36 protein-coding genes (1 of these 36 running past the window's edge) are annotated in these 41,530 nt (G+C 60.1%); 14 read left to right on the top strand and 22 right to left on the bottom strand.

The features are described from left to right. Both rapA and KTN04_RS10220 read left to right on the top strand, forming a co-directional pair. On the top strand, positions 1 to 2,821 hold the 3' portion of the coding sequence (rapA, locus tag KTN04_RS10215) for an RNA polymerase-associated protein RapA (protein ID WP_217335131.1). It extends 41 nt beyond the left edge of the window; 2,821 of the gene's 2,862 nt are visible here — the last part of the coding sequence; its start codon lies beyond the left edge, outside the window; the stop codon is at positions 2,819 to 2,821. Positions 2,822 to 2,904: 83 nt separating this feature from the next. Continuing rightward, complete coding sequence (locus KTN04_RS10220; RefSeq protein ID WP_217335132.1) at positions 2,905 to 3,102, top strand: YjfB family protein; 198 nt, start codon at positions 2,905 to 2,907, stop codon at positions 3,100 to 3,102. A gap of 216 nt (positions 3,103 to 3,318) precedes the next feature. Here the strand turns inward: KTN04_RS10220 and KTN04_RS10225 are convergent, their stop codons facing one another. The 3 genes from KTN04_RS10225 to leuA form a co-directional block, all read right to left on the bottom strand. Then, positions 3,319 to 3,492, bottom strand: coding sequence for a hypothetical protein (locus tag KTN04_RS10225; protein ID WP_217335133.1), 174 nt, complete (start codon positions 3,490 to 3,492; stop codon positions 3,319 to 3,321). A 100-nt stretch (positions 3,493 to 3,592) separates the two neighbouring features. After that, positions 3,593 to 6,562, bottom strand: a complete 2,970-nt coding sequence (locus tag KTN04_RS10230) for a transporter substrate-binding domain-containing diguanylate cyclase (protein WP_217335134.1) — start codon at positions 6,560 to 6,562, stop codon at positions 3,593 to 3,595. A 225-nt stretch (positions 6,563 to 6,787) separates the two neighbouring features. Beyond that, positions 6,788 to 8,485 (bottom strand): 2-isopropylmalate synthase, encoded by a 1,698-nt coding sequence (leuA, locus tag KTN04_RS10235; protein WP_217335135.1) that lies wholly within the window; start codon positions 8,483 to 8,485, stop codon positions 6,788 to 6,790. Positions 8,486 to 8,711: 226 nt separating this feature from the next. Between leuA and KTN04_RS10240 the strand changes: the two genes are divergently transcribed. Beyond that, positions 8,712 to 9,200 (top strand): Lrp/AsnC family transcriptional regulator, encoded by a 489-nt coding sequence (locus KTN04_RS10240; protein ID WP_217335136.1) that lies wholly within the window; start codon positions 8,712 to 8,714, stop codon positions 9,198 to 9,200. 1 nt (position 9,201) lies between these two features. Here the strand turns inward: KTN04_RS10240 and KTN04_RS10245 are convergent, their stop codons facing one another. The 5 genes from KTN04_RS10245 to KTN04_RS10265 form a co-directional block, all read right to left on the bottom strand. Beyond that, positions 9,202 to 10,062 (bottom strand): LysR substrate-binding domain-containing protein, encoded by an 861-nt coding sequence (locus tag KTN04_RS10245; RefSeq protein WP_217335137.1) that lies wholly within the window; start codon positions 10,060 to 10,062, stop codon positions 9,202 to 9,204. A 258-nt stretch (positions 10,063 to 10,320) separates the two neighbouring features. Continuing rightward, positions 10,321 to 11,511, bottom strand: a complete 1,191-nt coding sequence (gene chrA / locus KTN04_RS10250; protein ID WP_217335138.1) for a chromate efflux transporter — start codon at positions 11,509 to 11,511, stop codon at positions 10,321 to 10,323. 101 nt (positions 11,512 to 11,612) lie between these two features. Next, positions 11,613 to 12,212 (bottom strand): NAD(P)H:quinone oxidoreductase, encoded by a 600-nt coding sequence (gene wrbA, locus KTN04_RS10255; protein WP_217335139.1) that lies wholly within the window; start codon positions 12,210 to 12,212, stop codon positions 11,613 to 11,615. A gap of 16 nt (positions 12,213 to 12,228) precedes the next feature. After that, complete coding sequence (locus KTN04_RS10260) at positions 12,229 to 13,212, bottom strand: glutathione S-transferase family protein (RefSeq protein ID WP_217335140.1); 984 nt, start codon at positions 13,210 to 13,212, stop codon at positions 12,229 to 12,231. A gap of 42 nt (positions 13,213 to 13,254) precedes the next feature. Next, complete coding sequence (locus tag KTN04_RS10265) at positions 13,255 to 13,701, bottom strand: DoxX family protein (RefSeq protein ID WP_217335141.1); 447 nt, start codon at positions 13,699 to 13,701, stop codon at positions 13,255 to 13,257. A gap of 246 nt (positions 13,702 to 13,947) precedes the next feature. On the opposite strand from KTN04_RS10265, the gene KTN04_RS10270 reads away from it, so the two are divergent. Further along, positions 13,948 to 15,978, top strand: a complete 2,031-nt coding sequence (locus KTN04_RS10270; protein ID WP_217335142.1) for a DNA topoisomerase III — start codon at positions 13,948 to 13,950, stop codon at positions 15,976 to 15,978. A 99-nt stretch (positions 15,979 to 16,077) separates the two neighbouring features. Beyond that, positions 16,078 to 17,517 (top strand): aldehyde dehydrogenase family protein, encoded by a 1,440-nt coding sequence (locus KTN04_RS10275; RefSeq protein ID WP_217335143.1) that lies wholly within the window; start codon positions 16,078 to 16,080, stop codon positions 17,515 to 17,517. A gap of 18 nt (positions 17,518 to 17,535) precedes the next feature. Here the strand turns inward: KTN04_RS10275 and KTN04_RS10280 are convergent, their stop codons facing one another. The 6 genes from KTN04_RS10280 to arsC all read right to left on the bottom strand — a co-directional run bounded on the left by KTN04_RS10280 (position 17,536) and on the right by arsC (position 23,328). Further along, positions 17,536 to 19,146, bottom strand: coding sequence for a diguanylate cyclase domain-containing protein (locus KTN04_RS10280; RefSeq protein ID WP_217335144.1), 1,611 nt, complete (start codon positions 19,144 to 19,146; stop codon positions 17,536 to 17,538). A 242-nt stretch (positions 19,147 to 19,388) separates the two neighbouring features. Further along, entirely contained in the window at positions 19,389 to 20,303 is a 915-nt protein-coding gene (locus tag KTN04_RS10285; protein ID WP_217335145.1) for a LysR family transcriptional regulator, read from the bottom strand. A gap of 34 nt (positions 20,304 to 20,337) precedes the next feature. Further along, positions 20,338 to 21,996 (bottom strand): SufS family cysteine desulfurase, encoded by a 1,659-nt coding sequence (locus KTN04_RS10290; RefSeq protein ID WP_217335146.1) that lies wholly within the window; start codon positions 21,994 to 21,996, stop codon positions 20,338 to 20,340. Then, positions 21,993 to 22,379: a DUF2069 domain-containing protein gene (locus KTN04_RS10295; RefSeq protein ID WP_217335147.1), complete on the bottom strand. Its 387-nt coding sequence runs from the start codon at positions 22,377 to 22,379 to the stop codon at positions 21,993 to 21,995. Before KTN04_RS10295 ends, KTN04_RS10290 begins: the two co-directional genes overlap by 4 nt. Further along, on the bottom strand, positions 22,376 to 22,981 hold the full coding sequence (gene wrbA / locus KTN04_RS10300; protein WP_217335148.1) for an NAD(P)H:quinone oxidoreductase: 606 nt from the start codon (positions 22,979 to 22,981) through the stop codon (positions 22,376 to 22,378). The genes KTN04_RS10295 and wrbA (KTN04_RS10300) overlap by 4 nt, the downstream gene beginning before the upstream one ends. Next, positions 22,978 to 23,328 carry an arsenate reductase (glutaredoxin) gene (gene arsC / locus KTN04_RS10305; protein WP_217335149.1) on the bottom strand — a complete coding sequence of 117 codons (351 nt, stop codon included), beginning with the start codon at positions 23,326 to 23,328 and terminating at the stop codon, positions 22,978 to 22,980. Before arsC ends, wrbA (KTN04_RS10300) begins: the two co-directional genes overlap by 4 nt. A gap of 97 nt (positions 23,329 to 23,425) precedes the next feature. On the opposite strand from arsC, the gene KTN04_RS10310 reads away from it, so the two are divergent. Further along, a complete protein-coding gene (locus KTN04_RS10310) occupies positions 23,426 to 24,667 on the top strand; it encodes a YihY family inner membrane protein (protein ID WP_217335150.1) in 1,242 nt (413 codons plus the stop codon). A 2-nt stretch (positions 24,668 to 24,669) separates the two neighbouring features. Further along, complete coding sequence (locus KTN04_RS10315; RefSeq protein ID WP_217335151.1) at positions 24,670 to 24,960, top strand: acylphosphatase; 291 nt, start codon at positions 24,670 to 24,672, stop codon at positions 24,958 to 24,960. On the opposite strand, the gene KTN04_RS10320 is transcribed toward KTN04_RS10315, so the two are convergent. Further along, on the bottom strand, positions 24,938 to 25,819 hold the full coding sequence (locus tag KTN04_RS10320; RefSeq protein WP_217335152.1) for a LysR family transcriptional regulator: 882 nt from the start codon (positions 25,817 to 25,819) through the stop codon (positions 24,938 to 24,940). The two genes, KTN04_RS10315 and KTN04_RS10320, sit on opposite strands and share 23 nt — an antisense overlap. Positions 25,820 to 25,921: 102 nt before the next feature. Here KTN04_RS10320 and trpB point away from each other — a divergent pair, with 102 nt between their 5' ends. After that, entirely contained in the window at positions 25,922 to 27,136 is a 1,215-nt protein-coding gene (gene trpB, locus KTN04_RS10325) for a tryptophan synthase subunit beta (RefSeq protein ID WP_217335153.1), read from the top strand. Positions 27,137 to 27,145: 9 nt separating this feature from the next. Further along, the gene (trpA, locus tag KTN04_RS10330) at positions 27,146 to 27,961 is read left to right on the top strand and encodes a tryptophan synthase subunit alpha (RefSeq protein ID WP_217335154.1); all 816 of its coding nucleotides are present in this window, start codon (positions 27,146 to 27,148) and stop codon (positions 27,959 to 27,961) included. Between the two features lie 44 nt (positions 27,962 to 28,005). Here trpA and dmeF read toward each other — a convergent pair whose 3' ends face one another. The 5 genes from dmeF to KTN04_RS17080 all read right to left on the bottom strand — a co-directional run bounded on the left by dmeF (position 28,006) and on the right by KTN04_RS17080 (position 33,937). Beyond that, positions 28,006 to 28,968: a CDF family Co(II)/Ni(II) efflux transporter DmeF gene (dmeF, locus tag KTN04_RS10335; protein ID WP_217335155.1), complete on the bottom strand. Its 963-nt coding sequence runs from the start codon at positions 28,966 to 28,968 to the stop codon at positions 28,006 to 28,008. Between the two features lie 182 nt (positions 28,969 to 29,150). Next, complete coding sequence (locus KTN04_RS10340; protein ID WP_217335156.1) at positions 29,151 to 30,863, bottom strand: proline--tRNA ligase; 1,713 nt, start codon at positions 30,861 to 30,863, stop codon at positions 29,151 to 29,153. Positions 30,864 to 30,938: 75 nt separating this feature from the next. Beyond that, positions 30,939 to 31,415 carry a DUF523 domain-containing protein gene (locus KTN04_RS10345; RefSeq protein ID WP_217335157.1) on the bottom strand — a complete coding sequence of 159 codons (477 nt, stop codon included), beginning with the start codon at positions 31,413 to 31,415 and terminating at the stop codon, positions 30,939 to 30,941. Positions 31,416 to 31,640: 225 nt separating this feature from the next. Continuing rightward, a complete protein-coding gene (locus KTN04_RS10350; protein WP_217335158.1) occupies positions 31,641 to 33,575 on the bottom strand; it encodes an FAD-dependent monooxygenase in 1,935 nt (644 codons plus the stop codon). Positions 33,576 to 33,802: 227 nt separating this feature from the next. Then, on the bottom strand, positions 33,803 to 33,937 hold the full coding sequence (locus tag KTN04_RS17080; RefSeq protein WP_256449080.1) for a hypothetical protein: 135 nt from the start codon (positions 33,935 to 33,937) through the stop codon (positions 33,803 to 33,805). A gap of 102 nt (positions 33,938 to 34,039) precedes the next feature. Here KTN04_RS17080 and KTN04_RS10355 point away from each other — a divergent pair, with 102 nt between their 5' ends. From KTN04_RS10355 to KTN04_RS10365, 3 genes are read left to right on the top strand one after another with little or no spacing between them, the layout of a single operon-like run. Next, on the top strand, positions 34,040 to 35,686 hold the full coding sequence (locus KTN04_RS10355; protein ID WP_217335159.1) for an AMP-binding protein: 1,647 nt from the start codon (positions 34,040 to 34,042) through the stop codon (positions 35,684 to 35,686). Between the two features lie 14 nt (positions 35,687 to 35,700). Further along, positions 35,701 to 36,120, top strand: a complete 420-nt coding sequence (locus KTN04_RS10360) for a PaaI family thioesterase (protein WP_217335160.1) — start codon at positions 35,701 to 35,703, stop codon at positions 36,118 to 36,120. Next, positions 36,117 to 36,926 carry an alpha/beta fold hydrolase gene (locus KTN04_RS10365; protein ID WP_217335161.1) on the top strand — a complete coding sequence of 270 codons (810 nt, stop codon included), beginning with the start codon at positions 36,117 to 36,119 and terminating at the stop codon, positions 36,924 to 36,926. The genes KTN04_RS10360 and KTN04_RS10365 overlap by 4 nt, the downstream gene beginning before the upstream one ends. On the opposite strand, the gene KTN04_RS10370 is transcribed toward KTN04_RS10365, so the two are convergent. Beyond that, positions 36,923 to 37,531 carry a response regulator transcription factor gene (locus KTN04_RS10370; RefSeq protein WP_217335162.1) on the bottom strand — a complete coding sequence of 203 codons (609 nt, stop codon included), beginning with the start codon at positions 37,529 to 37,531 and terminating at the stop codon, positions 36,923 to 36,925. The two genes, KTN04_RS10365 and KTN04_RS10370, sit on opposite strands and share 4 nt — an antisense overlap. After that, complete coding sequence (locus tag KTN04_RS10375) at positions 37,528 to 39,045, bottom strand: PAS domain-containing sensor histidine kinase (RefSeq protein ID WP_217335163.1); 1,518 nt, start codon at positions 39,043 to 39,045, stop codon at positions 37,528 to 37,530. The genes KTN04_RS10370 and KTN04_RS10375 overlap by 4 nt, the downstream gene beginning before the upstream one ends. A gap of 205 nt (positions 39,046 to 39,250) precedes the next feature. Here KTN04_RS10375 and KTN04_RS10380 point away from each other — a divergent pair, with 205 nt between their 5' ends. Beyond that, positions 39,251 to 40,897 carry an acyl-CoA synthetase gene (locus KTN04_RS10380; protein ID WP_217335164.1) on the top strand — a complete coding sequence of 549 codons (1,647 nt, stop codon included), beginning with the start codon at positions 39,251 to 39,253 and terminating at the stop codon, positions 40,895 to 40,897. Positions 40,898 to 41,159: 262 nt separating this feature from the next. Next, on the top strand, positions 41,160 to 41,456 hold the full coding sequence (locus KTN04_RS10385) for a hypothetical protein (RefSeq protein ID WP_217335165.1): 297 nt from the start codon (positions 41,160 to 41,162) through the stop codon (positions 41,454 to 41,456). Positions 41,457 to 41,530: the final 74 nt, after the last annotated feature.

The raw sequence follows: 41,530 nt of genomic DNA on the forward strand, positions 1-41,530 counted from the left end.
TAACAGCGAAGCCGAGCTGGGGCTCGGAATCGTGGTTGAATATGCAAACCGTCGTGTTGAAATCCGCTTTCCGGCGGCCGAGGAAACACGCACCTATGCCGCCGACAACGCACCCTTGAGCCGGGTGGCGTATGAGCCGGGCGATCGGATCTGCAATCTGCTCGGTGATGAAATGGAGGTGGTTGAGCGTTTCGAGCACAACCAGTGCTTCATTTACAGTTGTGTGGATCCCGAAGGTGCAGAGGTGATTCTGCCCGAACTGGAACTGGACAGTGCCGTTCATTTCAGCAAACCCCAGGAGCGCCTGTTTGCCGGTCAGATCGACCGCAACGGCCTGTTCAAGCTGCGAGTGGCCACGCTGGAGCATCAGCACCGCCTGCATGCCTCTGACGCCTATGGTCTGCTGGGCGCGCGCGTCCAGTTGCTGCCACATCAGTTCTATATTGCCGGTGAGCTGAGCAGTCGCATGGCACCACGTGCCCTGCTGGCGGATGAAGTCGGCCTTGGCAAGACCATCGAAGCCGGTCTGGTGCTGCATCAGCGCCTGATCAGCGGTCGTGCCCGCCGGGTTTTGGTGGTGGTGCCCGACACACTGGTGCATCAGTGGCTGGTCGAAATGCTGCGCCGCTTCAACCTGATGTTCACTTTGCTGGATGAAACACGCTGTGCCGAAATCGAGGCCAGTGGCCAGGACAACCCCTTTGAAAGCAGTCAGTTGGTGATTTGCCCGCTGTCACTGCTGACCCGTTCTGAAGCGCGCCAAGTTCAGGCCGAGGCTGCCGGCTGGGATATCATGGTGGTGGATGAAGCCCACCACCTGGGCTGGAGCGTCGAGGCACCCAGCCATGCTTACTTGTGTATTGAAGCGCTGGCACAGAAAACCCCGGGCGTCCTGCTGCTGACCGCCACGCCGGAGCAGCTGGGACCGGAGGGGCACTTTGCCCGTTTGCGCCTGCTTGATCCGGCGCGCTACCCCGATCTGCAGCAGTTCCTCGATGAAGAACATGTCTACCTGCAGCTGAACAACCTGATCGAGCCTTTGTTGGGCGAGCAGGGCTGTGATGTTCTGCGGACCGATATACATCTGCAGCAGGCACTGGCAGAGCGCTTGGGCGATGACGCGGTACAGCGCTGGCTGCAGCAGGATGCAGCGGCTCAGCCCGATGCCCTGGATGGCCTGGTGCGTCAGCTGATCGACCGTCAGGGCACCGGCCGCGTCCTGTTCCGCAACACGCGTGATACCGTCGCCGGTTTCCCGCAGCGACAGCTGCAGGCCGCGTACCTGGAGATGCCGCCGGAGCTGGCGCTGTTCGATGAAGAGGTGGCACCCGAAGCCTGGCTACACCCGGAAAAGATCATGGGAGCCGACTGGATCGACGCCGATACCCGTGTGGAGTGGCTGGTCGAGTGGCTCAAGTCTAACCGCAATGAAAAGGTGCTGGTGATCTGTGCCCACGCCGAAACGGCGGTGGCGCTGGAAGACCAGCTGAATCTGCGCGAAGGCGTGCGTTCGGCGGTTTTCCATGAAGGCATGAGCCTGGTCAACCGTGACCGCGCCGCCGCCTATTTTGCCGAGGAGGAGCTGGGTGCCCAGGTGCTGGTGTGTTCCGAAATCGGCAGTGAAGGGCGCAACTTCCAGTTTGCCCATCACCTGGTGCTGTTCGATCTGCCACTGACACCGGACCTGCTGGAGCAGCGTATCGGGCGTCTGGACCGCATTGGGCAGCGTGAAGATATTCAGATTCATGTACCGGTCTATGAGGGCGGCACGGCGTCAGCGCTGTTGCGCTGGTATGACGAGGGGTTGGACGCGTTCAGCCGCGTCTGTGCCGTTGGCGATGCGCTTTATCGCCGCTTTGCGCCACAGTTGCTACAGGCTTTGCAGGCACCGGAGGACAGCGAGGCGCTGGGTGCTCTGATCAACGAGACACGCCAGGCCCGCGAAAGTCTGGAGCTGGACCTGTCGCGCGGACGGGATCGTCTGTTGGAGATCAGCAGCTGCCATCCGCAGCGAGCGGCCGCCCTGCTGGACGAAGTGGCCTCTAGCGAAAGCAGCGAGCAGCTGCAGGCATTTGCCGAAAAGCTGTTCGACCGATTTGGAGTGGATACCCAGCCGCATGGTCCGGACGGCCTGGTGCTGCATCCCGGTGAGCACATGCTGTGTCAGCTGCCTGGCCTGCCGGAAGAGGGGCTGACCCTGACCTTCAATCGCGAACGTGCGCTGTCCCGCGAAGATATCCAGTTCATGAGCTGGGAACACCCGTTGCTGACCGGCACCATGGAGCTGATCAGCAGTGGCGAGCTGGGCAACTGTACCGTGTGTACTTTGAAACTGCCGCCGCTGCAGGCCGGCACACTGTTGCTTGAGCTGGTCTACGAGCTGCGCTGCACGGCACCGCGCTATCTGCAGCTGGAACGCTACCTGCCTACCGGCAGCGTGCGCATGCTGGTGGATCCCGAAGGTCGGGACCTGGCCGGGGCGCTGGGCCATGAGCCACTGAACCAGGTCTTGCAGACGGTGAGCCGCGCCACCGGGCAGAAGATGGTGCGTCTGGCACGGGAGCAGATTACCCAACAGCTCAAGTCGGCCGAGGGCCGTGTGGGTGCGCAGCTGGACAAGCTGCGCGCTCAGGCGCGTGAACAGCTGCGGCAGCAGCGCAGCGAAGAGTACGAGCGTTTGGCGGCGCTGGCAAAGGTCAATTCGATGATCCGGCAGGAAGAGCTGGACGCACTGCAGGCGGACACCGAACAGATGCAGTCGGCCATGGATAGCATGGAGCTGAAACTGGACGCTATCCGTGTCATTCTGGTGCGTGAGTAAGTCATTATGCCTGACCGGCGTCATGGCAAGGGCGTCGGTTGGGCGTAAAATGGACAGTTGTTTCCATTTCCGGAGGTTCCAGCATGGATATTGCGGCCATGAGTACGGGCATGAGCCAGTTGCAGACGCAGAGCGAGCACGCGGTCAAGGCCAGCAACCTGGTCAAGGATCATATGGAAATGGTCGGTGAACAGGTAATGCAGTTGATTGATAGCGTGGCGCCGGTCGCGGCACCCGATCCTTCCAGCCCGCTGGGGCACAGCATTGATATTCGGGTCTGAACGCGGGCCTGTATCGCTGAAACGAAAAAAGACGCCTTTGGGCGTCTTTCTCGTTTGGTCAGTCCAGACTTACTTGGCGGACTTCAGCAATTTCTTCAGCTTCTTCACCTTGCTCTGGTGCTTGGCGATTTTAGCCTTGCGTGCCTTGATCAGTTTTTTGACTTCTTTCTGTTTCAGCTGCTTGGACATGTTGATGTCTCCAGTCGGTTGGTCGAATTAATTTGATGCCGTGTCATGCGCTTCAATGAATCCCCGGATGAAGCGGCGTATTTCGCGCGCTGCACTGGTATCCAATTCGTCGCACAACGCGACAAAACGGTCACGCTCTTCATCGTTGATGCGGATGACGAGCTGGCTGTTTTTTGCTTTGCTCTTTTTTTTGCCACTCATATGGCGCCTCCGAACAGGGATGACCAAAGCGTAAAGCAAAAACCTGCATGTATATATAGTGTATATACATTGTAGAGGCTAGCAGCTGTAGCCGGGCGGGTCAAACCGGGCGTGCGTACCTGGCCTGCCTGGCGGTTGGCAGAGTATCATTCTGCAGGCAGACGCGATCACGTCCGTCATGCTTGGCCTGATACAGCGCCTGATCGGCTCGTCGACACAGGCTTGAATAGGTATCGCCCGCTGTCCATGTGGCGACACCGATACTGGCTGTACATTGGCCCACCCCGGCAAACCGGTGTTGGCGTATGGTCTGCAACAGTTGTTTGGCCAGCGCCGCGGCTGTCGCCAGGTCCGTCTGTGGGCAGATCAGCATGAACTCTTCGCCACCCCAGCGGGCAATGATGTCATGTTCGCGGCTACTGCCTTTGAGGATGGCGGCAAAGTCGGTCAGGACAACATCTCCCTGCTCATGGCCAAAGGTGTCATTGACGTGCTTGAAGTGGTCGATGTCGACCAGCATCAGGCTAAAGGTGTAGGCGGCATCTTCCTGCGCCAGCAACTCTTGCTGTTCGAAGGCGCGCTCCAGATAAAGACGGTTCTTCAGCCGGGTCAGTCGGTCCGTCGTGGACAGCTGTTCCAGCATCCGGTTTTTGATCTTGAGCTCTTCATGGGCCGTCATCAGCTGGTTGCGGCTGTCCTGTATGCGGGCATTGAGACGAGCCAGCTTGCGGTTCCAGAGTAGAATCAGCGTCACCAGCAGCAGCGTTGCCACGGCCGCCTGGGTGATCAGGCGGTAGTCGGGAGGCTCGGCCAGAATCGGCACCTGTAGCCAGCGTGAGGTTATGGTTTCGAACCGTTCGGGTCCGATGGACTGGATCGCCTTGTTGACGATCTGCAGCAATACAGCCTCGTCGCTGCGGGTGGCCAGAACAGCTGGATAGGTCGGTTCCAGTTCACCGGAAATCTTGATGTCGCTGTGGTGGCCGGTCACGATAGCCCGACTGATGACGGGCAGGGTATCGACCAGGCCAAAGGCTTCACCGGCTGCCACGGCTGTCATGGCCGCATCGATATTCGGGTAGGGGCGCAGGTGCAGTTCGGGATGGTGGCGTTCCAGGTGAACCTGTACATGGCTGCCATCGGTTACGGCCAGGCGGTTCGTCTGCAGCTGCAAGAAGTTGCGTACGTACACTTCGTCCAGGCCTGTCGCAATCACCAGGGCGCTGTTCAGCAAGGGTTGGCTGAGGCTCACGGCCGGATCATCAAAGCCGGGCGGGGTGCGTGAAATGAGATCGCAATCACCGCGTTTGAGCAGCCTCAGGGCCTGGCGAAAATTGTCCACGCTGACCAGGCGTACACTGAGGCCGGCATTATGACGTATGACGTCCAGCAGTTCGGCAAATGCGCCGATATGATTGCCGCTGCTTTGGGTAATGTCTTCATACGGCAGTCGCTGCCGCGTCACGCAGATACGGATGGCGGCACGGGATTCCATCCAGGCTAGTTCTTGCCCCGTCAGATGGAGGAAATTGCTGGCCTGAGAGCCCTTGCCGGTCCACTTTTGCAGAATCTGGCGCTTCTCCTGCTCGGTCAGGCTGTCCATCGCCTTCTGCAGAACCTGCTTCAGCAGCGGTTTGCTGCGGGTAATGCCCAGGCGCAACGACAGAGGTTCGCTCGCAATCACCTGATGGGGGGCGGAGCCGGCGACGCCGGGAATGCCGTATTTCTGCAGCAGGTGCTCGGCAACGCGCATGATTTCAATGGTGACTTCATCGGTGCCGGTGCTGACCCGCATCAGAGCCTCAAGGCTGTCGTTTGCCGGTTCCACCTGAAAGGTGTCCTGGGTTGCGAGCTGCTCATAGGTATAAAACCCTTTAGGTAGCACCAGCGGGCGTGCCTTGAGGTCTGCAACGGAAGCAATCGGGGGGCTATCTGCTCGACGAAAGATACCCTGTGCCAAGCGCAGGTAGGGTGTCGTGAAATGCATGTAGCGCTCGCGCTGCTGACTATGCACGATGTTGGTCATGACATCCAGCTCGCCACGGCGCAGCATTTCAAGATAGTCGTTCCAACTGTGACCGGTCACAAACTCGACCCGGAGCCCCACCCGTTGTGCCAACAGCCGGATGAAGTCCACCGAATGCCCGACCGGCTGGCCATCTTCATGAAAGCTGAAGGGTTCGAACGTGGCTTCGTTGTGTACTCGAATCACTGGATGCGTGCGAACGAATTCCCGCTCTTCGGAAGTCAGTGCTGCTGTTTGCTGACGTTCGATCAGCGCATTGGAACGCGTACCGACCCAGCGGTTGATCAGTGCTTGCCATTCCTGCTCGGTAATGCTGTCCAGCCCCTTTTGCAGTAATGACTGGATAGCTGGCCGATCGGTTCTGACCCCGAAGCGAAGATCTTCCCGGCCCACGGCATCGAGGCGAAATTCGCCCGCCACCTTGATGTTGGTGTAGGCATTTTGGGTGGCGTAATGGTAGCCTGACGTCAGGTTCTGAATGGCGGCATCAATCTCGCCAAAGGCCAGAGCGCGGGTCAGGCTTTCGTAATCGTCATACTCGCTGATGCGAATATCCTGGCGCTTGCGCAGTTCGCGAATATAAAAGATGTTGCGCAGCACGCCCACGTGACGGCCCGAGAGATCGGCCGGTCCCTGGTACTCGCCAAAGCGCTTGTCGGTAAACACGACGGTCGGGATTTCGAAGTAGGGTGTCGTGTAGAGAATGAACGAGGTGCGCTCGGGCTTGAAGGAAACATCGGCAATGGCATCGACCTGTTTTTGGCGCAGTCCTTCAAGGTTATCTCCCCATTCACCTATCCGTGCCTTCAAGCGCGCCCCGGTCTTGTGTTCGAGCAGCCGCAACAGATCGGCGACGAACCCCTTGTGTGTACCGTCTTCGACATAGGAAAAGGGCACGAAATCATACATGACGGCGACATGAACGGGGTCCGGCTCGTCCACCAGGGCTTGCTCTGCCGGGGAGAGCGCCAGGGCGGTAGCAGCCGCCGGCATCAGTAGTTGAAGCAGGAGCAGTGCCGAGCAGAAAAGGCGTGCAATTGTCACGAGTACGTCCCTGTGCGATGAGCGATAGAGCGGCGGTAGGGCGGCTGGCAAGGCCTGCCGGGAAAATATTCTGTCCCGTTAAGATTAGTTCAGTTTTTATGCAGGTGCTAAATCGGAATTGTCACGCAGGTGTAGAGCGGGCACTGCCATGAACACAGGCCGAGTACCATCGGCAAAGCAGGGAATTGCGGGCACCGAGGGAGAGAGTGCCCGCACAGGAAGGGGTCAGGCGTTGGCGGTTGCAGCCGAGGTAGCGATGTGGGTGGCCTTGCCGGAGCGGTTCAGGCCTGAAACAACCGCCTTCAACGAGGCGCTGACAGTATCGGCATCGACAGCCATGCCGCTGACACGCTGGCCATCGACGTTGAGCTGCACGTAGGCCGCTGCAGCCACATCCGAACCTTCGCCCATGGCGTGTTCAGCGTAGTCCACCACATGGATGCTGCAGCCGGTGCGCACCTGCCAGGCATCGATAAAGGCTGCCATGGCACCTTTGCCTTGGCCTTCGATGCAGACGCGTTCGCCATCAACATGAATGTCGGCCGACAGGGTCTCGGCATTGTCGCTGCGCTCGATGCGGTAGCCAGCCAGATCCACGGGGGTCTGATCCTGCACAAAGGTGTTGATCAGCAGATCATGGATGACCTGGCTGTCCAGCTCGCCGCCCTGCTGTTCGGACACTTTCTGCACCATCGGTGCCAGCTCCAGCTGCAGCCAGCGCGGGATGCTAATGCCAAAGTCGCGCTCCAGCAGGAAGGTCATGCCGCCCTTGCCGGACTGGCTGTTGACACGAATCACCGCCTGGTAATCACGGCCCAGGTCGGTCGGGTCGATGGGCAGGTAGGCCACCTGCCAGGGCTCGTCATCCTGCTGCTGCTTCAGTGATTTGCGAATGGCATCCTGATGGCTGCCGGAGAAGGCGGTGTAGACCAGTTCACCAATCCAGGGGTGGCGCGGGTGGATCGGCAGGCCGGTGCATTCGGTGCAGGTCTGGATGATCTCGTCCGGGTTGGACAGATCCAGCTGCGGATCAACGCCCTGGCTGTAGAGGTTGATTGCCAGGGTGACGATATCCATGTTGCCGGTACGCTCGCCGTTGCCCAGCAAGGTGCCTTCGACACGGTCGGCACCGGCCATCAACGCCAGTTCGGCCGATGCTACGGCACCGCCACGGTCGTTGTGGGTATGTACCGAGATGATGGCGCTGTCACGGCGGCTCAAATGCTGGCAGAAGTATTCCACCTGATCGGCGAAGTGGCTTGCCGGACCCACTTCAACCGTGGTCGGCAGGTTGAGGATACAGCGTTTTGCCGGCGTCGGCTGCCACACATCCATCACCGCTTCACAGACGTCAACGGCGTATTCCACTTCGGTGCTGGTAAAACTCTCCGGCGAGTATTCGAAAGTCCAATCGGTTTCCGGGTACTGATCGGCATACTGCTTGACCCAGCCGGCCCCGCGGACGGCGATTGCCTTGATCTCATCCTGGCTCATGCCGAAGACACGCTCGCGCTGGATACGAGAGGTGGAGTTGTACACGTGTACCACCGCCTGCTTGACGCCTTTCAGCGCCTCAAACGTTTTGGCGATCAGTTCTTCACGGGCCTGTACCAGCACCTGAATGCGCACATCATCGGGGATCTGGTTCTCTTCGATCAACCAGCGGGTAAAATCGTAATCCGGCTGACTGGCCGACGGGAAGCCAACTTCAATCTCCTTGATGCCGAGCTTGACCAGCAAGTGCCACAGGCGCTGTTTCTGGGCCACGTTCATCGGCTCCAGCAGGGCCTGGTTACCATCACGCAGGTCGACACTGGCCCAGATCGGGGCTTCGGTCACCTGACGATCGGGCCAGGTACGGGTAAAGCCGGTGACGGGTTCGACCGGCTGATATTTGCGATGGTTGAAGTTGGCGCTTGCCATGGTATTGCTCTCCATTGTTGTGGGGGGGACCGCTGAGTCGAACCCTGGGTAAGGGTTGTCACCGCCGTCAGTTGCCTGGGTAAGGCAGCCTGGCGTCTCCAGCGGGCCTTAACCTTTACGATGGGGATATGGTAAGACAAAGCCGCTGATGCATGATTGCTAAATTGCCATTGATTTGGGTATTTTTGGCAATATAAATCACCTATTAATTTATTTGAGCAATATTATGCCGCAACAGAGTGAAAAGCCGACGTTGGATCGTTATGATCATGCCATTCTCGATATTCTGCAGCGTCAGGGGCGCATCAGTAACCAGGAGCTGGCCGATCGCATCGGCCTGTCGCCGTCACCCTGTCTGCGGCGGGTTAAGGCACTGGAGGAAAATGGCCTGATTACCGGTTATCGGGCATTGGTGGATGCCAAACGGCTGGGGCTGAACCTGATGGTGCTGCTGCACATCTCCATGGATCGCCATACCCCGGAGCGGTTCGAAAACTTTGAACGCGAGATTGCCAAGCTGCCGCAGGTGCTCGAATGTCTGATCATTACCGGCCAGGATGCGGATTACCAGCTGCGCGTGCTGGTGGAAGACATGGATGCTTATCACGACTTGCTGTTGCACAAGATTACCCGCATTGCCGGCGTGACCGGGGTTCATTCCAGCTTTGTGCTGCGCCGGGTCATGGAGCGTGGCGTCGCCACGGACGCACGCTAGCCTACCAGGCCTGCAGGGGCTCGTGACGAATCAACTGTGCCAACGGCTCACAGCCGGCACGATGGGGGCGGTAGCGCAGCTCGATATAGACCGGCGGCAGTTCGGGCAGGCCCAGGCGGGAGCCGATACTTTCCAGGCCTTCAGCCAGTGCGCCCTGAGTTCGCACGGTCACGCCCAGCTCGGCACGTACGGCCGCCATCAGGCTGGTAAAGCTGGTAGTGGAATACAGGGTACGCCAGCTGATATCGGTGGCATCCAGTGCCTGTAGCGTGGCTTCGCGAAACAGGCAGGGCACATTCAACAGTACCAGCGGCAGCGGTTGATTGCGTGACCACTGATAGCCGCTGGCGCCAATCCAGACCAATGGCTCGTACCCTAGCAGTTCGCCCTTTATCTGGCTGCGATCACGACGCAGTATCAGCGCCAGGTCGTAAGCGTCGTTGTCATAGTCCTCACAGACACTGTTGCTGTAGTCGGTTTGCACATTCAGCCGTATGCCCGGGTTGTGGCGCTTGAAACGCGCCAGAATCGATGGCAACAGGCTCTCGGTCAGCGACAAAGAAACGCCGATACGCAACTCGCCCTCGGTACTTTGTTCGGTGATGGCGGCCAGCGCATCCTCCTGCAGGCTCAGCATCTGGCGGGCATAACCGAGCATGGTTTCGCCGGTTGGCGTCAGCACACGCTTGCGTCCTTCACTGCGAAACAAGGCCACGCCCAGCTCTTGCTCCAGGCGTCTCACCTGCTGGCTGATGGTGGATTGTGTTTTGTGCAGGCGCTCGGCAGCCCGAATGAAGCCGCCTTCATCCACAACGGTGGTAAAGGTACGCAGCAGTTCGGTACTCAGGTTGGGTTGAGTCACGGCGATTCCATCACGAATAACGATTGGAATGATCAGAATTAATCGTTATTCATAATATAACTGCAGGGCTAGGCTGTCATCAGGTTAACGGAAAGGAGCTGATCATGATTGCCAGTCTCAACAGCAGCGGGCGCAAGATCCGGCGTCATGCGGATGGCAGCTTGCACATGGATCACTACCACCGGCGCTGTCGGGCGTTGCGCGCACTGGCGTTGAGGCGCCTGATGCAGCGTATCGTGCAGGGCCTGAGCGCCATCGTTAAAGCAGGACCGCCCCGCCCAGAGCCGACAGCGGCACCAGCAGCCAGACCGGCACGCGCCAAACCTGTAGCGCACTCCATGCCAGCAGGACCCATGCGGCATCCAGTGGGGTCGTGACGGTGCCGGTCCACACCGGGGTATACAGCGCGGCCAGCAGCAATCCGACCACAGCGGCATTGATGCCGGTCAGTGCAGCCCGGGCCTGCGTGTTACGGCGCAGTGATTGCCAGAACGGCAGCGCACCCCCGACCAGCAGAAAGGAGGGCGCGAAAATGGCGAGCAGCGCCACTAGGCCGCCGCTCCAGCCGGGCAGTTGTTGCATGGCGGTGCCGAGGTAGGCGGCCAGCGTAAACAACGGACCGGGTACGGCCTGTGCGGCGCCATAACCGGCCAGGAACAGGTCTTCGCTGATGTGGCCCGGCAGCACGGTTTCCGCCTGCAGCAGCGGCAGCACTACATGACCACCGCCAAACACCAGTGAGCCGGACCGGTAAAACAGATCGATCAGCGACAGTGCCGGGTGTTGCCACATGCTGGCCAGCAGCGGCAGCCCCACCAGCAGCAATATGAACAGCGCCAGCAGGCCCACAGCCGTTAACCGGGATACCGGCAGTGACAGTGAGGCGTCGGTGGGGGCAGCGGTTCCCTTGAAGAGAACCAGCCCCGCGCCGGCGGCCAACAGCAGGATCAGCGGTTGCAGCCAGACACTGGGTGCCAGCAGCATGGCGATGGCCGCCAGGCTCATCAGGGTCAGCGCGCGCCCGCCGCGACAGGTATGATGTCCCATCCCCCACAGAGCCTGGATGACGACCGCGACCGCGACCAGTTTCAAGCCGTGAACCACACCTTCAGGCACCTGGGCGGCAGGGCTCATGACGCCGTAAGCGACCAGTATTAACGCCAGCGCGGATGGCAGCGTAAAACCGCACCAGGCCGCCAGGGCCCCTCGGAACCCTGCGCGCGACAGTCCCAGTGCCAGTCCGACCTGACTGCTGGCCGGCCCCGGCAGAAACTGGCACAGCGCGACCAGATCAGCATAGTGGTCCTCGCTCAGCCAGCGGCGCCGGTGGACGAACTCGTCACGGAAATAGCCCAGATGCGCCACCGGGCCGCCAAAGCTGGTCAGGCCCAGACGCAGAAAAATCAGCAGAATCGCGAGAAATGAACGGTCGTGTGAGGGATGAGACATGATTCGGGCAACAACTGCAAAAGCCCGAGAGTGTAACCGGTGATCGATTGCAGTTGTATGACGCCAGGCCCCGACGCGTGCAAGGCCTGGCGGGGCCGGGCTCAGGTGCTGAGCTTGGCGGCAATGCGTGCCACATGGGCGCCCTGAAAGCGCGCCATGGTCAGTTCCTGTTCGGATGGCGTGCGTGATCCATCGGCGCCGGCAAGTGTGGCGGCGCCCAGTGGCGAACCGCCATGTGCGGCGCTGATGTCGGTCATCTCCGGCAGCGCATAGGGCATGCCGACCACTACCATGCCGTGGTGGAACAGGGTCGTGTGGAAGGACTGGACGGTGGTTTCATTGCCGCCCCCGGTGCCGGTACTGGTGAAGACGCTGCCGACCTTGCCGATCAGCGCGCCCTTGGCCCAGAGACCTCCGGTCTGATCCAGAAAGTTGCGCATCTGGCTGGCCATATTGCCGAAGCGGGTGGGTGTGCCGAAAATGATGGCGTCGTAGTCGGCCAGTTCAGCGGGCACTGCCAGTGGTGCGGCTTGATCCAGCTTCACCCCGGCATTGCGCGCCGTCTCTTCCGGCATCAGTTCGGGCACGCGCTTGATGACGACCTCGGTGCCGTCGACGTCGGCGGCGCCTTCTGCGATGGCCTCGGCCAGCGTTTCAATATGGCCATAGGATGAATAGTACAGTACCAGTAGTTTGCTCATCGGTTTCTCCTTGCGGTTATTGACTCAAATGCTGACGTTCGTGGGGACTGGAGAGATCCAGTTCAGGCCCGGCCGGCACGATGCCGGTCGGGTTGATGGTGGCGTGACTACGGTAGTAGTGGCCCTTGATATGTGCCATGTCGACGGTCTCGGCAATACCGGGCCACTGGTACAGTTCGCGTACGTATCCCCAGAGGTGCGGATAGTCGACGATACGCCTGAGGTTGCACTTGAAATGACCGTGGTACACGGCATCGAAGCGAATCAGCGTGGTAAACAGGCGCCAGTCCGCCTCGGTCACCCGATCGCCCAGCAGATAGCGCCGACGGCTCAAGCGCGTTTCCAGCGCGTCCAAGGCTTCGAACAGCGGATACACCGCCTGTTCATAGGCATCCTGGCGGGTGGCAAAGCCGGCCTTGTAAACACCGTTGTTGATGCGGTCGTAGATCTCGCCGTTCAGGGTATCGATCTCGCTGCGCAGCAGGGGCGGGTAGTAATCGCCCGCGCGGGCGCCGAGGGCGTCAAACGCCGAATTCAGCATGCGAAGGATGTCGGCGGATTCGTTGCTGACAATGGTTTGGCGCTCGCGGTCCCAGAGTACCGGCACCGTTACCCGACCGCTGTAGTGCGGATCGGCCTTGAGGTATAGCTGATACAGGAATTCCAGTCCGTACAGGTCATCACCGGTGGCACCGGGCTCATCTGCAAAGCTCCAGCCGTTTTCACCCATGTAGCTGTTGACCACGGATACGCCGATCTGGCTGTCCAGTCCTTTCAGGCGGCGCATGATCAGAGTGCGGTGCGCCCAGGGGCAGGCCAGCGACACGTACAGGTGGTAGCGACCGGCTTCGGCCTTGAAGCCTCCTTCGCCGCTGGGTCCGGCATCGCCATCCGCCGTAATCCAGTTGCGAAACTGCGCGGTCGAGCGTTCAAAGCGCCCCTGAGTCGTCTTGGTGTCGTACCACTGGTCATGCCAGCGGCCATCAATCAACAGGCCCATGTTGTGCTCCTTGTATGCGTAAGTGGGGGGCTATGCCAGGGGTTATCCCTGGCGCGGGCTCAACAGTCGGTCCGCCGACAGGGCGCCGCCGCCGCTGAACATCAGTGAGGCAGAAATGGCCAGCAGGGCCAGGCCGAATTCATAGCCGTTATTGCTCATGAACAGGCCGTTATCGATATGCACGGCGAAAATGGCCACCAGCATGGCAAAAGCCAGTGCCGCCGCCGCTGGGCGAACCAGCAGGCCGACCAGCAGTGCCAGACCGCCGAAAAATTCGGCACTGCCCGCCAGCAGCGCCATCAGGTAACCGGGCTCGAGGCCGATGGATGCCATCCACTGCCCGGTGCCCTCCAGGCCATAGCCGCCAAAGGCGCCAAAGAGCTTTTGCGCACCGTGTGCAATGAAAATGATGCCGGCAGGGATGCGCAGCAGCAGGGGGGCGAAGCTGTCGGATGTTGTCATCAGGCGTGACAAAAGTGCATTTTTCATAAGTATCTCCGGGCGCGATTCATCAGAACCAAGTTGTTTTGTTGGGTTCACTATAGTCAGCCCCTGGTGGATGAAACACGGCGTCAGGCCGTGTCGATTGATCAGGTTTTTAGATATGAAATGGTGGTCATGATCGGAAGCAGATCTGTATTCGACAAAAAGCTGTTGATTCATACAGTATTTATCGACTTGCCGGGCCTGATCTCTTACCCTAACCCTTCCGTTCCATAACCGTTTGACGTCACCATGAAGCTCTATATTGCCGAAAAGCCCAGTCTTGCCCGTGCCATCGCTGCCGTTCTGCCCGGTCCGCAGAAAAAGGAGGAGGGCATGATTCGTTGCGGGGGTGACCAGGTCGTGAGCTGGTGCATTGGGCATCTGCTGGAGCAGGTGGAGCCCGATGTCTATGATCCGGCTTACAAGCAATGGCGACTGGAGCATTTGCCCATCGTGCCCGAGGAGTGGCAGTTGCGACCGCGTCAGGGCGTGGGCAAGCAGATCGCGGTACTGCGCAAGCTGGTCAAGGCCGCTGACGAAATCATCCATGCCGGGGACCCGGACCGCGAGGGCCAGCTGTTGGTGGATGAGGTGATCGACTTTCTGAAGGTGCCGGCTGCCAAGCGTGCGCAGGTGCAGCGCTGCCTGATTTCCGACCTCAACCCGGAAGCCGTTCGGCGTGCCATCGCCCGCCTCAAGCCCAATCGTGATTTCGTGCCGTTGTCGGTTTCGGCGCTGGCGCGTTCCCGGGCCGACTGGCTGTTCGGCATCAACATGACCCGTGCGCTGACAGTCAAGGGCCGCGGTGCCGGCTACGATGGCGTGCTTTCGGTGGGCCGGGTGCAGACGCCGGTACTGGGACTGGTGGTGCAGCGTGATGCCGAGATCCAGGCGTTCGAGCCCAAGCCCTACTATGAGGTGGATGCCCATTTGCTGACGCAGAAGGGGGAGGCATTCAAGGCTCGCTGGCAACCCAGCGAAGCCTGCGCACGTTTTCAGGACGAGGAGGGGCGAGTGCTGTCGAAACCACTGGCTGAAAACGTGGTGCAGCGGATTACGGGCCAGCCGGGTGTAGTCAAACAGGATGAACGCAAGACCGGGCAGCAGGCCGTGCCCTTGCCCTATAATCTGTCCGCGCTGCAGATCGATTGTGCCAAGCGCTTCGGGCTCAATGCCCAGCAGGTGCTGGATGCGGCCCAGGCACTGTACGAGCGGCATCAGCTGATTACCTATCCCCGCTCCGACTGCCGCTACCTGCCTGCCGAGCATTTCACCGAGGCGAGCCGGGTCAGCCAGGCAGTGGCCCGCACCGAGCCGGAGCTGGTGTTGGCGGTGCAAAACGCTGACTTGAGTCTCAAATCCAAGGCCTGGAATGACAAGAAGGTCGAGGCGCACCATGCCATCATCCCGACCGCCAAGGCGGCCGCCGCGGATCGCCTCAGCCGTGCCGAGCTGCAGGTCTACAGCCAGGTTGCGCGTCAGTATCTGATGCAATTCTATCCGCCTTGCCGTTATGCCGATCGACGTGTCGAGGTTGACATCGCCGGCGGCATCTTTGTGGCCAAGGTGCGCCAGATCATCGATCCGGGTTGGAAGGCGCTGCTCGGCAAGGAGGCGCAGGACGAAGCGGAAGGGCAGCTGCCGGTGTTGGACAAGAACGAACAGCTGCACTGTGAACGCGGGGAACTGTTGGAGAAAATGACCCAGCCGCCCAAGGCGTTCAACGATGCCAGCCTGCTGTCGGCGATGACCGGTATTGCGCGTTTTGTGCAGGATGCCGAACTGCGCAAGGTATTGCGTGACACCGATGGCTTGGGGACCGAGGCGACCCGGGCTGGCATTATCGAGCTGTTGTTCAAGCGCGGCTTTCTGCAACGCCAGGGCAAGCAGATCAATGCCACTGAGGCCGGTAAGGCGCTGATTGCCGCTTTGCCCGAGGAGTTGAGCCGACCGGATATGACGGCGCATTGGGAGTCCCAGCTCGATGCGATCAGCCGCAAGGCCTTCAACTATCAGGGCTTCATGCAGCCACTGGAACAGGCGCTGCCGCAGTTGATCGGTCAAATCCGGCCCGATGCACTCAGCGGCATCAAGGCACCGCCACGCGGCAAGTCCGCCCGGAGCAAGTCCGGCAAGGGCCAGGGGCGCAAGAAAAGCGGTTTGCCGAGTGGTTCGTCTACGGGGACGGCCGGCAGCGCGTCAAAGCGTGGCACCCGTCGCAGTGGCGCCAGCAAGCGCAGCATTGCGGGGCCGCGCACACGGGTCAAAGCGGCCCCCTGAGTGGGCCGGGGTGGTGACCTGAACGTCCTGAGTGGTTACCCTTAAGAGGTTAACGATCGCTGCAGACAACCCAACAAGTGCACAACCGAGGGATGGAACATGCTGGAAAAACGCGAATTCTATATCAACGGCCAGTGGGTCGCGCCGGCGCAGGCCGCCGATCTTGAGGTCATCGACCCGTCAACGGAGCAGGTATGTGCGATGATTTCGCTGGGCAGTCAGGCCGACACCGATGCGGCCGTTGCGGCGGCACGCGCGGCCTTTGACAGCTGGAGCCAGACCCGCCGTGAAGCGCGCCTGGAGCTGCTGGAAAAGCTGTATGCACAGTACAAGGCCCGCTCGGCGGAAATGGCCGAGGCGATCTCGCTGGAAATGGGCGCGCCCATCGCGCTGGCCCAGACCGCGCAGTGGGGCACCGGTGCCAGTCATTTGAAGAACTTCATCCGCGTGCTGCGCGAATATGACTTCGAAACGCCGCTGGGCGAGCATGCGCCCGGCAACCAGGTTCTACGCGAACCCATCGGGGTCTGCGGGCTGATTACGCCTTGGAACTGGCCCATGAATCAGGTCACCCTCAAGGTGGTGGCGGCTCTGGCGGCAGGCTGTACCATGGTGCTTAAACCGTCTGAAATCGCACCGCTGTCGGCCATGTTGTTTGCCGAGATGATCGATGCGGCCGGTTTTCCGGCGGGCGTGTTCAACCTGGTGAACGGTGATGGCCCCGGTGTCGGCACCCAGCTGTCCGGTCACCCGGACATCGACATGATCTCCTTCACCGGCTCAACCCGTGCAGGGCGGGCCATTTCCCGCAACGCCGCCGATACCGTCAAGCGTGTCAGTCTTGAGCTGGGTGGCAAGGGGGCCAATATCCTGTTTGCCGATGCGGATGAAAAGGCCGTAGTTCGGGGGGTACGCCACTGCTTCATGAACTCCGGCCAGTCCTGCAACGCACCCACCCGCATGCTGGTGGAGCGCCCCCTGTATGAACAGGCGGTGCAAACGGCCATTGAGGTGGCCGCCAAGACGGAGGTCAACCAGGCTTCGCTGGAAGGCAAACATATTGGCCCGGTAGTGTCTCAGGCCCAGTTCGACAAGATCCAGGGGCTGATTCAACAGGGCATTGATGAAGGTGCACGGCTGGTCGCCGGTGGCCTTGGCAAGCCGGATGGCATGGATGAAGGCTACTTTGTACGCCCGACCGTGTTTGCCGACGTGAACAATGATATGACCATCGCCCGCGAGGAAATTTTTGGTCCCGTGCTGGCCATGATTCCCTTCGATACCGAAGAAGAGGCTATTCGTATCGCCAATGACAGTCCTTACGGCCTGACGCATTATGTGCAGACACAGGACGGCGCCAAGGCAAATCGAGTGGCGCGCCAGCTGCGGGCCGGCATGGTGCAGATGAATGGCGAGGCGCTGGGTGGCGGTGCCCCCTTCGGTGGCTACAAACAGTCTGGCAACGGCCGTGAAGGTGGCCCCTGGGGGTTGGAAGAATACCTGGAAGTGAAGGTCGTGACCGGCTGGACAGCCGGTTGACCCACCGGCCGGTTCGCGTCAGGGCGCAACCGGCATTAGAATCTCGGCCGCCAGTGCCTGCTGCAGTTCATCCATGTTCAGTGGCAGCGGGCCCGGCCTTGAGCAGTTGGCGTGGCGCCAGCCCACGTATCGGTTGCGGCCCTCTTGCTTGGCGCGATAGAGCGCCATGTCTGCCACCTTGAACACTGCTGTCCATGACGTGCCTGGTGCCGGCAGGTTATTGGTTGCGACAGTCATGAAACCGATGGAACAGGTCAGGGCAATCCGCCCATCCACAAACGGGCGTTGCTCGGTCTGTCGACGGATACGCTCGGCCACTTCGGCGGCCTGCTCAATGTCGGTCAGTTGGCAAATGGCCAGAAACTCTTCACCGCCGGTGCGGATCAGTAGGTCGTCTTCGCGGCAGCAGGACCGCAGGTGCTGTGCAAATTCATGCAGAATCCGGTCACCAATGTCATGGCCATAGGTATCATTGATACGCTTGAAGTGGTCCAGGTCTACATACATGACCATGGCACAGTGGTCCGGTCGCCAGCGTTGGGGCTGGCGAAGTGCGAGTTCCAGTGCGCGCCGGTTGCCCAGCTCGGTCAGCGGATCGGTCAGGCTGTCCTGTTTGAGACGGTCCCGGTCGTTGATGATATCGGCACGGTCGGCCGAGAGGCGCAACGCCATGTCCTGAAACGCCCGTGACAGGTCTGCCAGCTCATCCTTGCCAGGGTGGGCTTCAAATGCAGACAGCGTCTGCGAACGGGAAAACTGCTGTACGGCTTGCTGCAGCTCCAATACGGGCTTGACCAGATAGTGGCGCAGCAGGAGGTAGGTGAAGAACACGCCGATTAACCCCACGCAAAAAATGATGGCCATCAGCTGATAGGTGGACGCGAGCGTCTGCTTCAGGAACGGGCGCCCACCATGCAACTCCACCCGCAGGGCTTCAGAGCCGTCGCCCAGCAGCGGGAGCCAGATGCGACTGATGCTCTCACGGTCGGATGGAAGCAGGACTTGGGTAGGTTCTGTTGGAAGAGCGTCCAGTACCAGAGAAATATCCGGCGTTACGGCCTCTTCCAGCGTGTTGGTGACACCCGGGTCGATCATGCGGCCAAAGTAGAGCATGCCGGCTATCGGGCCGCTGCCGTCCGTGCGCCGCACGGGGCTGGCGGCCACCATCAGCACCATATTGTTGATGTTGACCAGGCCGCTGCCGCCCTGAGCCAGGGCATGGCTGACAGAGCCGCTCAGCAGGCGGTCAGTGAGTCCTTTACGCAGCGGAATCGTCCGGTGGGTAGTGCGCAGCAGGACCGGGCGTCCGGCCCTCGCGATAAGCACAAAGTCCATGCTCATTTCACCCAGAGTACCTTCGGCGAGGGTTGCGCGCACAAAATCCGGGTTGTTTCGGTTCAGGTAGTCATGGGTTTCATCCCAATGCCCCCAGTCAACGGCGAACTGTTCAATATGCTTGATTTCGCGCTGAACGGCTCTTTTGGCGCTTTGAAGCTCTTGCTTCAGGCCACTGATTTCCAGTGACTCCACTTTCGGAATGACGAGCAGGTGTTCGACCAGCCAGATACCTGAACCGAGAAAACCGAGCAGCAGCAACAGGCTGATGAGCAGCTTGGATCTGATCTTCATGCGCAGGGTCGCCTTTGAGGTTGTCAAAACCATTGTGCATCTGGAAGAAAGGGTTTTAAAGCCGCGCGCCAGTGCAATCGCGTCAACAAGCAGGAGCCATAAAGAGCATGGTACAGGTGTTCGGAAGGTGAGCGTAGTGTGAAGGCTGATACTATGTATCAGGAAGTGTGGCGGAATAGATACTGTTTTGGATTTTGATGGCGCGAGTAAGGGGGTACGTGACAGTACCCCCGATGAGCGCATCAACCCGCCAAGTGCACCAGACGGCTCTGGACCCAGGGATGATCGCGCAGGCGCTCGGTCATGTGATCCAGGAACGCACGTACACGCGGATTCAGATTGCGGCGGCTGGCGTAAAGCGCGTTGATTTCAAGAGGCTCCAGATCGAAATCGCCCAGAACGCGCACGATAGTGCCATCCTGTACCAGTTCGCTGCAGAACACCTCCGGCAGGCGGCCGATACCATGGCCCTGCAGAATCATCTCGCGCACAAAACTCAGACTGTTGGTGCGCAAGCGCCCGCCCATAGTGACCGGCTCATGGTTATTCCAGTTGATGAAGCGCAAGTGATCAAAGGGCTTCAGCAGTGTGATGCACTGGTGACGTGCCAGATCATCCGGCGTCTGCGGCATGCCGTTTGCCTCAATGTACGCGGGCGTGGCGAACAAGCCACGATGCAAGCCGGCGATATGACGTGCAATCAGGCTGGAGTTGGGCAGGGGGCCCAGTCGCAGTGTCAGATCAACGCCTTCCTCGATCAAGTCAACCGTACGGGTGCTCAGCTCCACATCGACTTCGATGCGGGGGTAGGCTTCCATGAAGCTGCAGATGACTTCGTTCATCATGAACACGCCGATCTCGGTGGGCATGGTCAGACGCAGGCGGCCGCGCAGCTCGGTCTTGGAGGCGCTGATATCGTCCTGAACCGCTTCCAGGTCGTCCACCAGCGGCTGGGCACGTGAAAACAGCTCTTCACCTTCCGCCGTCAGCTTGAGCTTGCGGGTGGTGCGTTGTATCAGTCGAATCCCCAGGGTATCTTCCAACTGGGCGATACGGCGGCTGATGGTGGATTTTTGCACGTTGAGACTTTCAGCCGCGGCGGTGAAACTCCCGGTTTCTACCACGCGAATAAACAGGCTCAGATCGTTAAGGTTCATCAAATACTCCAGAACAGATCGGCGGCGCCCGGGCTCATTGTTCCGGGTTACAAGCGAAGGCCTGCAACGCACGGATGATGGCCAGCAGTCCATTGCCCCGAGACGGGCTCAGGTGTCGCTGAATATCAAGTTGACTCAGTGTAGTGTTCAGATCAGTGGCCAGAAGCTCTGCGGGTGTCAGGCCGTTGACCTGTTCGATCAGCAGTGCCAGCAAGGCGCGCAGAATGCGGGCGTCGGCATCCGCCTGGCAGTGCAGGCGCCCGTTGGCATCGAGCTCGGTGATAAGCCATACCCGGGATTCACAGCCCTGAAGCAAAAAGCGATCCTGCTTGACTGCGGGTGGCAGGGCCTCACAGGCCTGCCCCAGGCGCATCAGGGCCTGGTAGCGACTGGTCCAGTCGGTTGCGGAGTATACGCTTTTTAGCGCGTTTTGGTAGTCACTTTGTTCCAATTCTGCAACAGGCACGGTGTTTTTCTGGCTTTGCACCAGTGCATCCAGTACCCGAGCCAGGCGTTCGGCCTCGTCAAGGCTATTGTAGCAGGCAAAGGATGCCCGCAGGGTGCCAGGCAGCCCCAGCGCCTGCATCAGCGGCATGGCACAGTGATGACCGGCGCGCACGGCGATACCGTGGCGATCCAGCCAGTGCGCCACATCCTGCTGGTGATGGCCAGCCAGTTCAAATGATACCAGACTGACGCGCTGGTGGCCGGAGGCGATGGCTTTAAAGCCCGGTACCTGGGCGCAGCTTTCAAGGGCGTGTGTCAGCAGTGACTGTTCGTGGGTTTCCATGGCGACGCGGTCCTGAGTCGACAGGTACTCTATGGCCGCGGCGAGACCGATGGCACCGGCAATGTGCGGTGTGCCGGCCTCGAACTTGAACGGCAGTCCGGCATAGGTAGTGCCGTCAAAGCTGACCCGTTCGATCATTTCGCCCCCGGCTTGCCAGGGCGGCATGGCGTCCAGCAGTTCGCGGCGTCCCCAGAGGGCGCCGATGCCGGTGGGGCCGAACAGCTTGTGGCCGGAAAAAGCGTAAAAATCACAAGCCAGTGAGCTTATATCCACATCAAAGTGGGGCACGGCCTGGGCGCCGTCCACCAGCACAGTGGCACCGGCATCACGAGCCTCCTGACACAACGTTGCCACTGGATAGATGGTTCCCAAGGCGTTGGAAACATGGCTCAGGGCCACCAATGCCGGCTGGCGTGATAGCAGCTGCCGATAGGCGTCCAGGTCGATATCGCCGTCGGCCTGCAGGGGAATGACTTCAATGAGGGCGCCGGTGATTTCTGCCAAGCGTTGCCAGGGCACGATATTGGCGTGGTGCGAACTCTGCATCAGCAGTATGCGATCACCGGCACGCAGGTTGTGCTGGCCCCAGCTGTAAGCAACCAGGTTGATCGCTTCGGTGGTGCCACGGGTCCAGATCAGGCAGCGGCTGTCATCGATGCCCAGCCAGCGCGCCAGACGTTCGCGGGCCTGTTCAAACGCCAGGGTTGCCTGGGCCGACAGCGCGTGACTGCCGCGGTGCACGTTGGCATTGCCGGTCTTGTAGAAGCGGTTGAGTGCATCGATTACCGGACGGGGCTTGAGCGTGGTAGCCGCGTTATCCAGGTACACCAGCGGCTGACCGTGCACACGCACGGACAGCTGCGGGAAGTCACGGCGCCAGCGCTTGGGGTCGCTCTGACTCACAGGGCGTTACCGCTGCTGCGATCGAGCTGACTGCGCCAGCGAGCATACAGCATGGCTGAGGTGAACAATGTGACCAGTAGGGCACAGTCGGCCAGCCCCAGCCAGCGGACGGGTGGCGGAATCAGCGCTGCGATGACAGCTTCCAGAAAGTACAGCAGCAATACAAAACACATCCAGGCGTGGCCGCGCGGCTGCCCCTTGATGACGACCGGCGCAAATGCCAGTAGCGGCAACAGGTGAATCAGCCAGATGACCCAGGGGTTGTCGCCCTGTGAAGGTGCTATCCACAGATACCAAAGCGTAAACAGAATCAGCAGGCCGAAATAGCTGAACAGCACCAGCGCGCGGCTAATGCGTGTTTTGAGGGCCAAGGCGTGGTTCATGAGGGATCCCTGTTCAGGTTCAAGGCCAATTGGCCCAGGCGCTTGCCCTGCTGTAGGGCCAGTGCCGCTTCAATGTCGTCGAGTGAGGCGTTGTCATCCTGGCCACTGACATGGGTAACGCCATACGGGGTGCCGCCAGAACGTGTCTCCAGCAGTTCGGTAGCGCTGTAGGGCAGGCCGGCCAGGACCATGCCGTGGTGCAGCAGCGGCAGCATCATGCTCAGCAGGGTGGTTTCCTGGCCGCCATGCAGGCTGGCGCTGGAACTGAAGACACAGGCCGGCTTGTCGATCAGGGCACCGGATAGCCAGAGGCTGCTGGTCGAGTCGATGAAATACTTCATCGGCGCGGCCATGTTGCCGAAGCGGGTCGGGCTGCCCAGGGCCAGACCGGCGCAGTTGGCCAGATCGGCTTCGGTGCAGTAGATGGCACCGGATTCCGGTACCTCGGGCTCTGTGGCTTCACAGGTGGCGGATACGGCCGGCACTGTGCGCAGTCGCGCTTCCAATCCGGCTTCTTCGACACCGCGGGCAATCTGCCGCGCCAGGGCCCGAGTGGCACCGCTGCGGCTGTAATACAGGACCAGTACGTAGGGCTGGCTCACGCGAGGATCTCCAGTACAGATTCCGGCGGACGGCCGATGCGGGCACGGTCACCATTGATCACGATGGGGCGCTCGATCAACCTGGGGTACAGGGTCATGGCCTGAATGACGGCCGCGTCGTCCAGATCCTGATTGTCCAGTCCGGCGTCCTTGTACTCGGACTCCTTTACCCGCAGCAGTTCACGCGGTGCCATGCCCAGTGCGTCCAGAACCGCCTTGATTTCGTCTGCTGTAGGTACGTCCTTGAGGTATTCGCGGATCTCGGGTTCAATGCCGCGTTCCTGCAACAGCTTGAGCGTTTCACGGGACTTGGAACAGCGCGGGTTGTGGTAAAGGGTAATGGACATTGAGTGCTCCGTTTCAGGCTTTCATTAGGCTGATGAGCGCCCTATTGTATAGGGCGGAGCAACAATTAGTTAAGAGCGTTTCAGTAAGAGACCGGATATGCAAAAGGGATCATTGTCGGCAGTCGTGACATTCGTGCGTTTGCTGGCACAGCAGTTTCAAGCCAACCAGGGCATTCTCAATGCGGCCGCCCTGACCTATACCACCCTGTTCGCGGTGGTACCATTGATGACCGTATCCTATTCCATGCTGGCTGCCGTACCCAATTTCAAAGGGGTGGGCGAGCAGATTCAGGCCTGGATCTTCGAGAATTTCGTGCCAGCCACCGGTGAGGTGGTGCAGGACTACTTGGGCACCTTTTCCTCCCAGGCCCAGAGTCTGACCGTGGTCGGTATCATCTTTCTGGCCGTGACCTCGATCATGATGATGAAAAACATCGAGGCCGCGTTCAACCGTATCTGGCGCGTGGCCGAACCGCGTAAGGGCCTGTCCAGTTTCCTGCTGTACTGGGCGGTGCTAAGCTTGGGGCCCATTCTGGTGGGCCTGGGGCTGCTGCTGACTTCCTATATCGCCAGTCTTTCAATTTTCACCAGCACGACCGATCTGGTGGGCAAGGCCCGGCTGCTGTCGCTGTTGCCGCCACTGTTTTCGGCGCTGGCATTCATGTTGTTGTATGCCGCTGTCCCCAACTGTCGGGTGCCCCTGCGCAGCGCGGCCATTGGCGGTCTTTTTGCGGCAGTACTGTTTGAGCTTGCCAAGCGCGGCTTTGTGCAGTTTGTCACCCTGTCGCCGTCCTATCAGCTGATCTACGGCGCTTTTGCGGCAGTGCCGTTGTTCCTGCTGTGGATCTATATCAGCTGGATGATCATTCTGCTGGGAGCCGAATTGACCCGGCTGCTCACCGTGTCACGCCTGGACAAACAGCGCCTGCACGAACCGCATCTGTACACTGTGCTGGCCGTGTTGCAGCGGCTGTGGGTGGCGCAGCAGGAGGGCGAGCCGTTGGCCGATCGCGTGTTGCTGAAGGAGGTGCCGGGGCTGGATCAGGGGCGCTGGGACGACTACGTTCAACTGCTGATCGATGCCGGTTTGGTGCGGCGCACGGAAGGTGGGCAATACCTGCTGAGTCGAGACCTGAGTCGTTATACGCTGTTGCAATTGCAACGTGCGCTGCCTTGGCCGCTGCCAGACCCCCTCGATGGTTATGAGCAGCCCTGGCAAACCGAGTTGCACAACCGGTTGCAGATGTTGCAACGTCAGCGCGGGGTGGTTTTGAATATCAGCTTGCAGGATCTCTATCGGCGTGGACATATTCCAACCCTTGAGCAGATACAGGAATAATTATGGCAAAGATCTGTGTGCATGCAGTAGTCAGTGGGCGCGTGCAGGGCGTCTGGTTCCGTCATTTCACCCGTGAGCAGGCCGAAGCCAGTGCGCTGACCGGTTGGGTGCGCAACCTGCCGGACGGGCGAGTTGAGGCCATGCTGTGCGGCGAGGAAAAGGCCGTTCGCCACGTCGAGGCTTGGCTGAGCCAGGGGCCCGAGTTGGCCAACGTGGCCGAAGTGGTCTCCAGCGATGCGCCCTTTGACGATGAATTGGAGGGCTTTCTGATCAGGGACTCAGACGCTGTTTGAGCCACTGCGCCAATTGCTGAGCGCGCGGGTCCCGTGCGCCCCTGGGAAGCCATAGCGTCAACTGAGCCTCGGTTTCGATAAAGCCCCAGGGAGCCAGCAGGCGGCCGGTGCGCAGATCTTCCTCCACCAGGTACTCCGGTGCAATGGCAACCCCCAGTCCAACCAGCGCTGCCTCCAGCATGTAGTTGAGGTGATCGAAGGACTGCTGCGGCTGCAGTGCGTGGCTGTCGAGTCCGAACCGGTCGCACCATTCCGGCCAGGCCTGAGGGCGTGACAGGGTTTGCAGCAGAGGCAGTCGCTGCAGGCTGTCCGGTGCCGGATCCTCGCTGCCCACTAGCAGGTCCGGGCGCAGCACCGGACCGATGCGCTCCGGTGCCAACTCGATCACGTCCTGATCGGCCGGCCAGGGTGGGGTGGCAAAGCGCAGTGCCGCATCGATGCCGGTGCGAAGGGGCTGCTCTTCATCGATGGCGGTCAAGTGCAGCTCCAGCCCCGGACAGTCATGTTTCAATAAGTCCAGCCGTGGAATGAACCAGCGCGCCAGAAAGCTGCCCGAACAGCCAAGCACGAAAGGAGCGTCTTCCGCCTCGCGGCGCAATTGATCACAGGTCTGCTCCAGCTGAGAGAAAACCTGGGTCGTGGTCGTGGCCAGGCGGGCCCCGGCCGGCGTGAGCCGTACGCCGCGACCGGCACGCTCGAACAGCGTTAGACCCAACTGCTCCTCCAGCTGTCGAATTTGCCGGCTGACGGCACCGTGCGTCACGTGCAGCTGCTCGGCAGCGGCTGACATGCTGAGTGTGCGGGCCGTGGTATCAAAGGCGCGCAGGGCGTTCAAAGAAGGCAGGGTGGTACGGGTCATGGCTGTTACTTTTTCTCACAGTTCAGTGTGATTTTATCGATTTTTTCCCGTGCCTGCATGCTCTAGACTGCAGTCATCACAATGATTGATGGAGTCGAACCCATGAGCACAGAGACCTCCCTGCGACAGGGCCCCGACGCAAGCGGATTCTTTGGTCGTTTCGGCGGGCGTTTCGTCGCTGAAACCCTGATGCCCCTGATTCTGGAACTGCAGGACGAGTATGAACGCGCCAAGCAGGACCCGGCCTTCCACGCCGAGCTGGAAAAACTGCAGAAGGATTTTGTGGGACGCGAGACGCCGCTGTATCTGGCCGAGCGTCTGACCGAAGCCCTGGGCGGGGCCAAGATCTACCTTAAGCGTGAAGATCTGAACCACACTGGCGCACACAAGATCAACAACTGCCTGGGTCAGATTCTGCTGGCCAAACGCATGGGCAAGAAGCGCATCATTGCGGAAACCGGCGCCGGCATGCACGGCGTGGCAACGGCTACCGTGGCGGCACGTTTCGGTATGGAATGCGTGATCTACATGGGCAGCACGGATATTCATCGTCAGCAGCCCAACGTGCAGCGCATGAAGCTTTTGGGCGCCAAGGTGATTCCAGTGACCAGTGGCACGGGCACGCTGAAGGACGCCATGAACGAGGCCCTGCGAGACTGGGTCACCAACGTGGACAGCACCTTCTATATCATCGGCACTGTGGCCGGCCCTCACCCGTACCCGGCACTGGTGCGCGACTTCCAGTCGGTTATCGGTGACGAGACTCGTCAGCAGATGCTGGACAAGGAAGGGCGCCTGCCGGATACGCTGGTGGCCTGTATCGGTGGCGGTTCCAACGCCATGGGGTTGTTCCACCCCTTCCTGGACGATACAGATGTGAAAATGATCGGCGTCGAAGCCGGCGGCGAAGGGCTCGACAAGCGCCACGCGGCCAGTCTCAAGGGGGGCGAGCCGGGCGTGCTGCACGGCAACCGTACCTTCCTGTTGCAGTCCGATGATGGCCAGATTCAGGATGCGCACTCCATTTCGGCGGGCTTGGACTACCCCGGCATTGGCCCCGAGCACGCCTGGTTGCATGACATCAAGCGCGTCGAGTATGTGGCCGTGACCGATGAGGAAGCGTTGGACGGATTCAAGGCACTGTGCAAGTACGAGGGTATCATTCCGGCTCTGGAAACCTCACACGCCATTGCCCATGTGCTCAAGCTGGCACCGACTCTGCCCAAGGACCACCTGGTTGTCATCAACCTCAGTGGTCGTGGCGACAAGGATATGGTGACCGTTACCGAACATCTGGCAGATGAACTGGCGGAATAAGGATTTAGAATGACAGCGACAAGCCGTATGGAGCGCCGCTTTGCCGCGCTCAAAGCCGACAACCGTGCCGGGCTGGTGACCTTCACCACTGCCGGTGATCCGGACTACACACACAGCCTGAACACGCTGCTGGGCCTGCCGGCCGCAGGAGCGGATGTCATTGAGCTGGGCATGCCGTTCACGGACCCGATGGCGGATGGCGCCGCCATTCAGCTGGGCAGCCAGCGCGCACTGGCCAACGGCCAGAACATGGTGAAAACCCTGCAAATGGTGCGTGAGCTGCGCAAGCAGGATCAGGACACTCCGCTGGTGCTGATGGGGTACTACAACCCGATCTACCGCTACGGTGTTGAAGCGTTTCTCGAAGAAGCCGCCGAAGCCGGTGTCGATGGTCTGATCGTGGTGGACCTGCCGCCGGAACACGATGATGAACTCTGTGTACCGGCAGCCCAGGCGGGGATTCATTTCATCCGTCTGGCGACCCCGACCACCGATGCCAAGCGCCTGCCGGGCGTGCTGGCGAATACCTCCGGCTTCCTGTACTACGTTTCCAGCACCGGTGTAACCGGTGCCGCAGCGCCGACGCCGGAAAAGGTGCAGGCTGAAGTGGAAGCAATCCGGGCACATACCGATATTCCGATCGGAGTCGGCTTTGGCATTCGTACCCCCGAGCAGGCCGCGCGCATCGCTCGCTTTGCGGATGGTGTGGTGGTGGGGTCTGCACTGGTGGATCGTATTGCAGCGGCCGAGACGCCCGAAGCCGGGACGGCATCCGTGCTGTCACTGGTGAGCGAGCTGGCAGAAGCGGTGCGCAACGCCCGCTGATCAGACTGCCCGGCGCAGCGGGTGGTGTCCCCACCCGTTGCGTATTACCCCTGTTTCCTCTCCCGCGCACACTGCTGACAGTAACTCACCTCAATGATGGGGTGATGCAGATTCTTGATGGTTCTCAACTTGGCACGGTATTGCTCCGGTGTGGTTGCACCGTGTGCGACCACGGCTGCCACCAGGGTCCATGAACCTTGGCCGACCGACCAGACATGCAGATCCACCACGTCAGTATCGCCCATGCGCTGCAACTGCTTGCGTGCCTGTTTGCGAATCTCGTCCGGCCCTTCGCGGTCCAGCAAGACTCCGGCGGTCTGCCGCAGCAGCCCCCAGGACCAGCGCAAAATGACGAGAGAGGCAACCAGTGCGATGGCCGGGTCCAGCCAGTGCCAGCCAAAGATCCAGGCGGCACCCAAACCGACAATAGCCGCCACTGAAGTTACGACATCCGCCATCACATGAGCTACAGCGGCACCGAGGTTGGAATCGTGCTCATGCTCGCCATGGCCGTGACCATGTTCGTGCTTGCCGGTCAGCAGAACGGCCGAAACCAGGTTGACCACCAGGCCGATGACCGCCACGGTCATGGCTTCCTTTGGCATCAGGGCACCAGGCTCCAGCAGGCGATGAGCAGACTCGTACATCAGCCACATCGTGGATACCCCCAACATCAGGGCACTGGTATAGGCTGCCAGGTCGGCAATCTTGCCGCTGCCAAGGCTGAGACGACGGTCATGGGCGTGGCGGCGTGACAGGTAATAGGCCAAGGCGGCCAGTCCCAGTGCCATGGCATGGCCGGCCATGTGAATGCCGTCGGCCAGCAGCGCCATGGAACCGGTCCAAAGGCCGGCAGCTACTTCAGCCAGCATGGTGACAAACGTCAGCAGGGTGACCAGCGTGGCGCGGCGTTCAGCCTTGCGCTTCTGGCCCTGGCCAAAGTCATGTGGGTGTTCGAGTTGATCAGCGGTATGACAGTGTTCAGATTCGGGGGCCGGGCGGGACATTACTACTCCGAGAAGCAATTAAACGTACATGAAACAGTGTATCAGCGAGCGCGACAATGCGAAGAAAAAGCATGAACAGATAACACTGTTCCTGAGCGGGGTCAGTTTTTTGTAACAGAAAGGTTTAAAAGGGGCAGGTGCGTCAAAAAAGGATCGGCCCGGAGAACCCGGGCCGAGGTGTATCAGGCCATCTGCTGCAGCAGGAATTCCACGGCGGTATCGACGGCGATATCGCTGGAATCCGCGTCGCGGCGGCTCTTGTATTCCAGAGTGCCGTTGTTCAGGCCGCGGTCGGAAATGACCAGGCGCTGCGGGATACCCATCAGTTCCATGTCGGCGAACTTGACGCCCGGACGTTCCTTGCGATCATCCAGGAAGACATCCACGCCGGCGGCCTGCAGGGCCGCATAGAGTTCGTCGGCCTTGGCACGAACCTCGTCGGACTTGTCATAGTTCAGCGGCACCAGTGCCACGCTGAACGGGGCCAGCGCCTGCGGCCAGATGATGCCCTTGTCGTCATGGTTTTGTTCGATGGCAGCGGCGACTACACGGGTCACGCCGATGCCGTAGCAGCCCATGGCCATGACGGTAGACTTGCCATTCTCATCCAGTACAGTGGCGTTCATCGCCTCGGAGTACTTGGTGCCCAGCTGGAAGATATGGCCCACTTCAATGCCACGGCGGATCTGGATCTTGCCCTGGCCGCAGGGGCTGGGGTCGCCTTCAACCACGTTACGGATATCGGCGACGTCCGGTGTCGGCAGGTCACGCTCCCAGTTGATGCCAAAGTAGTGCTTGTCATCGATATTGGCGCCGGCACCGAAGTCGGACAGGGTTTCAACGCTGCGATCGATGATGCACGGAATCGGCAGATTGACCGGGCCCAGAGAGCCGGGACCGGCACCGATCACCTGACGAATTTCTTCGTCGGTCGCAAAGCGCAGCGGTGTTTCCACCTGCGGCAGCTTCTCGGCCTTGATTTCGTTCAGCTCGTGATCGCCACGGACCAGCAGGGCAACGAAATCGGCGTCGACCGCTTCGCTGGCAGCCACGATCAGGGTCTTGACGGTCTTTTCGATGGGCAGATCGAACTGTTCGACCAGCTCGGCGATGGTCTTGGCGTTCGGGGTGTCAACCAGGCGCATCTCTTCGCTCGGGGCCTGGCGCTCGCCCAGCGACAGGGCTTCGGCCATCTCGATGTTGGCGGCGAAGTCGCTGCTGTCGGAGAAGGCGATGTCGTCTTCACCGGAGTTGGCCAGCACGTGGAACTCGTGCGAGGAGTCACCGCCGATGGAGCCGTTGTCGGCCAGTACCGGACGGAAATCCAGGCCCAGGCGGGTAAAGATGTTGGTGTAGGCCTGGTGCATCACCTTGTAGGTGTCCACCAGCGACTCCTGCGTGGTGTGGAAGGAGTAGGCGTCCTTCATGATGAATTCGCGCGAGCGCATCACACCGAAGCGCGGACGAATCTCGTCACGGAACTTGGTTTGAATCTGGTAGAAGTTGGCCGGCAGCTGCTTGTAGCTTTTGACTTCGCGGCGCACCAGATCGGTGATCACCTCTTCATGGGTCGGGCCCACGCAGAACTCGCGGTTGTGGCGGTCATTCACACGCAGCAACTCGGGGCCGTACTGTTCCCAGCGACCGGATTCTTCCCAGAGCTCGGCCGGCTGGATGGCGGGCATCAGCACTTCCTGGGCGCCGGCGGCATCCATCTCTTCGCGCACGATGCGCTCCACCTTGCGCAGGGTGCGCAGGCCCAGGGGCAACCAGCTGTAGAGGCCGGCCGCGACCTTGCGGATCATGCCCGCACGCAGCATCAGCTGATGGCTGATCACCTCGGCGTCAGAGGGCGTCTCTTTCAGGGTCGCAATCAGAAATTGGCTTGCTCGCATAGAACCAGGGTCCGTCTAATAATGAAAATGGCCCCCATTTTAGGGGGCCAGCGTCAGGCGAACAAGGGGCCGGGCTCAGGCAGCGCGGCTGTACTGTTCGACAAACTGAATCAGATCTTCCAGCTGATGTTCATTGAACACCGGGAAACCGTTGCGCAGCAGCTCATCGGCGGCCACGCCCGGTGCATTCACCAGATTGCCGGAGAAGGTGCCGTCATAGATTTCCTGGTTGCCGCAGGAGGGGCTTCGGGCCTTCATCAGTGCACAGCAGCAATCGTGCTGACGCGCCAGTTCAAGGGCCTGTTCGGCACCGCTGAGGAACTGCGGCGTAACGTCTTCGCCGGCGCTGGTGGTAATCAGAATTGGAAAGCGGCTCTGGGTTTCGGCCGGGGCTCTCGGGGTCGGCAGACCGCCAAGGGTTTCGGGGCAGACGGTCACCAAACGTCCCTGTTGCTGCCAGCGTTTGAGAACCGGATGATCCAGCAGATTGTCGCGGCCGTCATAACGCACTTTTGCGCCCAGCAAGCAGGCGCTGACCAGTACTTTACTCATGTCTTACTCTTGCAGGATTTTGATTGTTGTTATTTTAGTGCGCATATTTTACGGCCATGTTGCGTCAGCGCAATACAACTAAAGTCAGCGCGTCCCTGATCGGCTACACGACGGGTGCTGAAAGGGCCGTAGCAGCGAGCGTTAAGGCAGCAGGAGAAGGTGGCCAGCATTCCTTTGCTGGATTCTTTACTGGCCACCAGTGCTTCGAATGGTCTGTGCAGGCGGTTAGTGCTGTTCGATCATGAAGACATCAAAGAACTGCGCCAACGCCTGGTGTGCATCAAGCGGCAAGATGTTGGCGATGTGCTGATCAGGTCTTACCACCACCATGCAGCCCGCCGAGCGGTCAATGCCACGCAGGTCATAGATGTCATTGCCTTCTGCTGTCTGAAAGACCTTTTCATAGTCGCGCAGCCCGTACTTGCCTTTTGCCGGCCACAGGTAATCCTGCAGATCCTGTATCGACAGGTCCTGTTGCTGGAAAACCGCATAGGTATCGATGACCGAATCGATATCCGCGCCTTTCGGCGTGTATTTAAGTACTGGCGAAGACGGATCCTTGGCCAGGAAGTCGATGAGCTGATAGGCCGCAGACGAGGGATCCGCCGGGTTCTGGGTATCGCCAAAGAGGAAGATCCGCCAGCGTCCATCGGCCTTGATCAGGTGCCCCAGATGCTGAACGCGACCGTCGGCCACGCGGGTGGCCTCAGCCGAGTGGAAGCGTTGCCCAATATGCAAGCCTTTGGCCAGATGCTGGTGTTCCTGTCCCGTGCAGAGATAGGACGGGAAGTATTCGATGGAGGTCCCGGAGACAAAGCCGCTTTGCCGCTTCATGAAGGCTTCGATTTTGGCCGTATCAACCTTGGCCTGAGCAGAATCATCGCCTGCGGTCGGCCGTGTCGCCACCAGCCGCGAGAGTTCCCGGTCAGCATCGATCAGCTGCTGGGCCACCTTGCGCCGCTCAGGGCCGTAAGTGCTCAGCAGTTTGGGGTGGCTTTTGCCCTGAATCACGGCCGCCAGTTTCCAGCCCAGGTTAAAGGTATCCGGCAAGGAGGTATTCAAGCCCCAGCCGCCTTTGGGACTGTGCGTATGGCAGGCATCACCGGCGACAAAGCCACGCGGGATGACGTCATCGGGGCTGTCCACTGGGCGGTTGTCAAACCGCTCGGCAATGCGCTGGCCGACCTCATAGATCGACCACCAGGCTACTTCCTTTACATCCAGCGTGTAGGGGTGAAAGATCTTCTGCGCCTTGGCGATGATATCCTGCTCGTTCAACTTCACATCGGCGGCACGCTTGTCCTTGCCAAGCAGATCCAGCTCGACGTAAAACCGGCACAGGTAGCCGCCCTCACGCGGAATGGTCATGACCGCACCATGGTGTTTGGACTGGATAAAACTCTTGATGCGGATATCCGGGAAGTCCGTGTTCAGCAGAATATCCATAACGCCCCAGGCCTTGTTGGCAGAGTCGCCTTGCAGCGGGATATCCATGCTTTTGCGCACTTTGCTGCGGGCACCGTCGCAACCGACCACATAGCGCGCCTTAACGACCTCGGTCTTGCCGGCACCGGCTTCATCGGTACGTGTAAATGTCGCCGTGATGGGGTAGGCGTCCAGGTTCTGGGTCAGGCTGTCGTCAATCTTCATCTCGGCCAGTTCACGGCTGTAATGAGGACGCAGGTGAGTGACGGATCGTTCCATACCATCCAGCAGCAACTCGTGCAGCCGTGCCTGGTTTACGATGCCGTGGGTAAATTCGGACAGCCCGGCGCGAGCATCGGCAACCTTGTGCGTGCGCTTGATGTTCTCGGGATTGGCTTCGTCAGGCTCCCAGAAGGTGTTTTGTTTCAGCTGGTAGGTCTCTTTCACCACCATTTCACTGCTGTTGAAGGCCTCCATGATCTCAATGGTGCGGCAGGAAATGCCGTCGGCACGCCCGAACAACAGCGGTCCCGGTGCCATGTCAACAATGCAGGTTTTGATGTCGGGAAACTCGGATAGCTGCCGTGCCAGCGTCAAACCGGCCGGGCCGGTGCCGATAATCAGCACATCCACTTCACCGGGCAGGTCCACAATTGGTGGGTTGGGGTAAGGCTCTCGAACCTCATCGGGAACCTCATAGTTGCCGGGTTTGAACCCGTTCAGATGATATTGCATTGCTTGATCACCTCGCTTCTGGCTCTGCCATTGGATGTGTTTTATTAATATATTCATTACATAAGGGTGTAAGCCTACTCAGCGTAATCAAAGGGTACGCCAAGATGAACGGCTCTGGGCTTCTTGTCCCGCTTGATACCCTAACGCAACCAAGTACAAAAATGATGCGGGAAGTCACTGAAAAGAATAGACGATGTGGTCGTTACTGGCTGCCAACCGGGCATTCATCAAACAGCATGCAAGACCACGGACATGTCTGTTGCCGGCGCTGCCTTGCGCTCAATTCGCCCCCAGGGCGTACCGTCACCCGGGATGACACTGACCGGATTCGGCAGCGCGTGGCGAGTCGTCGGAGTGTTCATGGGTTTACGTGTACGGCAACCCCATATATATTCGGGTTATCCCCTAAGGGATAGTATGGCTTCCTGGCTCCGACAATAAAGATAAATAAAAGGAAGGGTTCCATGAGCAAACAGCCTTACCTGCCATTTTACCAGGCGTTTGAGGTCGACCAGCTGCGTGAAGCGCTGCCCGGTGCCGACCTGGATGCCGGCTTCAACGTCTGTGACCTGATCTGTGACCGCTGGGCACAGGACAGCGAACGCGTCGCACTGAATTACGAAGGGGTGTCCCGTCCCGGCGAAAGCTGGACCTTTGCCCGCCTGCAACAGGCCTCGGCCCGCTTTGCCAATCTGCTGCAGCAGCAGGGCATCGGCAAGGGCGATCGGGTCGCGGCGCTGCTGCCACGCACGCCAGAACTGCTGGTAGCGGTACTGGGTACCCTCAGGGCCGGGGCGGTGTATCAGCCGCTGTTTACCGCTTTTGGTCCCGGTGCCATCGAATACCGTCTGGACAAGGCCGATACCCGCCTGGTGGTCACGGATGATGCCAATCGTTTCAAGCTGGACGACGTGCAGAACTGCCCGCCCATTGTGCGTGTCAGCAGTGGCGGAGCCGACAGTCATGGCGATCTGGACTTCCACACGCAAATGCAGGCTCAGCCAGACCGTTTTACGCCGGTGACGATCGCGGCGGATGATCCCTTCCTGCAGATGTTTACCTCGGGCACCGTGGGCAAGTCCAAGGGCGTTGCCGTTCCGGCCCGTGCCGTGCTCTCGTTTTACGTTTACATGCGCTATGCCATCGACCTGCAGCCGGACGACCGCTACTGGAATGTCGCCGATCCTGGCTGGGCCTATGGCCTGTATTACGCCGTGGTCGGGCCGTTGCTGCTGGGCGCGACCACTCATTTCAATGAAAACGGCTTCACGCCCGAATCCACCTACGCCATGATTCGCCGCTATGGCATTACCAACCTGGCAGCGGCTCCCACGGCTTATCGGTTGTTGATGGCCAACGACCAGGTGCTGGCCGATGGCGAAACGCTGGCGCTGCGGGTGGCCAGCAGTGCCGGCGAAGCGCTCAACCCGGAGGTGGTCAACTGGGTCAAGCGTCGTCTGGGCTGCCCGGTCAAGGATCATTACGGCCAGACGGAAACCGGCATGACCTGCTGCAACCACCATGTGCTGGAACATCCGGTGCGGGTGGGGTCCATGGGGTATTCGTTGCCGGGTCATCGGGTGGTGGCGCTGGATGGCGATTTCAACGAGGTGGGCGAGGGTGAAACCGGCCAGCTGGCGGTGGATGTGGATCAGTCGCCGCTGTTCTTCTTCCCCGGCTATACCTGGGCGGAAAAGAACCCCTTTCATGACCGCTACTACCTGACCGGCGATGTGGTGATCAGTCATGGCGACGGCAGCTTCTCCTTTACCGGGCGCGATGATGACATCATCACCACCGCCGGTTATCGGGTCGGGCCGGCTGATGTCGAGAGTACACTGCTGGAACACCCGGCCGTGGCGGAATCGGGTGTGGTCGGCAAGCCGGACAGCTCGCGCGGCTCGGTGATCAAGGCCTATGTGGTGACGCGGCCGCAGTTCGATGCCGATGAAACCCTCGCCGATGAACTCAAGGAGCTGGTGCGCAATCGCCTGTCGACCCATGCCTTCCCGCGTGAGGTCGAATTCGTGCAGGAGTTGCCGAAGACACCCAGTGGCAAGATTCAACGCTTCATACTGCGCAACAAGGCGCGTGAAGAAGCCGATCGTTAAAGGAGGACCGCTTGATGCAGGTGATGAGCCTGGAGGCATTGCAGCAGTTTCTGCAGGAGCATTTTCCGCAGGGGGACCAATACGGCCGATTGGAAGCCGTGGGAGATGGCTGGGCCGATCTGCGCCTGGCCGTGGACGATGATCATCTGCGACCGGGTGGCACCGTATCCGGTCCGACCATGATGGGGCTGGCCGATGTGGCGCTCTATGCCGCACTGTTGAGCCGGATCGGGCCGGTTCCTCTGGCCGTGACGATCAACCTCAACATCAACTTTCTGCGCAAGCCGCGCCCGGATGCCGACCTGCTGGCCCGGGCGGAAATGCTCAAGGTGGGCAAGCGACTGGGCGTGGGCGAAGTGTATGTGCGCTCGGATGGTGACGAGGATCCGGTGGCCCATGCCACCATCACTTACTCCATACCGGAGGCTCCATGAGCGCACTGACTTGGCACGATGAGCGGGTGCAACTGACGGACGCGGTGGCCTTGCAGCTGCGCTGGGGGCGGCAGCCTTCGGGCGCCGGGCGACCGGTGATTGTGCTGCTGCATGAGGCTTTGGGCTGCATCGCCATGTGGAAGCGTTTCCCCGAACAGCTGGCCGCGGCCACCGGGCTGGATGTGCTGGTGTTCGAGCGTCGCGGCTACGGTGCGTCAACCCCGATCACGCTGCCGCGCCCGGATGATTACCTGCTGGAAGAAGGCGAGGTGTGGCTGCCGCTGCTGCTGGACCGGCTGGGACTGGAGCAGGTCATACTGTTCGGCCACAGTGACGGCGGCTCCATCGCCCAGATCGGGGCGGCCAGTTGCCCGGATCAGGTGGTGGCCATTGTGACGCTGGCGGCGCATATCTACGTGGATGCACTGACGTTGAACGGGATTGAAACGGCGGTCGAGCGTTATCGGACCACTGATCTGCCAGAGCGGCTGGCCCGCTATCATGGCGAGCGTACCGATCTGATCTTTCGGGCCTGGTCCGAAACCTGGCAGCGGCCCGCCTGTCATCAGGCACTGGATCTGCAGCCTCAGCTGGCGCGCATTCGCTGTCCGGCGTTGATCATGCAGGGCGATCGGGATGAGTACGGCGTGCCTGAACAGGTCACCGATGCCTGCGCCGGTATTGGCGCGACGGCACAGGCCTGTTTTATCGACGACTGCGGTCACGTGCCGCATCTGGAACGGCCGGAAGCGGTACTGCACCACACCCGACGGTTCCTTGATGAGGTCGGCTTGCTGGCGGGTTAGGGTGCCAGCCGGCTGTGCATCTGCACCAGCTGCGCCAGACTCTCGGCCTGCATCTTGCTCATCACCCGTGAACGGTGCACTTCCACCGTTTTCGGGCTGATGCCGAGCGTTTCGGCAATTTCACGGTTGGACTTGCCGGTCACCACCAGTGCCATCACCTCGCGCTCGCGGCGGCTCAGGCGTTCATGGTGTTCACGCAGTTCCTGCTCTTCACTCCACTGGTTGAAGCGTTCATCCGCTTCCTGCATGGCGCGGTCGACCAGTTTCAGCAGTACATCATCGTCAAACGGCTTCTCCAGAAAATCCAGCGCGCCGTTCTTCATGGCGGCAACGGCCATGGGTACGTCGCCGTGGCCGGTCAGGATGATCACCGGCAGGCGGATATCACGTTCCTGCATGATCTGCTGCAGCGCCAGGCCGTTAATCTCCGGCATGCGCACATCCAGTAGCATGCAGCCGGGGCGCTGATCGTAGTGGTCGAGAAACGCCTGTGCCGAGGCATAACTTTCAATGGTGTACGACGTGGACTCCAGCAGCCACTGGACCGACTCGCGGAAGTCCGCGTCGTCGTCAATGATGAAAACGGTTGCGTTACTGATACTCATACCTGCCCCTTGAGCGGGAGTTGAAAATGGAAACGGGTACCCTGCTCGTGATCACTCTCGACCCACAGGCGGCCGGAATGACTTTCTATAATTGTATGCGAAATCGACAGCCCCATGCCGAGGCCGTTCTCCTTCGAGGTGGAGAAGGGCTCAAACAGAGTCGCCTGCTGCGCCTCGCTGATGCCGGGCCCGCGGTCCGCCACGGTGACCAGCAGACGCCGGCCCTCGATGCGGGTGCAGATCTTAACCGGCCGGGGATGTAATTGACACTCGCCGTAGGCTTCGATGGCATTGCGGATCAGGTTGAGTAGCACCTGCTCGATCTGCAAGCGGTCGGCCTCGATCACCGGATTGGACTCATCCAGCTCGAATTCGAAGCGAATATCATGGTCGATCGCTTCCTGATTCAGAAAGCGGGTCACTTCCACGCAGGTCTCGTTGATCGGAAAGGCCACGCGCTGAAACTCGGTGCGGCGCACGAAATGGCGCATGCGCTTGATGATTTCCGAGGCGCGCCGAGCCTGGGTTGAAATCAGTTCCATGGCACGGGTCACCTGGCTGACCTCGGTGATCTGGCCGTCATCCAGGCGGCGGAAGGTGCCGTTGCAGTAGTTGATGATGGTCGCCAGCGGCTGGTTGAGCTCATGGGCCAGCTCGGTGGCCATTTCACCGACCGACAGCACCCGCGACATGTGCGCCATTTCCAGCTGCTGGCGCTTGGCCTTTTCCTCGGCCTGACGCTTGAGGGTGATGTCGCGGGCGATGATCGAGTAATACTCCACCTGCATGTTCTCGGCCCGGTTGCGGTGGGCGATCACCTCACGGATCTCGGCCACCCGCCCCGGATTGCCGGCCGGGTACAGCGGAATGCTGCCGTACCAGGTGCCGTACAGAGCTGCGTGCTGCAGGGCCGGCTCGACCAGCGTATGCAGGATCTCCTGTGGAAACAGCTGGTTGAGGTAGAACACCGCCAGATTCTCGCGCTCGGCCCCCAGCGTGCGGTAGGCCGTCTCGTTCATGTAGGTCAGCTGCAGGCTGCGGTGGTTACAGAACAGAATCATGTCCGATGAGGCTTCTACCACGCGGGCCAGGCGACGCGTGGCCTGCTGTGCCAGCTCGCGCTCGGTCACGTCACGCGATACGCAGATGATTTCCTGCGGCGTGCCGTCTTCGTCACGAATGGTGCGGCTGGTGGTTTCCAGCCAGATGTAATGGCCGTCGCGGTGCTGAAAACGGTACACGTTGGTGTACATGCCGCGCCGGTATCGCACCGATTCAGCGCGTTTCTTCAGATTGTCGGCATCATCGGGGTGGAACAGGTCATAACCGGGCGTCCCGATGATCTCCTCGGGCCGGTAGCCCAGCACGCGCTCGATGGCCGGATTGACATCAATGAAGGTCCACTCGGGCGTCGGCGTGTGCCGCGAGATCATGTCGGTGGACTGCTCGGCCAGCAGACGGTAACGATCCGCCTCCTGCAGGCAGCGCTTGAGTTCCTGCTCCAATGGTCGCATGCCGTATCCTTATCGTTAGGGTGGCGTGTGCCTGAGCACCGTGTAATAACGGGGCGGGGAGGGGCTGCAGGCATTGATCGGCGACAATCTTATGACGTTTGCGTCCTATTGTGTAATAAGGGAAATTACGTATGATGAGGTTGACTGGAAGGAATCAAACCAACAGAGGATGGCTCCCCTCATTCAGGGTGGAGAGGACTTTATAATGACAATGAATGACCATAATCCTTATGCGCTTGGGCTCGATCAGAACCCGGCCAACTACGCAACACTTTCACCCCTCAGTTTTATCGCCCGCACCGCTTTTGTTTACCCTGAACGCACCGCCGTCGTTCACCATCAGGTGCGCCGCAACTGGGCTGAAACCTACCGCCGCTGCCGCCAGCTGGCCAGTGCCCTGACCCATCGTGGCATCGGCAAGGGTGACACCGTGGCCGTGATGGCCCCCAACCTGCCAGAAGTGTTCGAAGCGCATTTCGGCGTGCCCATGGCCGGTGCGGTGCTCAATGCGCTCAACATCCGTCTGGATGCCGAGGCCATCGCGTTCATTCTGCAGCACGGCGAAGCCAAGGCGATCATTGTAGACCGCGAATTCTCGGAAGTGATCGCGCGGGCCATCAAGATTGCGCGCATCAACCCGGTCGTCATCGACATTGATGACGCTTCGTACGAAGGCGGCGAGCTGATCGGTGAAATGGATTATGAGGCATTCATTGCCAAGGGCGATCCCGAATTTGAATGGGCGCTGCCGGAAGATGAGTGGGACGCCATCACCCTGAACTATACCTCCGGTACCACCGGCGACCCCAAGGGCGTGGTGTATCACCACCGTGGCGCCTACCTCAATGCCGTCAGCAACGTGATGTCCTGGGATATGGGCGACGCCCCGGTTTACCTGTGGACACTGCCGATGTTCCACTGCAACGGCTGGTGTTTCCCCTGGTCCGTGGCGGCGGCTGCCGGCGTGAACGTCTGCCTGCGTCATGTCCGCGCCGATGACATCTATGCGCTGATCAAGGAAGAAAAGGTTGACCACTTCTGTGGCGCGCCGATCGTGCTCAACATGCTGAACAACGCCTCTGACGAGATGAAGGCCGGCATCAACCACCAGGTGAAGGTGATGACCGCCGGTGCCGCGCCGCCCGCATCCGTCATCGAAGGCATGGAAAACATGGGCTTCGCCGTGACGCACGTATACGGTCTCACCGAAACCTATGGCCCCTGCGTGGTCTGTGCCTGGCACGACAAGTGGGACGAGCAGCCGATCAACGAACGTGCCCGCCTCAAATCACGCCAGGGCGTGAAGGCCCCGATGCTGGAAGGCCTGATGGTCGCCAACCCGCAAACCATGGAGCCGGTGCCCCAGGATGGTGAAACCATCGGCGAAATCATGATGAGCGGCAACCTGGTGATGAAGGGGTATCTTAAAAACCCGAGCACCACCGACAAGGCCTTCGAGGGTGGCTGGTTCCATTCCGGCGACCTGGCCGTGTGGCATGCCGATGGCTACGTGGAGATCAAGGACCGTTCCAAGGACATCATCATTTCCGGCGGCGAAAATATCTCCAGTATCGAGGTGGAAGATGTGCTCTATCGACACCCGGCCGTTATGGAAGCCGCCGTGGTTGCCCAGCAGGATGAGAAGTGGGGCGAAGTGCCTTGCGCCTTCGTGACCCTGAAAGCCGATGCCCGTGGCACCGTCACCGAAGAGGACATCATCCAGTTCTGCCGCGAAAGCATGGCACGCTTCAAGGCGCCCAAGCGCGTCGTTTTCTGTGACCTGCCGAAAACCTCAACCGGCAAGATCCAGAAATTCGTGCTGCGCTCCCAGGCCAATGGTGAAGATGCCTGATCAGACATGCACGGCAAACTTCTGTCTGCCTGATGCATAAATAAGCACCCCGCATGGTCCAGCCTGCGGGGTGTTTTGTATATGGGAAGGGCTACTGCTTTTAGCCCTTAGCAGACATTAGGGGCTGATGATAAAGATGTAACTCCGGGATCAGTTAGTCAAAAGCCTCGACCCAGAAGACTACCGATACTCTCCTTGCCCGCCAAAATCCTGGCATAGATTGTGCTTTATCAACATGAAGATTACCTGCAAGGAGCGCAATATGATCATTCAGTCCGGCTATAACGTGTTGACCTATAATGATCTTCAATCATCCGCAGGCGGCAAGCAAAGCGGCAATGTTCTGCCTGCCACTGATGCCGATACGGCAAAATATGCCGATCAGAGAAAAGATACCCGCGAAGTGCATGCGCTCAAAGATGCTGAGCCTGATAGCGACGGCCTAAAACGCTATAGCCTGCCTTCTTGGATGTCGAACTTTATGCCGCCCATGAATGATGTGAGCCTGTCATCACAGGCAATTCAGGAGACACGTACCTATCTGTCAAGTCCCGCATGATTATAAGGTCGCTTTTTAAAAAGTTCCGGATGGGTTTTATGCCACTCCTTCATCGCCATGATGGGTGGTTTGGA

Origin of the sequence: Marinobacterium weihaiense (genome assembly GCF_019061305.1) — a bacterium.
Classification (GTDB): domain Bacteria; phylum Pseudomonadota; class Gammaproteobacteria; order Pseudomonadales; family Balneatricaceae; genus Marinobacterium; species Marinobacterium weihaiense.

Bases quoted from the DNA above. Each gene is read 5' to 3' on its own strand.
- KTN04_RS10240 (WP_217335136.1), top strand. From the start codon at position 8,712: ATGCCGCAACAGAGTGAAAAGCCGACGTTGGATCGTTATGATCATGCC.
- wrbA (WP_217335139.1), bottom strand. From the start codon at position 12,212: ATGAGCAAACTACTGGTACTGTACTATTCATCCTATGGCCATATTGAA.
- KTN04_RS10285 (WP_217335145.1), bottom strand. From the start codon at position 20,303: ATGAACCTTAACGATCTGAGCCTGTTTATTCGCGTGGTAGAAACCGGG.
- leuA (WP_217335135.1), bottom strand. From the start codon at position 8,485: ATGGCAAGCGCCAACTTCAACCATCGCAAATATCAGCCGGTCGAACCC.
- chrA (WP_217335138.1), bottom strand. From the start codon at position 11,511: ATGTCTCATCCCTCACACGACCGTTCATTTCTCGCGATTCTGCTGATT.
- KTN04_RS10270 (WP_217335142.1), top strand. From the start codon at position 13,948: ATGAAGCTCTATATTGCCGAAAAGCCCAGTCTTGCCCGTGCCATCGCT.
- KTN04_RS10275 (WP_217335143.1), top strand. From the start codon at position 16,078: ATGCTGGAAAAACGCGAATTCTATATCAACGGCCAGTGGGTCGCGCCG.
- KTN04_RS10320 (WP_217335152.1), bottom strand. From the start codon at position 25,819: ATGACCCGTACCACCCTGCCTTCTTTGAACGCCCTGCGCGCCTTTGAT.
- KTN04_RS17080 (WP_256449080.1), bottom strand. From the start codon at position 33,937: ATGAACACTCCGACGACTCGCCACGCGCTGCCGAATCCGGTCAGTGTC.
- KTN04_RS10280 (WP_217335144.1), bottom strand. From the start codon at position 19,146: ATGAAGATCAGATCCAAGCTGCTCATCAGCCTGTTGCTGCTGCTCGGT.
- KTN04_RS10225 (WP_217335133.1), bottom strand. From the start codon at position 3,492: ATGAGTGGCAAAAAAAAGAGCAAAGCAAAAAACAGCCAGCTCGTCATC.
- KTN04_RS10345 (WP_217335157.1), bottom strand. From the start codon at position 31,415: ATGAGTAAAGTACTGGTCAGCGCCTGCTTGCTGGGCGCAAAAGTGCGT.
- KTN04_RS10315 (WP_217335151.1), top strand. From the start codon at position 24,670: ATGGCAAAGATCTGTGTGCATGCAGTAGTCAGTGGGCGCGTGCAGGGC.
- KTN04_RS10360 (WP_217335160.1), top strand. From the start codon at position 35,701: ATGCAGGTGATGAGCCTGGAGGCATTGCAGCAGTTTCTGCAGGAGCAT.
- KTN04_RS10295 (WP_217335147.1), bottom strand. From the start codon at position 22,379: ATGAACCACGCCTTGGCCCTCAAAACACGCATTAGCCGCGCGCTGGTG.
- KTN04_RS10350 (WP_217335158.1), bottom strand. From the start codon at position 33,575: ATGCAATATCATCTGAACGGGTTCAAACCCGGCAACTATGAGGTTCCC.
- KTN04_RS10260 (WP_217335140.1), bottom strand. From the start codon at position 13,212: ATGGGCCTGTTGATTGATGGCCGCTGGCATGACCAGTGGTACGACACC.
- KTN04_RS10220 (WP_217335132.1), top strand. From the start codon at position 2,905: ATGGATATTGCGGCCATGAGTACGGGCATGAGCCAGTTGCAGACGCAG.
- dmeF (WP_217335155.1), bottom strand. From the start codon at position 28,968: ATGTCCCGCCCGGCCCCCGAATCTGAACACTGTCATACCGCTGATCAA.
- KTN04_RS10375 (WP_217335163.1), bottom strand. From the start codon at position 39,045: ATGCGACCATTGGAGCAGGAACTCAAGCGCTGCCTGCAGGAGGCGGAT.
- KTN04_RS10265 (WP_217335141.1), bottom strand. From the start codon at position 13,701: ATGAAAAATGCACTTTTGTCACGCCTGATGACAACATCCGACAGCTTC.
- KTN04_RS10365 (WP_217335161.1), top strand. From the start codon at position 36,117: ATGAGCGCACTGACTTGGCACGATGAGCGGGTGCAACTGACGGACGCG.
- trpA (WP_217335154.1), top strand. From the start codon at position 27,146: ATGACAGCGACAAGCCGTATGGAGCGCCGCTTTGCCGCGCTCAAAGCC.
- arsC (WP_217335149.1), bottom strand. From the start codon at position 23,328: ATGTCCATTACCCTTTACCACAACCCGCGCTGTTCCAAGTCCCGTGAA.
- trpB (WP_217335153.1), top strand. From the start codon at position 25,922: ATGAGCACAGAGACCTCCCTGCGACAGGGCCCCGACGCAAGCGGATTC.
- KTN04_RS10380 (WP_217335164.1), top strand. From the start codon at position 39,251: ATGACAATGAATGACCATAATCCTTATGCGCTTGGGCTCGATCAGAAC.
- KTN04_RS10340 (WP_217335156.1), bottom strand. From the start codon at position 30,863: ATGCGAGCAAGCCAATTTCTGATTGCGACCCTGAAAGAGACGCCCTCT.
- KTN04_RS10310 (WP_217335150.1), top strand. From the start codon at position 23,426: ATGCAAAAGGGATCATTGTCGGCAGTCGTGACATTCGTGCGTTTGCTG.
- KTN04_RS10385 (WP_217335165.1), top strand. From the start codon at position 41,160: ATGATCATTCAGTCCGGCTATAACGTGTTGACCTATAATGATCTTCAA.
- KTN04_RS10370 (WP_217335162.1), bottom strand. From the start codon at position 37,531: ATGAGTATCAGTAACGCAACCGTTTTCATCATTGACGACGACGCGGAC.
- KTN04_RS10355 (WP_217335159.1), top strand. From the start codon at position 34,040: ATGAGCAAACAGCCTTACCTGCCATTTTACCAGGCGTTTGAGGTCGAC.